Below are 57,671 nucleotides of genomic sequence, written 5' to 3' on the forward strand. Positions count from 1 at the left end.
TTTATTAAATGCAACCAATGAATTAACGAAAGGAAATTATCAACATCAAGTTGTTATTAAACGAAATGATGAGTTGGGCGATTTATCAACTCAATTGAACCATTTAGCAGAAATTTTACATCAGCATGAAGAGTCGCGACGTCAATGGGTGGCAGATACTTCTCATGAGCTAAAAACGCCGTTGGCTGTATTACAAGCACAAATTGAAGCGATGCAAGACGGGATTCGAAAAGCAACCCCTGAACATTTAGATGCGATGATGCGTCAGGTTTCAAGTCTGAAAAAATTGACCCAAGACCTTGCAGACTTGGCACAGGCAGATGCCCAGCAGCTTAAGTGTTATTTGAGTTCTGTTAATCCATGGGAAGTGGTATTACAGGAAGTAGAAAACTTTAAACCTAAACTTGAGCAGGCTGGTCTCGAAATTCAGGTTGAAGGAACAAGTTCTCCGCTATTATTAGACCGTGATCGGTTTAAACAGATTATTGTTAATTTAATTAGTAATAGTATTCGTTATACAGAAACAGGTGGCAAAATTCATATTCATACAGCTCAAACTCCGCAGGAGTGGACTTTGTATGTCGATGACAGCCCATTTGGTTTAAACGATGAGCAGTTATCCCGTTTAGGTGAACGTTTCTATCGCGTAGATGATTCGCGTACGCGTAGTACAGGTGGAACAGGGTTAGGCTTGGCTTTGTCTTGTAAAATTGCGCAGGCGCTTGGTGGTACACTCAGTTTTGAACATTCACCGTTAGGTGGTTTACGTTGTGTGCTCACTTTTAAAAAGCAGAGTTAAATATAAAAGGAAAAATATCTCATGAAACATGTGATGTTGGTTGAAGATGAAGTCGAATTAGCGCATTTAGTGCGTGATTATCTTGAAGCTGCCGGTTTTGAAGTAAGTATGTTTCATGATGGTCAAGATGCTTATGCGAGTTTCCAGCAACGTAAACCTAATTTAATGGTTCTAGACTTAATGGTTCCACGAATGGATGGTTTGACCATTTGCCGTAAAGTTCGTGAACAGTCAGATTTACCGATTATTATGGTCACTGCCCGTACAGAGGAAATTGACCGTGTATTAGGTCTGAATATGGGTGCTGATGATTACGTATGTAAACCATTTAGCCCAAAAGAACTTGTTGCTCGTGTACAGGCAGTTTTACGCCGTTTAGAGCGTAAAGCAGAACCTGAACAAAATGATTCTTTCAGAATTGATAAAGCTCAGCAAAGAATTTGGTATCAACAAAAATCATTGAGCTTAACGCCAACCGAATTTCGCTTACTTGAGCTATTTTTAGAGCATGTAGGGCAAGTATATTCACGTGCACAATTATTAGATCATATTAATCCAGATAGTTTTGACGTTGCCGACCGTGTAATTGACAGCCATATCAAAAACTTGCGCCGAAAAATTAGTGAAGCGGCTGAAACTGGTAACCGTCATGAATGGATTCAAGCTGTTTATGGTGTAGGTTACCGCTTCGAATATCCTGAAGAGTAAAACACTCGCGAAAGTTATTCTGTGGATAACCACAATGTTATCCACAGAAAATGTGGATAGTTTTAAGGATTTATGGATAAATAATAATCTTCGTATGATTTGGTACGAATTGCCAAATCTCATCTATATCTGCATTTCTAACTGCAATACATCCTAATGTCCAATCCTTATGTGGCATATAAGTCGAGCTAAAAGGCATAGATAAAAAGGATTTTGGAACTGATCCATGGATCATGATATTTCCACCCGTTGGTTGATTATGTTGCTTGGCATAAGCAATATCTTTCGTATCGGGATAGGAAATATGCAAAGATTTATAGAAAGCACTTTGTGAATTGCGCCAATCTATAGAATAGACCCCCTCAGGTGTTTTGCCATCATTTTCAAAATGTTTATGTCCTTCAGGGTTAAAGCCAAGACGAATAGGATAACGACGAATTTCGTCCTGATTACTCTTGAGCAGAAGTACGCGTTGACTTTTAAACACTTCAATTGAGGTGACGGGCTTTGTTTTGATTAGTCCTAAAATCTCTTCATTTGAAAGTGCTTGATGACTTGGCGTAAAAGTTGGTAAATATTTTTCATATTTATAAAAAGTGATTCCGAGTGGAACTATAAGAAGTGTACAAATAATGATAGGTTTAACTTTCATATATTATTCTTTGATGCTTAAAAAAACTCTCTTAAGCCACTACTAAAGTGGTTTAAGAGAGTTTTAGTTTTAAAGTATTAAGAAGAACAGCTGACAGCTACGTCTGGTACGTCACTTGGTAACGGACCTAAATCTTGTGGCTGTTCGAGTTCTGGTTGTCTTGTATATGGCTGATCAAGCAGCTTAAACAAACGGTCTACTTCGCTAAAATCATCTCGTTCTGCCGCTTCAATAGCACGCTGAGCCATATGATTACGTAAAATATAAATCGGATTTGCTTGGTGCATGTTTGCATCAAGTGCAGAAGTATCTTGATGTTCACGAATACTTTGATATTGGCTAAGAAACTCATCAAACTGACGAATATCAAGGCAATCATCTCGTAGAGTTTTATATTCTTTATTTTGAAGTCGAATAAAGCTCTGAGTGTAATCGAGTTGTTCAGTTTGTAAGATTTTTAAAAAACTAAAACTACAATCAAGACTGTCTTTATGAAAATGGGGAAGTCCCATTTTTTGACATAAACCAGTTGTGTAATGTTCAATAAAAGTCGGTTCAAATTGTTCTAAGCAACGCGCTAACTCTTCTTTGAACTGATCCTTTTGTTCAGGTTCAGCAAGTGGAATCAAGTTGTTTAACCACGTCCATAAATTCCAATGGCCTATGCTTGGCTGATTTTGATAAGTATAACGACCTTGGTAATCTGAGTGGTTATTGATCCAGTTCGGACGGAAGCGTTCCATAAAACCATATGGACCAAAATCGAGTGTTGAACCAGTAATATTTAAGTTATCGGTATTCATTACGCCATGAGCAAACCCAACCAATTGCCATTTCGCAATCATGATTGCAGTACGCTCAATTACTTTTTTTGCAAAAGATAAAATAGGATTTTCAGTTTCTAGACACTCAGGGTAATGCCATTCAATACATTTTTGAGTGAATTCTGACAGTAACTCTGGAGCGTATTGATTAATCCATTCAAAATGTCCTAAACGGATATGACATTCAGATGTTCTGAGTAGCATTGCGCCTAACTCTAGTTTTTCGCGCTGTACCCCTTGAGTAGAGGTCGTAAAACCTACCGCGTGACTAGAAGCGACGCCTAAAGCATTTAAAGCATGCCCAGCTAAATATTCGCGGACAACGGAACGCAGCACTGCACGTCCATCTCCCATTCTTGAATAAGGGGTAGGGCCTGCACCTTTGAGATGTAGGTCGATGGTTTGACCCTTTGTATTGAGTATTTGTGCAATCAGTAAGCCACGACCATCACCGAGTTGTCCTGCCCATTGTCCAAATTGGTGGCCAGCGTAGACCATCGCCAGAGAAGGGAATTCAGAGAAAGTACGCTGTCCGCTACAGATTTCAACCCATGCATTTTTTTCGTCTTCTGACCATTGCAGTTCATCTGCCAAAGCGGCATTGAAATGGCCTGCTTTTGCACCACGCAAAGGAGATGGCTGTTGAACATGGAATAATTTAGAAGGAAGTGAAGGGTAGAGCGGATTAAATTGCATGGGCTTGGCAAAATAGAGAGAGCGGATTTCACTATACCATAGTTAAAAAGCAGGCATAAAAATAGCTCCCGAAAGAGCTATTTTTGATCAGAATTTATTTTAGTCTGACACCACGTTGGTATTCTTTTTAACACTACGCATAAGTGTTTCTAAGCATTCACGGTGATGACTTAAACGGTGTTCAAGCAACTGAAAATCAACTTTAAGCTTGTGATCCATTCTATGAATCTTTTCAGCCATTGCTGCTTTTTTCGCTTGTAACTCTTGTTCTTTAAGTTTTGCCCAATCATTTAAAGTATGGGTAAATGCTTCGTATTCTTGTGCAATACGTTGTTTCATTTGACTAATGTCAGCATTTACATCATGACCATAGATAGCAAGATCTTGCTCGGCATATTTAAACTTCATCGCCAGTTCTGCTTTTTTAATATTAAAGCTTGGAATGCGACGTAAATTTTTAGCTAAACCAAGTTTAGAACAAGACCAAATCAACCATTTTGTTGGGTCATATTGCCACCATTTCACACCGTTACGATAATCGTATTGGAAGATATGGTGATAGTTGTGGTAACCCTCGCCCCAAGTGGCGATAGCTAACCAGAAATTATCACGTGCCGAGTTTTCGTCTGTATAAGGACGTTTACCGAACATATGACAAAGTGAGTTAATAAAGAAAGTCACTTGATGGCTAATGATTAAGCGTAAGAGACCACCTATGAGGACTACACCCCATAAATCGCCAGTTGCCCAACCAATTAAACCTAAAATTCCAACATGAACTGCAACTACAAGTAAACCATAGTATTTATGCTGGAACATAACCAATTTATCATTGAGCAAGTCAGGTGCATTTTTAAAGTCTGGCTCAGATGGCGAATGATCGCGGATCATCCAACCCATATGGGCATACCAAAAACCACGCTCAATTGAATATGGATCTTCATCGACATGATCAACATGTCTGTGGTGAGTACGGTGACCAGATGCCCAGAACAAAATACTATTTTGTACGGCAAAAGTTCCACCGATCATTAAAAGAATTTTAAGCGGTAACGACGCTTCGTAAGCTCGGTGAGCCCACAGGCGGTGATAACCAGCAGTAATCCCCATACTACTTAGAGCTAAAAGAAAAAATAAGCTTACCCATGCGCTTACACTAAAATCATAATAATACGCGTAAATCGGGATTATGATTGCGGCAAGAATTGGTAAACCAATTAAGGTAATGCTAGCGGTCCAGTTAATTGGGGCTTTGAGTGGGGCGGAAGTCATATCCGGCAGCGCTCCTAGAATCCTTGTCAGACAAGGTACAAAGACAAAACGACATAGCAAAACCAATCATCAAGATATATTGCTATTCTATCCTTCATATTAGCACGTGCTTAGTGAGAATCACTAGCATTATTGTACAGATGTATTGAAAGAACGGTAACAGAATTAAACTATGTCACAGAGTTTTTCAAGTAGGAGAAGTTGTTTAATGAACGTACAACGATTGAAAAAAAAGAACAGCATTGATATTGCAAGGAAATTATCATTGAAGTGTGTCTTGGTCACAATCAGTCTTGTATTAGCCGCATGTCAAAGTGCACCCGATCAAAATACAAAAAAAGTTCAAACAAAAAAAACAGTTCATCATGTTCAATCGCCTGTTGTAAAAAAGAGAGTGAGTGCTGATGGCATTCAAGATATTGATTGGCAGATTACTCAGATCAGTGGCCATAAGGCAAAATTCTTTACACAGTGGCCAACTCTCTCTTTAAATTCTGCTATAAAAACAGTATCAGGCCATACTGGATGTAACGCAGTTTTTGGTCGTTATACATTTGATTTTAGTCAGCAAAAACTTGACATGCAGGTAAATGCAGGACATTTAAGCTGTGATGGTGCTTTGGCCCAAGAGGCAGAACTGGTGGATGCTTTGCAACGTATTCAACGCTTCCAGCTCGTAGGTAATACGCTATATCTGCTTGATCAGAGTGGACAACGCCTTATTCAGGCACAAAAGAAATAAAAGGTGGTTTTACCACCTTTTTTATATTTATAGAGCTTGTAACATCGTGGTTGGAATATCTGTAATTAGCCCTTGCACATCTAAATCCCTAAGTCTTTTTGCTCTTTCTACATCATTCACTGTCCAGACACTAATATTTAAGTCGGCCTGCTGTGAAAGCTGAATCATTTCATCTGTTGCGAGTTGATCGTGCCAACCAATATGACAGCAACCATATTGATGAGCGAGTTCAATTGCTGTTGCTCCAACTGGAAGCTCGACTAACAATCCCCGTTTGAATTGAGAGTTTATATCGCGTAGGGCAGTTAAAATTTGAAGATCAAAACTTGTGATGGTGACGACTTTCTCAAAACCTTGTAATTCAGTCTCAAGTTTTTGAACAATTTTTTCTGCTAAAACCATATCTCTTACAGCTTTCACTTCCACTTCAATATGATCGAAATTATCAAGTAAATTTAAAGCGCCTGTGAGCGTTGGTGTTGGCTCTGAACTTGGCCAGTCAGGCCAGTTTTGACGATTATCAAATGTTAACGCTTGAGCCAAAGTGGATTGTTCAACAATTTGGTCGACTCCAGCTGTACGTAAAAAATTATCATCATGGATCACGACCAACTCTTCGTCTTGAAGTTGACGAATATCAAATTCGACACCACGAATACCTAAATTTTTTATGTGCTGAAACCCACCTAGTGTATTTTCAGGAGCTTCTCGGCGTGCACCACGATGACCAATAATGCGCATAATTTTCTTCTATGAAATATTTTGACTATGGTCTCTTTGAAAAGAGCAGAGACCATGTTTAATTTAAGCTATTTTTAAATAATCTCATTAATATTTTTTTGCCAAAGCACTTCTTGTCCACCTTCAGCACGTTGTAAAGCACGAGATGCAACAAACAACCAGTCAGACAGGCGGTTTAAAAGCTGGAGCGCCGTGGTTTGAATGTTTTGATCACGTGTTTGTACCGACAGTAGAGATCGTTCTGCGCGGCGACAAACGGCACGGGCTTGATGGGCATAACTGCAAGTTAAAGAGCCTGATGGCAGAATAAACTCTTTAAGCATTGGTAAGTCTTCATTCATACGGTCAATTTCTTTTTCAAGAAAGTCAATACAAACGGGCTCAAGTAAATTGTAGTTTGGAATGCAAACTTCTCCACCTAAATCAAAAAGCCAATGCTGAACAAGGCTGAGACTTTTATCCCAATCCGCTTTGTTGGTCATTTGACTAGCTGTGATTTGAGCACGAAGTACCCCAATAATGGCATTGAGTTCATCGACATCACCAAGTGCTGCAATTCGTAAATCATCTTTAGCAACACGAGAGCCATCGCCTAAACCTGTTGTGCCTGAGTCGCCTGTGCGTGTATAGATTTTGCTTAAACGGTGTCCCATGATGGATATCCTGAACATAAAAAAGGGGATAATGTCGGTCAGAACATTACCCCGAAACTGGAGTTAAGAAAATATTTTTATAATAAAGTTTTGCTTAGTAGCTTAAGGTCACACCAGCTGACGCAAGGCGGCCACTGGCAATATAGTATGAACCAACCTCTGTATTCCATGCTGTCTTATATTTCGTATCATATAAGTTTTGAATATTAGTAAAGATTTTGACATTTGGGTTCATTTGCCAATAAGCGTTAAAATCAAGAGTAGTATAGCCTGGAACATCTTGTGTATCTTTTGCTTTGCCTTTTGCAACAAAAGCTGTGTTGAAGCCATATATACCATTATCCCAGCCAACATTCATGTTGAAGTTTTGACGTGGGCGATTTGGTGCATCCTGATCAGTTTCATCATTTTTAGGTTGAACATAAGCATATTCGGCATTAATAAACCAATTATCTAATGACCACTTTAAACCTAACTCAGCACCAGTTAAGGTTGCTTTATCAATATTATAAAATACGAAATTTGTTGCGGCAGAAGATACCATCAAGTTATCAACTTTAGTTTGATAAACCGAACCATATATGTTGAACCCATGGTTTAGTTTTTGATCAAATCCAAGTTCATATGACACACTTTCTTCAGGTTTTAAATCTGGGTTTCCACCCCACCAAGCTGGTTCTGTAATAATTTGTCCTACAACTGGTGCACGAAAAGCTGTGCCAATATTTGCATATACACTAGTTGTTGGGGTGACAAGAAGACGCCCAGCAAGTTGTCCAACAGTATGTGTACCAAATTGATCATTATCTTCTACACGAATACCTGCTTGGGTATTAATACCATCATGTTGATATTGGTGTTGCAGATAATAGCCAGTCGTCTTATTAGAATTATCAAATCCTGTATCGCCACTATAAGCAACTACTTTCTCAGCAGTTGTTTTATTATGTTCTACACCAAACAAAATATTTTGGCTTGGTGTAAATTGCCATTTAATATTTGAATCTACCTCTTGCTGCTTTGTATTTACAATAGAGGGGTAAGCTGCTTTTATTAAATTATATTGGTCTTCAAACTGAGAAAGACGTGTGTTCCAAATAATATTGTTAGTTAAATTAAGACGAGCGTTAACATTATATAAGCGGTTAATAAAATCATAGGCTTGCGGCGCACCATAAGAAAAAAAGTCACCAGTACCTTTATTTTCTTTGATTTCAGCGGATAAACCATATTGCTCTTTATCAACACCAACTTTAGCGGAATAACCTTTTTGATCAAAACCAGCTTTGCGGTTGTCATTACTAATGACTTGATCACCATCTGTTTCAAAACGTTGGCCACGAATTTGAGCATAATAACCATCTTGGGCTAAATCTATACCTAAAATAGATTTATAAGTATTTTTCTCACCAGCTTCGATAGTCGTAAAGATTTTATTTTGTGTAGGGGTTTTTGAAATTAATTGAATTACACCACCAATAGCATCAGTACCGTATTGAACTGATGCAGGGCCTCGTAATATTTCAATTTGTTTAATATCGCTTGTATCAAATAAGTGAATATTTTGACCTGCTACAGTTGCAGTATTTGAACGCATACCATCTTGTAAAAGTAGAGTATGTCCAGCACTTGCTCCTCGGATAAATATAGAGGCTGTTTGGCCATAACCACCTGTTTGATGAATGGTTAACCCAGCTTCTTTTCTTAATAGGGAAGGCAAATCTGCAATTGGATTCTTCTCAATCGTTTTTTCATCAATCACTGAAATCCGCGCCGGAACTTCACTCGCTTTTTCAGCACTTTTTGAAGCAGTCACTACAATTGGATCAAGCTGAGTTGCGTTGGTTGTATCTTCAGCAAAAATAACAGGTGAAAACCCCATCGCAATAGCGATAGCCCCTACCAGACGAGTAGGTTGAAAAGTCTTAGACATAACATGCTCCATACATTCACCCCACGTGAATGATCGGGTAGATAGATGAAACAAGTAGGTCTCCGGACTTCAGCGCCATATTCATGTTATGGACATATTCACCTTCCCACATGACTGCAGTGGTGTAAGTCGATATCGACTTAAAAAATATGCTTTACATTGTTACCGTTGCGGGGGCAGTGCCGGACTTTCACCAGCTTCCCTAAAGCATTAATTGCTTACACTTGCTTCCAATTTTACGCAGTATAAAGTGGCGATTTATTTCATACAATGTCATTTGGAGCAATTCCCAGAGAACTTTTACGCAAGGGACAAAAATTGCATTACAATGGCGCTTATTTTAAGAAATGGTTGTAGTTTAGGCAGATCATGAGCCCATCAAACCAAAAACGTACACGCGCAAAAATCTGTGGAATTACTCGCATTCAAGATGTTCAGGCAGTTGTTGCTGCTGGAGCAGATGCGATAGGTTTTGTTTTTTTTCCGCCAAGTCCAAGACATGTGACAGTTGCAGCGGTTCAAGAATTTACAAAAGTAATTCCGCCTTATGTACAAATGGTTGGTTTGTTTGTGAATGCAAGTGCCACTGAAATTCAGGATGTACTTGATTGTGTTCCCCTAGATGTATTACAACTACATGGCGATGAAACTCCAGAACAATGTCAGGAAATAGCTCGCCATTGTAAGCGTCGCTGGTATAAAGCGATTCAGGTTAAACCTGATTTAGATGTAATTGCTGAAATTCAAAAATATCAGGCGGCTGGTGCCAGTGCTGTATTGCTCGATGCGTGGCATCCTGAGCTTAAAGGGGGCACAGGACATCAGTTTGACTGGTCTAAATTCCCAAAACTTGATATTCCTTTAATCTTGGCAGGTGGTTTAACCCCTGACAATGTCATTGACGCTATTCATACTACCGGTGCTTTTGCAGTAGATGTGAGCGGAGGCGTAGAATCCGCAAAAGGTATAAAAGACCAACAACTCATTGAACGATTTATGCAAGGAGTCCAACGTGGATCAGCAAAACAATGTGATTGACTATACACAGTACCCAGATGCTGCAGGGCATTTTGGTATCCATGGCGGACGTTTTGTGTCAGAAACTTTAATGGCGGCATTAGAAGATTTAGAAAATCTCTATTCCCGCATGAAAAATGATGAACAGTTTCTGGCAGAATTCGACCGCGATCTCGCCTACTATGTAGGTCGTCCTAGTCCACTTTATTATGCTGAGCGATGGTCAAAAGAGTTAGGTGGTGCGCAAATTTATCTTAAACGTGAAGACTTGAACCATACAGGCTCACATAAGGTAAATAACACGATTGGTCAGGCGTTATTGGCAAAGCTTTCTGGTAAAAAACGTATTATTGCCGAGACGGGCGCTGGGCAACATGGCGTAGCAACAGCAACGATTGCAGCACGTTTAGGTCTTGAATGTGTTGTTTATATGGGGGCTGAAGACGTTAAGCGCCAAGCCATGAACGTTTATCGTATGCGTTTATTGGGAGCGACTGTTGTACCTGTACAAAGTGGTTCTAAAACGCTGAAAGATGCCATGAACGAAGCGATGCGTGACTGGGTAACCAACGTTGATACGACGTACTATGTAATTGGTACAGTTGCTGGCCCACATCCATACCCTCAACTCGTTCGTGACTTCCAGTCGATTATTGGCCGTGAAGCACGCAAACAGATCTTGGAGCAAGCAGGTCGCTTACCAGATGCATTGGTTGCATGCGTGGGTGGCGGTTCAAATGCAATGGGCTTGTTCTATCCATTCTTAAACGACGCCAATGTAAAAATGTATGGTGTTGAAGCAGCTGGTTTTGGTATTGAAACTGGTAAACACTCTGCGCCGTTAAATGCAGGCCATGTGGGCGTATTGCACGGTAACCGTACTTACTTGATGAGTGATGAACAAGGTCAGATTATTGAGACACATAGTATCTCAGCTGGTCTTGACTATCCGGGTGTTGGTCCTGAACATAGCTTCTTGAAAGATATGAAGCGCGTAGAATACGTACCGATTAATGATACAGAAGCTTTACAAGGTTTCCGTGATTTAACCAAAATCGAAGGGATTATTCCTGCACTCGAAAGCTCTCATGCGATGGCATACGTTTCTAAGCTTGCACCAACCATGTCTAAAGATCAGATTATTATTGCGACTGTTTCAGGTCGTGGCGATAAAGATTTAATGACAGTTGCACGCATTGATGGCGTAGAAATGGTCGAGATGTAAGAGGATACAATGCCAAGTTTGTTTATGGTGATGTTAGGCGGGCGTCATGCACGTGCTAATACAGAAGTTCATGATGTAGTCATGGCTGTAGGAGATACTTTGGAAGAAGTTTATCCTCAACTTAAACAGGCTTGGTTTGGTGAGGCTCAAGGATTACATATTGATGCTTGGGCCAAGCTTTCTGGTGTTAGCTCTCAAGGGCAAAATTATCAAATTCATTTTACAGATGCAGCACCCAAACCAGATGATTTAAAATTATATTTAATTAATCTGGGTGGATATAATGCTCGTGAATTCGGTGAACTTCACCGTTATGAGTTTGTAGTTGCACCAAATGCTGTTGTTGCAAAACAATTAGGTAAACAGTTTATAGATCAAGAGTGGCAAAAAGCACACACAGATCGAGTCATTGATATTGATGACTGCTTAGCGATAGATTGTGTAGCAGGGCGCTATATTCATTTAATAAAAGGCGATTTTGCTGCAACAATTTGGGAAAATACGTATTTGACCGTGGTATAGGTCATTTGAAATCTAATATTCATATGGAAGTGGGTAAATGGATTTAATTCAAGAAAATGGACAGCCTCGTTACGGGCGTTTTGAATCTGTACCGTCAACCATTCACGTACAACATTATATTTATAAAACCCCTTATGGTAAGGTCTTAAAGGGCTGGCGTAAGCAATTAAAATATAAAAAATTTAAATTCTGCGGCATTCAGCATAAACACTATAGTATTGGTCTGGCAATTGCAGATATCGGCTGGGTCGGGCATGGCTTTTTCTATATTTATGACCATGAAACAGGGCAGGTCATCGAGTGGAATGCCATTCAGCCTTTAGGTCATAAAACCTATCTTGATGAACAACCCTTATTTAATCAAAGTTATTTTTCTAAATCGCCTTATCAGTTTGATATCCAGCATGCGAATGGCGTGCGGTACATTCGAGTGACTAAATATGGTGAGATTCAACTCAGTGCTCGTATTTTTTGTGCTGGGACCGATATATTAAGCTTGTGTACACCGACAGGTATCAATGGTTGGACCTATACCCAAAAGCAGACCACGCTGGGTGTAGAAGGGATGTTTATTAATAAACAAAACCAAGTCGTCCAATTTGATGAAAAGACATTTGCATCTTTAGATGATACCTGTGGTTTTTTGCGACCTGAAACGGCTTGGTTCTGGCTTTCATGTAATTTCTGGGATGAGCAAGGGCGGCGTATTGGTTTAAATTTAGCTTCAGGGGTTAATGAAAGCTTTGGTAATGAAAATTGCTTATGGATTAACGGAGTTTTATTTCCACTGACTGATGTTTTATTTGAAAAAGTAAATGATGAACTTTGGCAAATTAGTTCTCTAGATCAAAAACTTAATCTACAGGTCCATATTGGTTGGTGCCGATACGAAAATATTAATTTAAGAATGATTGGAAGCCAGTTCAATCAGTGGCAAGCTAAAATTAGCGGCACGATTGAGAATGAGGCAACCGATATAATCAATTGCAACGAACAATACGGTTTACTAGAACAACATTATGCGAAATGGTAACAAGCAGGTTATAAACCTGCTTGCCAGAATGCCTCACCAGCCGCAATCGGATCATTCGTTTTTTCGAGTGTTTCAATCCAGACTGGATATTGACGAATGACCGGATGCTGACTTGGATGAAAATCGTTTTTAAACCAATCTAAATATTGGCTTTTCATAGCAGTTAATGTGCCATTTTTGCCGAAGAACCAAGGTAAGCCTTTAAGGCTCATTAAGAGTCTTTCTCTAGAACTAAAACCATCACATTTCAACATGATGTTGGTGCGATAGAGCGTAAAACCAAACATGAGTACTGTTGTAAGAACCAATACAAATCGACGAGTCGACTCAGGAACTTCACCTACTTGTTTCATGACATCAAAAGCAACATCACGATGCTCCATTTCTTCAATGGCATGCCAAGCAAACAACGCTCGGACATACGGGTGAGCATTTTCCAAAGTTTTTCTATTGCTATAAAACGTTTCTGCCATTAATGCAGTTAAATGTTCAGCTGCTGCCGTCATTGCAATATTGTATTGCGGTGAGCGTTTGGTGAGTTCAAAACGAAAAATTCTTTTTAATGTAGCTGTGAATTGGTCAACAGGCATACCTTGTTCTTTCATGAGCTGATTCATTTTGTCATGAGCAATACCGTGTTGAGCTTCTTGTTTAATAAAGTCCACAACTCGTTTTTGTAGTTCGGGATCTTCAATTTTGTCACGGAACATACGAACGCATTCGATGAAATAACGCTCCCCATCAGGAAAGGTTAAGCTGAGTGCATCAAACATACGAGTCAAAAAAGGATCATTATTAAACCAAAAGCGAGGCGCTTCGTTTAAGTGAAAATCTAGATCTTTACGAACCACTGGCTCGACTTGATAAGAAACATGTGCGTTCATATTTTATTTCTCGCATCTAACTTGTTTATTAGTATGTCGCGGCTGGTCGGCTTTGTTTTGACAGTTATTGCCAATTTTTATACAGTTTGCGACAAGATGGCAGTAAAAAAAGGATGAGCCATGCAGGATTTTACGATTTCAAATGGGTATTTTTACCTTTGGAATACTTACTTAAAAGAAAGGGAAATGGACTGGCAGGCATTAAATCTGACGGATGTTCAGGCCCGACAAGTTCAAAATATTTTAGCTTCGTCTATTGATGCTCAATCATCTTTAAATTTTTTTCTTGAGCTTTTAGAGCTAACCGAATCTCAGCTACAAGTTTCCAATTTAGCCTTGGAAATGGCCACTTGCATTACACCTGCCAATTTTGGAGTGTTGGGCTACATGGCATCCCGAAGTGGCAGTTTTGCCGAGGTTCTTGAATATATTATGAAGTTTCATCGTCTGGTGATTGACGGTGAACAAGTGGTGCCTATGCAAATTGAGCAAGATGCTTCAAAAATTCGTTTGTATTGGCCGTTGGTTGATGACAGCAATATCATACTTTGTGAATTGACTTTGGCTGCGATGGTACAGCTTGCTAAACAGATAGCCCCACTACATGATTTTCTCTTGCAACAAGTTGAGTTCGTGCACCGTGCACGTGGTCCGTTAGTGCACTATCAGCGTTTCTTTCAATGCAAATTATCATTTGAAAAACCTTACTATGCATTAACTTTTGCAAGTGAGGGACTAAGTATTCGTCCTCAGCATGCAGACCCAACCTTAATGCAACTTTTAGTGAAACAGGCAGAAGAAGCATTAGCTCAGCGTAAAATACATACAGATTTAGCTCAGCAAATACATTGGATCGTCCATGAATATTTTAAGCAAAGGCAGCAGGCCCCTAAAATAGAAGATATTGCCATCGAGTTGAATATTTCAGTACGAAGCTTGCAGCGCCAGCTACAGTCATTAAACACTTCATTTAAATTAATTTTAGATGCAGAACGTATGAGACGCTGTGAGATATTACTTAACCAAAATGCCAGCCTCACTTTAATTGCTGAACAATTGGGATATTCGGACCAGTCAGCACTTGCACGTGCCCATAAAAATTTGACAGGACAAACCCTATTAGCAAGAAAAAGACAATTACAGCTAACAAATAAAAATGCAATAAAATAGCCTTTCTGTGGCGATTTTCTATTCAGATGACGATCTAATAATGGCTCGAAAATAGGAAGCTTTGATCATTGAGAAAAGTTTCAAAATATTGATAAATGTACGCCATGGGTTGTATGAATCATACAATCGAATATCGCCATAACGTTAGACCTGTTCAATGGACAAAAAATAGCGTTAAAATGCGATGTTCTTGTATTTCTACAAACAACTCCTCAATTTTAAATAATTCAAGGAAAGCACAACCCTATGTCACGTCTTGCCACCCGTTTTGAAAAGCTTAAGTCCCAACAACGTAAAGCGCTTGTATCTTATGTCATGGCGGGTGATCCACAACCGCAAGTAACAGTTCCGTTACTGCATAAAATGGTTGCGGCAGGAGTAGATGTCATTGAGCTTGGTTTACCATTTTCAGATCCAATGGCAGATGGTCCAGTAATTGCGCTTGCAGCTGAACGTGCGCTTGCGGCAGGGACTAACACATTAGATGCTCTTAATATGGTAAAGGAGTTCCGTGAACAGGATCAGGATACACCTGTTGTTTTAATGGGGTATCTAAATCCGGTTGAAGTGATTGGTTACGAGAAGTTTGTTTCTCATGCGAAAGAGTGTGGTGTAGATGGCTTATTACTGGTGGATTTACCGCCAGAAGAGTCAAAAGAGTTTGGGGCTGTGTTGAAGCAACATGACATGGATCAAATCTTCTTGCTCGCACCAACTTCTACAGACCAACGCATTCAACATGTGGCAAATCAGGCAAGTGGATTTATCTACTATGTTTCACTTAAGGGTGTAACGGGAGCCGCAACACTAGATACGGCAGAAGCTGCTGCACGTATTCAAAAAATCAAAAATGCCACTGATATTCCAGTAGGTGTTGGTTTTGGTATTAGTGATGCTGCTTCAGCAAAAGCAATGGGTAGCGTTGCTGATGCTGTGATTGTAGGTAGTGCTTTCGTTAAAAATTTTGCAACGTTGGCAGCGGATGACGCTGTTGAACAGACGGTGAATAAAGTCAAGGAGCTTCGAGCAGCGCTCGATGAGTTAGTATGAATCAAGAAGTGAAATCAGGGAAAGTTCTTAGCCCTTCGACACCATGGACAAAACGTCCGGTTCCAGGTATTGAAGTCGCAAATGAGCAACAAATTCTCAAAGCAACATTTACTGAGCCAACGATTGAATGCCCTGAATGTCATGCTCTAGTGACACGTACAGCAATCTCTTTCAATGCGTATGTTTGTCCGCAGTGTGATGAACACTTACGTATGAAAGCTCGTGATCGTTTGAACTGGTTCTTCGACAATGTAGTAGCAGAATTAGGGCAAGAATTTAGCGCGAAAGATCCGTTAAAGTTTGTCGACACTAAGCCATATCCAGATCGTATGCGTGAAGCGCAAACCAAAACTGGTGAAACGGAAGCCTTAATTGCCATGCAAGGTAATTTAAATGGCGTAGATATGATTGCATGTGCTTTTGAGTTCGACTTTATGGGCGGCTCTATGGGTACAGTTGTAGGCGACCGTTTTGTTCAGGCTGCTGAACTTGCTATTGAAAAACGTCAACCATTGATCTGTTTCGCAGCTTCTGGTGGTGCACGTATGCAAGAAGGTATGCTGTCTCTTATGCAAATGGCACGTACTTCAGCGGCGATTCAAAAGTTAAAAGATGCAGGTTTACCTTATATCGTGGTGTTAACACATCCTGTATATGGCGGTGTAACAGCTTCTTTAGCAATGTTGGGTGATATTCATATTGCTGAACCTAAAGCGATGATTGGCTTTGCTGGTAAACGTGTAATTGAGCAGACTGTACGTGAAACTCTAGAAGAACCGTTTCAACGTGCTGAATATTTGCTTGATCATGGTGTAATCGATCAGATTGTTCATCGTCACGCTTTACGTGATACTGTATCTCGACTTGTATCGAAATTGATGAACTTACCTTGAACCAACAAGCTCCACTTTCAATAGACTCTTTAGATACATGGCTCAATTATTGGAGCCATGTTCACGTTACAGGGATAGATCTTGGTCTGGAACGTGTAATTCCTGTTGCAGAAAAGCTGGGTGTAACTCAGCCTACTGCTAAAGTTTTTACAGTAGCCGGAACGAATGGTAAAGGCTCAACTACAACCACACTGGCCGCGATATTAAACGCACAGGGTTATAAAGTTGGGTTATATCAGTCACCGCATATCTATCGCTTTAATGAGCGAGTCAAATTAGGTGGAGTTGAAGTCGATGATCAAAGTCTGATTGATGCTTTTGTTCAAGTCGATCAGGCTCGTCGCGATTGTGATTTAAGCTTATCTTTTTTTGAAGCAACCACTTTGGCTGCTTTTGTCATTTTTAAACAACAACAATGTGATGTATGGGTGCTCGAAGTTGGTTTGGGTGGACGCTTAGATGTCGTCAATGTAATTGATCCCGACGTTGCAGTTATTACTAATATTGGCCTAGATCATACTGACTGGTTGGGCGATACTATCGAAAAAATTGCTTTTGAAAAAGCAGGCATTATTCGTCCACAAATTCCGGTTGTCTTTGCCGGTGAACAAATTCTACCTCAAGCAATCCAAGATAAAGCAGAAAATACGCAAGCAGACTTATATACCGTTAATCGTGATTATTTTTATAAACTCGCCGATGATGGGCAAAACTGGTACTTTGCCTCAGAAGGAACTACTTTAAAGCTTCCTTTAGGTCATTTAGCCATTGAAAATATTGCGGGAGCGGTTGCAGCTATTTTAAACAGCGGACTTGAAATTTCTCAGTCAGCATTAGAAAAAGGTATTCAATCTGCACGTTTAGCTGGACGTTTTGAGCAGCGTCAAGTGGAGGGTAAAACGGTAATTTTTGATGCCGGACACAATCCACATGGTGTTGAATTTTTGTTAAAGCAATTGCGAAATTTCTTAGAATACAATAAACAGTACACAGAAGTTGTCGCAGTATTTTCAATGCTGGCAGATAAAGATATAAAATCAGTAGTCGATTTATTGAAACCTACTGTTTTACATTGGAAAATTGCTGAGTTGAATGTGCCGCGTGCTGCACCGATTCAGCAACTTAATGATGCCTTGCAAGGCCAGACAGTACAACAATATGGCAATATCAAAGAGGCTTTTAAATCAGCGCTTGAGCAAACAAATAACAATCAGCTGATTTTGGCCTGTGGTTCGTTTCATACTTTAGAAGCGATTTGGGAGTATTTGGAAGAATGTCAATGAATAACAAACAACGCTGGATGGGTGGTGTTGTTTTACTGGGAGGTGGTGTTTTATTGGCAGCATTACTTCTAAAAGGAAATGAGGAAATAAAACAGGTTGAAGTTCAGCCACCGGCATCCACATCACCAAAAACTCAAACTAAGCCAAAGCAAGCAACCGAAGGACAAATGGTACAACTACAGCCTTTAGCGGTTGATGTTGAAACAGAAAAACGTTTGTTAGAAGAACAGCGCCGTTCGCGTGAAAAAGCGGTTGCTGAGCAAGAAGCACGTGCAGCTGAGTTTTTAGCAATGCAACAGCAAGCTGAAGCTGATGCTGCTCGTAAAGCCGCAGCAGAATACGCTGCGATTAATGCCCGTCGTACAGCTGCTCAAGAAAGTTCAGATAATATTCCACCAGAGTTAGTGGGTGAGGCGAAAGCTAAAAACCAGCAAACTAATGTGGCAAATAAAACAACTGATACTTCAAAAATAGATGCAGACAAAAAAGCAGCTGAAGCAAAACGCCAAGCGGAAGCTGATAAGAAAGCAGCTGAAGCAAAACGTCAGGCAGAAGCCGATAAGAAAGCAACTGAAGCGAAACACAAAGCAGAAGCTGATAAGAAAACATCAGAGGCTAAGCGTAAAGCAGAAGCTGATAAAAAAGCTGAGGCTGAAAAAGCGCGTGAATTGCTGGAAAATGGTGATAAAAAGTGGATGGTGCAAGTTGCATTGGCTGCTAACCAAGCAAATGCAGATGCAGTTGTTTCTAAATTACGAGCTAAAGGCTACAAGGTAACTACGAGCCAAACTAGCAAGGGAATCCGTATCATGGTAGGTCCTGCGAAAGACCGTGATACAGCAGATGCCGCCCGTAAGAAAATTACTTCTGATTCAAGTTTAAATATGAAATCGGCTTGGGTCATTGATTGGGTGCCATTAGATCAGCGTTAATCTGATCTAAGGTTTACTTAAGATGTAGTTAAGATGGATTCGACAGTTGCTGTTGAATCCATTTTACATTTTCAGGGGTGAATAAACGGTCAATATTTTTCCAGATAATATGGTAGCCATAACCACCTTCCTTCATTTCTTTAACCGCATCATCAATTGCCCAATTTTCAAAAATAATGCGATACATCGCAACGCTGGCGCCTGTACGGTCTGAACCATGGTAGCAGTGCAATAAAACACGTTGATTACTCTGTTTAGCAATTTTGATTTGCTGCATAACCTCTAATAGATCTTGGCGGTTAATTGCCCATGTGTTGATAGGAATATGCACAAGATTAAAATTTTCATTTTTAAAAACTAAAGTATCTGCGTCTTTGGCCCTTAAATTAATAATTGTTCCAATTTGATGATTCTTTAATTCTGAAATCATTGCAGCACTAGGTTGTTCACTGCGAAAAACATCATTACTAATTTGATAAAAGTTATGGCTCTGAGAGACTAAAGTGCCCCAGTCTTTTGGTCGTTGCTCATGAGCAATACTTTCATGCTGCATACATCCTTGTAAATTTATACAGATGAGAAGTGTAATGAGCGATAATTTTTTCATGTTTGATACCGATTAAGCTCATAAGGATCATGAGCACAAATTATTTCAATCGTTGGCTCATGTTGAGCTAAATGCTGTAAGCGTTTGAGATTAATAAGGCGTTGCTCATTATCTTCTGCAAATGTTTTTTCCAGCACACTGAGTGATCTTAATTTATTTTTAGGGTTTAACTCTAGATGTGAGTAGTAAGCATCTCCACAAAATAATAACCATTGATTTTGTTGCTTTATGGCAATACCACAATGACCAGCTGAATGCCCCAATAGAGGTACCATTAAAATTTCATCTTGAAACAGAGGAAAGCCTTTTACCTTTTCGAGGTTGAACCATGCTTCACCTTGCTGGTATTCAACAAAGTTCCAGTAGCGATGATCTTTATATTGATTGGTTCTATAGCGAAGTTTGCCCTTAAAATTTGGAAGTTGGGCTGCGTTATATTCTGCAGCTAAAACATGCACAGTGGCATGTGGAAAATCTGAAATTCCACCTGCATGATCAAAATCAAGGTGAGTGACAAAGATGTGTTGTACATCCTTTGGATTAAACCCGAGCTTTTGAATTTGCTGAATAGCACTAAACTCAAGGTTAGGCTCAATTTTACCTAAACGTTTAACTAATGGGCCTAGGCGTTGTTTCATATGTAAATAATCTTGCAAGCCAAAGCCTGTATCAATAAGCACTAAGCCTCGATCAGTTTCAACCAGAAGGCAATGGCAGACGACTTCAGCCCGAAAGCCTTTTTGTCCAAAGAGTGGGGCACAAACTGGGCACATGCTGCCACACTTTAAATGATGAATTTTATAGATCATGATTTTTATTTTTTATACCGAATCGCTTCGAGTTATAACTGATCTGAGCAGTAAAAACCATGTGTATTCAATACATAAATAAAAAAGCCATCACGTTGGATGGCTTTTTAAGGGTGAAAAATTTACTTATTTTGCTTACGATTTACTACGTGGTTGGCTTATTTAAAATCTTTTGATGCTTGCCTACGCGCTTCGCTTGTCTTGCAAGGAACCTTTCAGAGACTTGCCTACGTGCTTCGCTTGTCTTGCAAGCAATAAAACCTTTAGTCGGTTTTATTGCTTTCAGGCTGTGGTGTTAGGCGTAAATAAGGTTTAACCGCTGTGTAACCTTTAGGGAAGCGTTGTTTAATTTCTTCTTCATCTTTAAGTGATGGCACAATAACGACATCTTCACCTTGCTGCCAGTTCGCAGGTGTAGCGACTTTATGCTTGTCAGTTAATTGTAATGAATCCACAACGCGTAAGACTTCATTAAAATTTCGGCCCGTCGAAGCAGGGTAGGTAATGATTAAGCGAACTTTTTTATTCGGATCAATAATCACTAATGAGCGCACTGTCAGAGTTTCGCTGGCATTAGGGTGAATGAAGCCATAAAGCTCAGATACTTTACGGTCTTTATCTGCAATGATTGGAAAGTTTACAGTTGTGTTTTGTGTTTCATTAATATCGTTAATCCAGCCCTTATGAGACTCTACATCGTCTACTGACAAAGCAATCGCTTTAACATTACGCTTCGTAAATTCATCTTTTAATTTTGCTGTGTAACCTAACTCTGTTGTACATACTGGCGTATAGTCGGCTGGATGTGAAAATAAGATTCCCCAACTATCCCCTAAAAAATCATAAAAATTAATTGGGCCTTCGCTCGATTCTTGTTGAAAATCGGGGGCAGTGTCTCCTAATCGTAGTGTCATGATATTTCCTCAATTGCTCATAATTTGTTATTCGATTGAATGAATATGCAGCATTTACTTTATGATTAAAATTATTGTTTTTATATTTTATTATGAAATTTTTATATAAGTGTAAATATATATGACTAAAACTCATTATTTTAAGTGCTTAATCAATGTAACTTTAAGGTAAATTTGCTAAATTAGATTTCTCGGAAGTTATGCTTAATAGATGAGCGTTAATGGTGCGTTTTAGGCGCCAAATACATTAAGGGGGACTAGATGAATGAAATACCATTCATCTAACTATCAGATTTTTTTTAGGGGTTTTGTGCAAACCCCTTGTACTTCAAATTTCTGGCACCATAATAAACGACTGAGAAAAAGTTTATTCATTTGACCAAGCAAGATTTAGAGAGTTTATCCATGTTGGCAAGTCTGATCGGAGGTATCTTCGGTACAAAAAATGAGCGCGAACTCAAACGAATGCGCAAAATTGTTGAGCAAATCAATGCGCTCGAGCCGACGATATCAGCTTTAAGCGATGCAGACTTATCTGCAAAAACTCCAGAATTCAAACAACGTTATAATAATGGCGAAAGTTTAGATAAATTACTTCCAGAAGCATTTGCAGTTTGTCGTGAAGCAGCCAAGCGTGTAATGGGCATGCGTCACTATGACGTTCAGCTTATTGGTGGTATTACCTTGCATGAAGGTAAAATTGCCGAAATGCGTACCGGTGAAGGTAAAACCCTGATGGGTACTTTGGCGTGTTATTTAAACGCATTAAGTGGCGAAGGCGTTCATGTCATTACGGTGAACGATTATTTGGCACAGCGTGATGCTGAGTTGAACCGTCCATTATTTGAGTTTTTAGGTTTAAGCATTGGTACGATCTATTCAATGCAAGGTCCGTCTGAAAAAGCGGAAGCTTATCTTGCTGATATTACCTATGGTACTAATAACGAATTCGGTTTTGACTACTTACGTGACAACATGGTGTTTTCTTTAGCAGAAAAGAAACAACGTGGTTTGCACTATGCCATTATCGATGAAGTTGACTCAATCTTGATTGATGAAGCACGTACACCATTAATTATTTCTGGTCAAAGTGAAGACTCTTCGCATCTGTATTCTGCAATCAATACGATTCCTCCTAAATTACATCCGCAAAAAGAAGAAAAAGTTGCAGATGGTGGGCACTTCTGGATTGATGAAAAGCAGCGTTCAGTTGAAATGACTGAAATTGGTTATGAAACTGTTGAACAAGAACTTATTCAAATGGGTCTGTTAGCTGAAGGTGAAAGCCTATATTCAGCAACGAATCTGAGCCTTGTTCATCATGTGTCTGCTGCTATTCGTGCACATTTCTTATTCCAGCGTGATGTTCACTATATTATTCACGATGGCGAAGTCGTGATTGTTGATGAACATACTGGCCGTACAATGCCAGGTCGTCGTTGGTCAGAAGGTTTGCATCAAGCAGTTGAAGCGAAAGAAGGTTTGGAAATTCAGCCTGAAAACCAGACACTAGCGACCACAACATTCCAGAACTATTTCCGTCTATATAAAAAGCTTTCAGGTATGACAGGTACTGCTGATACTGAAGCTGCGGAAATGAAAGAAATTTATGGCCTTGATGTTGTGATTATTCCAACTCACCGCCCAATGGTACGTAATGACCAAAACGATTTAATTTATTTAAACCGTAACGGTAAATATGACGCGATTATTCAGGAAATTACGAATATTCGTGAGCAAGGTGTTGCACCGATTCTGATTGGTACAGCGACCATTGAAGCCAGTGAAATTTTATCTTCTAAGTTAATGCAAGCTGGTATTCACCACGAAGTGTTGAATGCAAAACAACATGAGCGTGAAGCTGACATTATTGCTCAGGCGGGTAGCCCGAATGCAGTAACGATTGCAACTAACATGGCTGGTCGTGGTACGGACATTATCTTGGGTGGTAACTGGAAAGCAAAACTTGCCAAACTTGAAAACCCTACTGCTGAAGATGAAGCACGTCTGAAAGCACAATGGGAACAAGACCACGAAGATGTATTGAAATCAGGTGGTTTGCACATCATTGGTTCTGAACGCCATGAATCACGCCGTATTGATAACCAGTTACGTGGTCGTGCGGGCCGTCAGGGTGACCCTGGTGTTTCTCGTTTCTATTTGTCTCTTGAAGACGACCTTATGCGTATTTTCGCAGGTGATCGCGTAGTCGGAATGATGCGTGCGATGGGTCTCCAAGAAAATGAAGCGATTGAACACAAAATGGTGAGTCGTTCAATCGAGAACGCTCAGCGTAAAGTTGAAGCGCGTAATTTTGATATTCGTAAAAACTTATTGAAATACGATGATGTGAATAATGAACAACGTAAGATCATTTATTCACAACGTGATGAAGTGTTAGCTGAAAATACTTTAAAAGAATACGTTGAAGAAATGCATCACGAAGTGATGAAAGGCGTGATTGCTAACTTTATTCCACCAGAGTCAATTCATGACCAGTGGGATGTTGAAGGTTTAGAAAACGCTCTGCGTATTGATTTGGGTATTGAGTTACCAATTCAAGAATGGTTAGATCAAGATCGCCGTCTAGATGAAGAAGGTTTAGTTGAGCGTATTAGCGATGAAGTAATTGAACGTTATCGCCAGCGCCGCGCTCAAATGGGTGATGAATCAGCAGCAATGCTTGAACGTCACTTCGTTTTAAACTCTCTTGATCGTCATTGGAAAGATCATTTGGCTGCAATGGATTATTTGCGTCAAGGTATTCACTTACGTGGCTATGCGCAAAAAAATCCTGAACAGGAATACAAGAAAGAAGCTTTCAACCTGTTTGTAAATATGCTGGGTATTATTAAAACTGATGTTGTAACTGATTTGTCTCGCGTACATATCCCAACACCAGAAGAACTTGCAGAAATGGAAGCTCAACAGCAGCAGCAAGCTGAATCAATGAAGCTTTCTTTTGAACATGATGACGTAGATGGGTTAACTGGTGAAGTTACACTTTCTCAAGAAAGCGTGAACGAGTCTAACGATCAGCAAGCTTTCCCTGTTCCAGAAAGCCGTAATGCACCATGCCCATGTGGGTCTGGACTAAAATATAAACAATGTCACGGTAAGATTTAATCTGCCTTAACGAAAAAAAGCAGAACAATTGTTCTGCTTTTTTATGTTTGTAGTAAGCCTGTGAATAATGTTTGCAGTTTTAAGCATTAAATGCTATTTACTTCTCATCCAGAGTGTATGTTGGAAAGACAATGAAAAAAGTATTACAACCTTTATTTTTAACTGTTCTTGCTGTGCCTAGTTTTGTTTTCGCAGCAGAAGCAGCTTCAGCCCCTCAAACGACAACGGTTGATAAAGTACTTGCAGCAAAAGGCCCAACTTCGGCTCAAGCTGTAGTGAAGCAAGAAAATACTACAGTGATTAGCCCGCGTACAGGCATTCGCTATACGTTGGGTAACACAGGTAATCGCCCAATTATTTTACAAACGACTGCGATTGCTCCAGCAAACTCAGCAAACATTAATCGTATTGTAGCAACTAACCCTGCTTTATCTGTGAAGAGCCAAGAAAAAGCAAAAGTTGCACTCATTGGTGAAGCTGCTGTTGCTGGACCAGCTGCTGTTGCAGCAAGTAATGTAACAGCTCCTGCTGTATCAAATAGCATTGCACCTTCGAATCCAGCATCAATAAATTAAGATCATATATATAAAAAAGCCGGTTCAATTTTGAACCGGCTTTTTTATATAAGAATTTCTAATTTTTAGATCTGATTATTCACATCATCATTTTTTGTTTCACGAATGAGTAAGAATGCGATGAGTGATAAAAGGGATGCCGCAGTAAGATAATAACCAACTGCATATAAACCATAAGTTTCAGCAAGTTTAGTTGCAATAAGTGGCGCAAATGATGCACCAAAAATGCCTGCTAAGTTAAATGTTAATGCCGAACCTGTATAACGAACTGATGTTGGGAAAAGTTCAGAAAGAACTGTACCAATCGGACCATAGGTCAATCCCATAATCGCCAAGCCAGTACATAAGAAAAGGAAGACGATTAAGGTATTTCCAGACTCTAACATGCTAGAGAAGAACAAGCCGAAAATCGCAGCAGCAATACAGACGCCAATAGAGGTTGTTTTACGACCAAATTTTTCTGCAAAAATAGCTGATAAAGGAATGAATGCAGCAAAGCAAAGGGTAGCAAAGAGTTGAAGTTCTAAGAACTCACCACGTGCATAGCCAAGCTTTGTGGTTCCCCAGTTTAAGGCAAATACGGTTGTAAGATAGAACACGACAAACGTACAGATGGCTGCAATCGTACCAAGAATCAGCTTACCCGTATGTTTAGTGATGACTTCTTTAAATGGAATATTAACTTCTTTTTGCTTATCTAAAACTTTTTGGAATGCTGGAGTTTCATGTAGTTTTAAACGGATATATAAGCCTACAATCACTAATACAGCACTTGCAATAAATGGAATACGCCAACCCCATTGCATGAATGCTTGCTCAGGAATGGTGGCACTTAATAATAAAAATGAACCCGTTGCCAAAATAAAACCAATTGGAGCGCCGAGTTGTGGGAACATGCCATACCATGCTCTTTTACCTTCAGGGGCATTTTCAGTCGCGAGTAATACTGCACCGCTCCATTCACCACCTAAGCCTAGCCCTTGTCCTAAACGGCATACAGCCAATAGTAAGGGTGCGAAGATTCCGATGTGTGCATAGGTAGGAAGTAAACCAATACATACGGTTGAAATACCCATGGTGAGTAAAGCTGCAACCAATGTGGCTTTACGACCAATACGGTCTCCTAAATGTCCAAATATTGCTGCACCGATGGGGCGGGCAATAAAGGCAATTGCGAAGGTTGCTAAAGATTGTAAGACTGCGGCGCTGCCACTACTAGCAGGGAAAAACAAGTGAGGAAAAATAATAACGGCAGCAGTTGCATAGATATAAAAGTCGAAGAACTCAATGGTTGTACCGACTAAGCTTGCAAACAAAACCCGTGTTTTTGAATTAGTGGCTACTGCCGGAGCAGCAGTCGCAGAGGTTGAATCCATATAAAACCTTATATCAGTTAAAATTTATTTTTAATTTACTATTCCTTTTAAAGACGTATTTTTTCTAAAAGAATAGCGTGAAAGAACATCATCCATGACTCTTTCAGGATCACTGAATAAGAGTGAAAAATGAACTAAACTATGTACCAATAGATAGCAAGAAAATGTGCTCCTGCACCTAAAAGCACAAAAATGTGCCAGATCGCATGGGTATATCTTACCTTTTTTAACGCGTAAAACAATGCTCCAACCGTATAAGCCAACCCGCCAATGATTAAGAAAATCAATGCGTCTTTACTTAAATAAGTGCGCATGTCATCCATTACAAACACAGCAAGCCATCCCATTAAAATATAAGCGAGCAAAGAAATTTTTTGAAAACGATGAATAAAAACTAACTTGAAAAGTGTACCAATTGCAGCGATGCTCCAAAGTGCAACCAACAGATAGTGAGCTTTTGTAGTAGGAATTGCGATGCTTAAGAATGGTGTATACGTTCCAGCAATTAAATAATAAATAGCTGTATGGTCAAGTTTCTTATACCAGTAGCGTAGATTTTGTGTTTGAGCAAAGTGATAGAGTGTAGAACTGGTGAAAACCAAAATGAGACTAAATGAGTATACCCACAAACCGATCCACTGCACGGTGGAAAGATAAGATCCCTTTATAATTAAAAAGATAGAAGCTATAACGGCCATAATAATACCAGCCCCATGGCTGTAGGCATTAAATAGTTCTTCTTTTGGATCGTAAGTTTCCAACACAGATTTACTCATAAGTTTAATTTTTTTGATTAAAAATACGAATGTATAGAAATACAAAACAGTCGTAAAGTTATTTTATTTTTAATCCTAGACCCTTTAAACTTCTATTTTATATGAGTCTTCATTTTTAGGTATATCCGTGTCGGTTTTCTCCTTTGAGCAAGAACAGCAATTCTTTCATGAAATCAAGCAAATGCTTGACCAACAAGCTTTTGAGCGTTTGATCTTGAGCCAATATAAAGGAGAGTTGGCTCAGCTGGAAAAAATTACTTTCCGCGTTGTAGAGCTACATGGTCAAAAACAGCTTTCAGCTCTATATCACCATACTACCCAAGATGTGACTAAAAATTATTCATTTGAAGAGGGCTTGCAGCAGATTGAGCAATTGATCATTCAATGTAAGCAAGCAAACTTATTTTCGACTACTCAAGAGATACAACTTAAAAAAAATAAGAAAAAAGCCCTATTGAATATGGGTAAAAAGCAGGCAGTAAATGCGACACAAACGGTTCAGACTCATGATCGTGAAAAGCAGCGCTATGTACAGCAGGGCAATGCGTTTTTAAAAGAGCTTGGTATTACCGATGAAAAAGGCCAAATCATTCCAAGCATGGCGCGTAAATGGAAGCAGATTAATAAATTTATTGAAATCTTTGCGAGTGCTTATGAGCAAATTGATGCATCTCAACAAGAGTTACGCATTGTAGATTTTGGTTCGGGCAAAGGTTATTTAACTTTTGCTTTGTATGATTATTTGCAAGAGCAGCAAAAAACACCATTAATTACTGGTGTTGAATTGCGCCCGAATCTGGTTGAGTTTTGCCAGAATGTTGCAGACAAAGTGCATTTTAACCACTTAGACTTTTTTGAAGGTGACGTCCGTAGTTATCAGCCAGAAAAGCTAGACGTTATGATTGCCTTACACGCGTGTGATATTGCAACTGACTTTGCCATTCATACTGGAATTCGTTTAAACGCTTCAATGATTATGTGCGCGCCGTGTTGTCACAAAGAGTTACGCCCTCAATTACATAGCCCAGAAGTTTTACAACCAATGCTACAGTTTGGTATTCATGCAGGGCAACAAGCCGAAATGCTGACCGATACTTTACGTGCGTTACTTTTAAAAGCGTATGGCTATGAAACTAAAGTTTTTGAGTTTGTATCGCTTGAACATACCAGCAAAAATAAAATGATTTTGGCGACGAAACGCAAAAATGTTTCTGAATCTGATGCCAAGATTATGGTTCAAATCCAAGCATTGAAAGAAATGTATGGTATTAAAAAACAAACGTTGGAATTGCTATTGCAAGATCAGTTGCCGATCGAAAATATTGGCTGTAAGTGCTAGGGCGGTGAGCGGATGTATAAAATTATAGAGGGTGGTTGGGAACAGCTCGAGAAAGATGCGAAATACATCCGTGAACAAGTTTTTATTCAAGAACAGGGAATTGCGCCTGAAGATGAGTGGGATGACTTGGATGCCACAGTTTTGCATTTTATTGTTTATGACAAAGAACAGCCTATCGCTACAGCACGTCTGTTGCCACAGCATAGCGTAGGGCGTGTTGCTGTTTTAGTGCCTTATCGAAAGCAGGGTATTGGTAAAATTTTAATGCAGCATATTATTGAATATGCACGTAGTCATAAACTGCCTTGTTTAAAGCTTTCAGCACAAACCTATGTCACAGCTTTTTACGAAGCTTTAGGTTTTCATATGCAAGGTGAGGTTTACCAAGACTGTGGCATTCCACATATTGACATGATTTTAGAATTAACTTGAGACTTCTTTTTAGAAATCTCAAGTTGGATTTATTTCATTGTATTCCAGCTTTCAATTGCCTGTAGCCCTGTTTCTAAGCCGACTTCATAACTATAGCGAAGCTTTTTCGGGTTAGTAGTTAAACGGCCAGCCATATTTTTAAGTGGCGGTGGGCAAACTTCTAAAATTTGCTGTTCTGGATTTTCACCACGAACAAAATCGACCGAAGCGTTATAACGAGCACAACGGCTACGTAAGCTATTTGCAAAACCATAATGATGTTTAAACGCATATTTCGCTAGGAATTGATCGCCTCGACTACTCGCCTTAAAGTAATTTTGCGGGCGTGTGCGTAAAACCAATAGTTTTTTTACATCACTTTGCTGAGCCGTCCAGCGAACGGGTAGGGCATCTGCAACACCACCATCAAAATAAGGTTCACCCATAATATCGACGGGATGACGCGTTAAAACTGGAATTGAGCTAGATGCACGAAGTGCGTTTAGCAAATTATCTTTACCAGCACGGAGATATTCCGCATGACCTGTTTTGGCATGCGTCAACACCATATAAAAATCAGGATTTCTGGCAAAAAGACTCTGTTGGTCAAGCGGGTGCTCTTGCTCACCAATTTCCCACATCCATTTTAAATCAAGTAAATCACCGCCTTTGAAAAAGCGTTTGTAATCGATGAATTCAGGGCGGAGTGAGTGATCGACATAAAACGTTAGAGTGCGGCCTTGCTGGCCTGCCAAGTAGTTAGCCACATTGGTTGAACCAGACGATACACCAACGTATAAGTCAAAAGGATTGAACTGCTGTTGTAAAAATGCGTCAAGTACACCACTGGTAAAGGCACCACGCATGCCTCCACCCTCTACAACCAGTGCGTTGCGGGAAAAATCTGTCATTTGAAAAATATCTGATTACTGAGTTGAGTGCTTATGTTCTTGCATGTCCATTTCAGGCATATCGTCATGTTGAGCGTGTTGCTCTGTAGAGTGTTCAGCTTTTTGCTGCATTTGCTCTTGTTGTGCTTTGCGCTGTGCTCCTGGCATGTAGTCAGGTTCATTGCTCATTGCTAAATAGAAAAAGCCAAGGAAAATCGCACTTAAAACACCAACGATCAGAACAAATTTCCAGCCTAGAACTGCTGACTCGGAAGAATTTTTATCGGACATAAGGATTTCTCGAATGTGCTGTAGAAGCACAAAAATGAAGTCTATTTATAGCATATTTAGGTGTGAGGCTGAAATCTTAAAGGACATAAAGAAAAACCCATATAAATAAAATGTATTTATATGGGCAAGGTTTATGCAGTTTTTAAATATTCAATAAGTCTAAGTTATTGAATATTTTGTTTCTGCTCAGCTTTGGTTTTTAGCAAAGTTGGCGGTTTAAAACGTTCACCATATTTGGCCGCTAATTCTTCAGCTCGTTTTTGTGCTTTATCAGTGCCGTATTGATTTAGGAATTGAATTGCTCCACCCGTCCAAGGCGCATAACCAATCCCAAAGATAGAACCGACATTGGCATCAATCACAGACTCCAACACACCTTCTTCATAACAACGTAAGGTATCTAACGCCTGTACAAACAGAATGCGATCAATCATGTCTTGTTCAGAAATATCATGATCTTTTTGCCAACGGTTCAAGCCTTCCCAGAGATGCTTTTTACCATTTTCCGGATAGTCATAGAAACCTGCACCAGCAGCTTTACCTTTACGGTTTAACTCATGAATCATGGTGTGAACCACTTCATCTACAGAAGTTTTAGGTAAATCTTTTCCTTCAGCTTGCAGGGCTTTACGTGCTTCACTAGCAACATGTTCGGTTAAGGTTAAAGACACTTCATCTTGAATGGCGAGTGGCCCAACAGGCATGCCTGCTTTAAGGGCAGCCATTTCAATACGTGCTGGGTGAACGCCCTCTGCAAGCAAACGCATACCTTCTTGAATGAACGTACCAAACACGCGACTGGTAAAGAAACCACGGCTATCATTGACAACAATCGGTGTTTTTCCAATTTGTTGTACAAAGTCGTAGGCTTTAGCAAGAGTCTCTGCGGAGGTGTTTTTACCTTTAATAATCTCAACCAACTGCATTTTGTCGACAGGGCTAAAGAAGTGCAGACCGATAAAAGCTTTATCATCCTTACTTGCTTGAGCTAAACCTGTAATTGGCAGGGTTGATGTATTTGATGCCATTACGCCATTAGGCGCTAAGAACTGTTCAGCTTCTTGAGTGACTTTGGCTTTGAGTTCTTGATTTTCAAATACCGCTTCAATAATTAGGTCACAACCTTGAAGGTCTTGAGCTGACGCTGTAGCCGTAATCAGAGATAAAACCTGATCACGTTTTTCTGCGGTCATGCGGACTTGTGAAACACGTTTATCAAGAAGCTTTTGTGAATATGCTTTGCCTTTCTCCGCATTTTCAACTGAGACATCTTTAAGGACAACTGGAATACCTTTAATGGCTGTTGAATAAGCAATGCCCGCACCCATCATGCCAGCACCCAACACACCAACTTTAGTGGCTTGCCATTTTGCAACTTCGGCAGGGCGGCTGGCACCAGACTTAATTGCATTTAGACCATGCCAGAAAGTGCCGATCATATTTTTAGAAATTTGGCCTGTTGTAAGCTGAGTAAAGTAGCGAGACTCGATACGCAGTGCAGTATCGACATCGACTTGAGCGCCTTCAACTGCGGCAGCCATAATCGCTTCAGGGGCAGGGTAACAACCTTTAGTTTTGTCTCTTAACATGGCTGGTGCAATTGCAAGAACTTGTGCAACTGCTGGAGTTTTTGGATCACCACCCGGGATTTTGTAGCCTTTCACATCAAAAGGCTGTTGAGATTTTGGATTAGCTTTTATCCAAGCAATTGCTTTATCTAAAAGCTCCTGTTCATTTTCAGCAGTATCGTGAATTAAGCCTAAAGATTTTGCTTTATCAACACCGAACTGTTTGCCTTCCATTAAGAAAGGAAATGCATTTTGAAGCCCTAGCAGACGTACCATACGGACAATACCGCCGCCACCTGGTAGCAAACCTAAAGTGACTTCTGGGAGGCCAAATTTGCTTTTTGGGTCATTGATTGCAATACGGTGATGGCAACTTAATGCGATTTCCCAACCACCGCCAAGTGCAGTGCCATTTAATGCTGCAACGACTGGAATTCCTAGGGTTTCAATTGTACGTAAATGACCTTTTAGCTTTTCAACCATATTAAAAAAGTCAGTCGCATGTTCAGGTTGAACTTGAATTAGCTCATCTAGGTCACCGCCTGCAAAGAAAGTTTTCTTAGCTGAGCGGAAAATAACACCTGAAAGTTCTGTTTCTGATTTAAGTTTCTGAGTCGCCTCATCAAGCGAGTCACGAAACTCGGCATTCATGGTGTTCGCAGATTGACCTGTTGAATCAAGCGTTAAAATGACAATATTGTCGGCATTTTTTTCGTATTGAATTGCACTCATCTTTTATATCCCTAATTTTTATACGCGTTCAATAATGGTGGCAATACCCATCCCACCGCCAACACAGAGCGTCGCTAAACCGCGCTTTTTATCTTGTCGTTCAAGCTCATCAAGTAGTGTGCCTAAAATCATGGCACCTGTTGCTCCTAATGGATGGCCCAAAGCAATCGCACCGCCATTTACGTTGACTTTTTCAGTAGGGACGTTGAGCTCATTAATAAAACGCATTACAACAGCTGCAAAGGCTTCATTGACTTCAAATAGGTCAATATCATCAATAGTAAGGCCAGCTTTTTCTAAAGCTTTACGTGCAGCAGGAGCAGGGCCAGTTAGCATGATGGTTGGGTCAGTACCGACTAGTGCAGTCGCCAAAACTTTAGCGCGTGGTTTTAAATTTTGTTCTTTTACTGCTTTTTCAGAAGCCAATAAAACTACAGCTGCTCCATCGACAATACCTGATGAGTTACCTGCGTGATGAACATGATTTATTTTTTGTGCTTCCGGATATTTTTGTAAAGCAACTGCATCAAAACCCATTTGCCCCATCATTTCAAAACTTGGGTTGAGCTTCGTTAGGCCTTCGAGTGTGGTATTACCTTTAATAAACTCATCTTTATCTAAAATCACCACACCTGCGTGATCTTTTACTGGTACGACTGAGTGATTGAAATAACCATTTGATTGAGCCGCTGCCGCTTTTTGTTGTGACTTTACAGCAAAATTATCAACATCTTCACGACTATAACCATCTAAGGTTGCAATGAGGTCAGCCCCGATGCCTTGTGGAACAAATGATGATTTAAGGTTTGTTTCTGGGTCTAGTGCCCATGGTCCACCATCGGAACCCATTGGAATGCGTGACATTGATTCAACGCCACCAGCAACCACTAAATCCTCCCAACCAGAACGGACTTTCATGGCTGCCATGTTGACTGCTTCTAAGCCTGAAGCACAAAAGCGGTTAATTTGAACCCCAGCAACATCATCATTCCAGCCAGCTGCAATCGCTGCGGTTTTGGCAATGTCACCGCCTTGATCACCAATAGGAGTTACGCAGCCCAAAACAATGTCGTCGACTTTAGATGTATCGAGTTGATGGCGCTGCTGTAATTCATTTAATAAAGTAGTGAGTAAGGTAATTGGTTTTACTTCATAAAGAGAGCCGTCTTTTTTTCCTTTTCCGCGTGGGGTGCGAATGGCATCAATAATATAAGCCTCGCTCATAACAGTTCCTTTTTTATTGCTTAAAATTTATTTGTGTTTTGAGTGTACTGGTTTTAATAGCGAGTGCAATGACGATAAGCGCACCAGTCAGGTGATGATTTTTGCCAATAGAAATACAAAAAAGCCCAAGTTGAACTTGGGCTAAATGTGAAACTTAAATAGATTAAAGAATTAGTGGTAACCGTGTAGCTGGCGATATAGGCCAGGGGTTACACCCGTCCACTTTTTAAATGCGCGGTGGAACGTACTGGTTTCACTAAAACCAACTTGTTGAGCAACGTCTTCAAGTGTTAATTCAGGGTTGAGTAACAGGTGAATTGCAGCATCGCGACGTAAAGCATCTTTTACGCCTTGATAGCTTTTACCTTCGGCAGCCAAGCGACGACGTAAGGTTTGAGGAGATAAATACAACATTGATGCAACGTCATTAAGCGTTGGCATTTCTTCACCAATCTGGCTTTTTAGTACTTCACGAATACGAGAAGTTAGCGAGTTGGTATTTTTGAATTTTACTAAAAGTTGAGCAGGGGCTGCTTTTAAGAATTCTTCTAGCGTTTTTTCATCTTGACGGATTGGCAAATCAAGATAATCAGCCGCAAAAGTTATTTCAGTACGCGGTGCATCAAACTGCATGACTGGTGCAAAAAATAATGCATCATATTCATCTGCATGTGCAGGACGTGGGTAGCTAAAATGAACACGCTCTAATGGCAAACGGCGTTCAATGAGCCATGATGCTAGACCGTGCCAAATCATAAGCATACTTTCGGTAATGAAATGATCTGGATCTAAAGTTTTTGGAATGAGCGGAACTAGACGTGCTTCATGCTTGTCACGCTCTAGGCTGACAGACCATTCATCGCCAAATAATTTGTAAAATTGAGATGAAAGTTCAAGGGCTTGGCCCAATGTTTTTGCGTGAATAATCAACTGACACATAATGGCAAAAGTGCCCAGACGACGTGGTTGTACGTCAAATCCAACGTGTTCATCCTGTGTGACCATCCACAACATTTTTATAAAACGAGTGTATTGTTCTGGTGAGATTCGAGCTTTAGGTTGACGTAATAATTCCGCTTCAATGCCCACATGTGAAAGGAGCATTTCAACATCCATGCCAAGGCGCTTTACGCCTGTCAAAGCCGCATTCACGAAGTGGATGCTAATCGTATCGCGACTCATATTGAATCCTTCAGTCTCTTTGATGTTCACTTTAAATTGACCTAAATGACCGTCTAAAAAAATAAATTGGCGATTTACAACAGAGTAAAAGCACTTTTTACATGTTAAATTGCCGAAATGATCAAGGTAAATGGCTGAACATGACATTGTTTTAGAATATTTGCTTAACTAATATAAAAGAAAATATGAATAATAGTGGTTAAAAAAACGATGACGACAGCATTAAATGGACTTAAAGTTCTCGATTTCTCGACACTCTTACCGGGACCTTTTGCCACAATGTACTTAGCCGATATGGGGGCAGAAGTCATCCATATCGAATCTCCATCGCGTCCAGATTTAATTCGAATCATGCCGCCCTATGCAAATGGGCAAGCAACGGCACATAGTTATTTAAACCGAAATAAACAGTCGATTGTTCTCGATTTAAAAGATCCAGCAAGTATTGAACTCATTAAAGCCAAAATTTCCGAGTTTGATATTGTCATAGAGCAGTTTCGACCTGATGTCATGCGCCGTCTAGGATTAGATTACTCAACACTTGCCGAAATTAATCCGCGCTTAATTTACTGCTCAATTACAGGTTATGGACAAACAGGAAGCTATAAAGACAGAGCAGGGCATGACATTAACTATTTAGCTTTAGCCGGTATTGCTGGGTATAGTGGTCGACAAGACAGTGGTCCGCCACCACTTGGTATTCAAGTTGCAGATATTGCAGGTGGTTCACTTCATGCAGTTATTGCTATTTTAGCGGCGGTGGTTGAACGCGGGCGTAGTGGTATGGGGCAATATATTGATATTTCCATGACCGATTGTGTTGCTAGCTTAAATAGTATGGCTGCATCAGCCACACTTGCTGCACAAGTCGAACAGTCTCCAGAGCATGGAATGCTCAATGGTGGGATTTTCTATGACTATTATATGACCCAAGATGGTCGTTATCTTTCAATTGGTAGTCTTGAACCACAATTTATGTCAGGGTTATCCATAGCGCTTGATCTGCCCCTATTATTACAAAAGGGCGCTTCATTAGATGCCGAAGATCGGAAAGAAGTTAAACAAGCCATTCAAGAAAAAATTAAAAGCAAAACATTTAAAGAGTGGCATGAAATTTTTGCAAACCTTGATGTATGTGTAGAACCTGTTTTAAGTCTCACTGAGTCATTAAACTCGCCCTTAGCACAACAACGTGGATGGATTGTGGATGTTCCTTTGCAGAATAATACAGCAGATACAGAACCACAGTTGGCTTGTCCAATTAAATTTTCAAGATCAAAAATGAGATATTCCTTTATAGGTCAAAAACTTGGTGAAGGACAATGGTAAAGAGCTGAGGCCATTTCTTAGACACTGTGTATTAAGATTATTATTAGATTAATCAATTGATTAACATTTTGAATAATTTCTTTACATAAAATTAGCGTACCCTTTATAAACAAAGACATAAAAGGTATGTAAACATGAAAACACATAAATCCTTGATGGCTTCCTGTTTATCCGTTTTATCAATTACTCTTTTCATACAGCACGCACAAGCTGCTGCTGCATTCGACCCAAATAGTCCGTGGATGTTGGGTGATTGGAACGGTCAACGCACCGCGTTACAAGCACAAGGTTATGATTTTTCTTTTGGATATACCGGCGAATACGCCGGTATTTTAGATTCAAAAAATACATCAACGCATGGTAGTGCTTATACGGGGCAACTTGCTTTAGGAACTCATTTTGATTTAAACAAAATTTTAGGGTGGCAAGATACAGAAGCTCAAATCACATTAACTTATCGTGATGGGCAATCGCTTTCTGAACATTCACCAGCTTTAGCGGGGCACTTAAGCTCGGTACAAGAAGTGTGGGGGCGTGAGCAAACTTGGCGTTTAACCGATTTGTGGATCAAGAAAAAATTTCTTGACCAGAAGTTAGACGTGAAAGTCGGTCGTTTTGGTGAAGGTGAAGACTTTAATAGTTTTGACTGTGATTTCCAGAACTTGGCGCTTTGTGGCTCGCAAGTTGGTAACTGGGTTGGTGATCAGTGGTATAACTGGCCTGTCAGCCAATGGGCAATGCGTGTTAAATATAACTTGCAACCCGATCTATATACTCAAGTTGGTGTATATGAATATAACCCAGAAAATTTGGACCGAGGCAAAGGTTTCAACCTAAGCACTGATGGTTCTCATGGGGCAATTATTCCTGCGGAAGTAGTTTGGTCACCTAAATTAGGCGCTCAAAGTATGGCTGGTGAATACCGCTTAGGGTATTACTACAGTACTGCTGATGCCGAAGAAATTACAAATAAGGCTCAATCATCTCATAAGCAAGGTGTATGGGTAACTGCAAAACAAAAATTATTCCAGCCTGCTGATCAAACAGACCGAGGTTTGACCGGATTTGTGAACCTGACGTTCCACGACTCTGATACCAACAAAATTGATAACATGCAAAATGTAGGCTTAGTCTATAAAGGTTTGCTCAATCAACGTCCTCAAGATGAGTTGGCATTAGGTGTTGCGCGTATCCATATCAACGATGATTGGAACGATGTCCAAAATAAAGAATACGACACTGAATACAATACCGAGCTTTACTACGGTATTCATGCGACAAACTGGCTAACTATCCGTCCAAATGTGCAATATGTCCGTCATGTTGGTGCATTAAAAAATGGTGATAACACTTGGGTAGGCGGTATTAAATTCTCAACTGCATTCTAAGCGTAATTACTCTGAAAAACGGATTGTCGAGGGCTAAATCATTGATTGAATAATCCTGACCTTCCGTTTTTTCTTTATGCCTGAGTTTTGTTTTAGATGTATCGATAGGCCGATTTTTGATGAAAAGCTTGACCTATCTTTCCGATAAAAATGATGATTGATAAGAGGTGGTTTATGACTCAACCTACTTCAAGATCAGGTTTAACGACTTTTACCGTAATTATTATTGGGTTATTAGCGTTATTCCTGTTAATTGGAGGTATTTGGCTCGCTACATTAGGCGGTTCAATTTACTATATTATTACTGGTGTATTACTCCTAATTGTTGCATGGCAACTCTATAAGCGCGCATCTACAGCATTGTGGGTGTACGCTGCTTTAATGCTGGGTACCATTATTTGGGGTGTCTGGGAAGTTGGAACAGACTTCTGGGCGCTTGCACCTCGTTTAGATATTTTAGGTATTCTTGGTTTATGGTTATTGGTTCCAGCCGTAACTCGTGGAATCAGCAACCTTGGATCAAGTAAAGTTGCCTTATCTTCAACTCTAGCAATTGCAATCTTGTTGATGGTCTATTCGATTTTCAACGATCCGCAAGAAATTAATGGTGAAATCAAGACACCTCAACCAGAAACTGCTCAAGCAGTTCCAGGTGTAGCAGAGAGTGACTGGCCAGCTTATGGTCGTACTCAAGCAGGCGTACGTTATTCTCCGTTAAAACAGATTAATGATCAAAACGTAAAAGATTTGAAAGTTGCTTGGACTTTACGTACTGGCGATCTTAAAACGGGTAATGATTCTGGCGAAACGACTAATCAGGTTACACCGATTAAAATCGGTAATAACATGTTTATCTGTACAGCTCACCAGCAATTAATTTCAATTGATCCTGCGACAGGTAAAGAAAAATGGCGTTTTGATCCGAAGCTTAAAACGGATAAATCGTTCCAACATTTAACTTGCCGTGGTGTGATGTACTACGATGCAAATAACACAACTGAGTTTGCAACGAGTCTTCAAAGCAAGAAATCTGACTCTACACAATGTCCGCGTAAAGTCTTTGTTCCTGTAAATGATGGTCGTTTAGTTGCGGTGAATGCTGACACTGGTAAAGCATGTACTGACTTTGGTAAAAATGGTGAAGTGAACTTGCAAGAGTTTATGCCATATGCTTACCCAGGTGGTTACAACCCAACATCTCCTGGTATCGTGACTGGTTCAACAGTTGTTATTGCTGGTTCGGTAACAGATAACTACTCAAATAAAGAACCATCTGGTGTAATTCGTGGATATGACGTTAACACTGGTAAACTACTTTGGGTATTTGATACTGGCGCAGCAGATCCAAATGCAATGCCGGGCGAAGGTACGAATTTCGTTCATAACTCACCAAATGCATGGGCTCCTTTAGCATACGATGCCAAACTTGATATCGTTTATGTTCCAACAGGTGTAGGTACTCCAGATATCTGGGGTGGCGACCGTACCGAGTTGAAAGAGCGTTATGCAAACTCAATGTTAGCGATTAATGCCTCTACTGGTAAATTAGTGTGGAACTTCCAGACAACCCATCATGATTTATGGGATATGGACGTACCATCACAACCATCTTTAGCTGATATCAAAAACAAAGCTGGCCAAACTGTTCCTGCAATCTATGTATTGACTAAAACAGGTAATGCCTTTGTTCTTGATCGTCGTAATGGTCAACCAATTGTTCCTGTAACTGAAAAACCAGTTCCACAAACAGTTAAACGTGGACCACAAACTAAAGGCGAGCATTATTCAAAAACTCAGCCATTCTCTGACTTGAACTTAGCTCCACAAGATAAATTGACTGATAAAGATATGTGGGGTGCCACTATGCTTGATCAGCTCATGTGTCGTGTATCTTTCAAACGTCTAAATTACGATGGTATTTATACTCCACCATCTGAAAACGGTACTTTAGTTTTCCCTGGTAACTTAGGTGTATTTGAATGGGGCGGTATGTCAGTTAACCCTGACCGTCAAGTTGCTGTGATGAACCCGATTGGTTTGCCATTCGTAAGTCGTTTAATTCCTGCCGATCCAAACCGTGCACAAACTGCAAAAGGTGCAGGAACTGAGCAGGGTGTACAACCGATGTACGGCGTACCTTATGGTGTTGAAATTAGCGCATTCTTATCTCCGCTTGGTTTACCTTGTAAACAACCAGCTTGGGGCTATGTAGCTGGCGTTGATTTGAAAACTCATGAAGTGGTATGGAAAAAACGTATTGGTACAATTCGTGACAGCTTACCGAACTTGTTCCAGTTACCAGCTGTGAAAATTGGTGTGCCTGGTTTAGGTGGTTCAATTTCTACTGCCGGTAATGTCATGTTTGTTGGTGCAACTCAAGATAACTACTTACGTGCGTTTAACGTTACTAATGGTAAGAAACTTTGGGAAGCGCGTTTGCCAGCAGGTGGACAAGCAACACCAATGACTTATGAAATCAATGGTAAGCAGTATGTTGTGATCATGGCTGGTGGTCATGGTTCATTTGGTACAAAAATGGGCGACTATTTAGTGGCCTATGCCTTACCAGATAACAAATAAAAAGCTTTTATAGAAAGGGCCTGGATTTATCCGGGCTTTTTTATGTCGATTTATATTAAAGCTTATCAATAAAACCGTTATTAAATATGCAAAAAAAGCATTTTATTGATGAATGAAAGCTCGCTATGCTATCCGCCTTAATAATGAATCTACTAGCCATACGCCATGTATTTATATACCGATTTCGACCAGCAGCTGGTTAATGAACGAGTTGCTCAGTTCCGTGATCAGACTGAACGCTATTTAGCTGGCAAACTTTCTGAAGATGAATATCGTCCGTTACGTTTGCAAAATGGTTTATATGTGCAACGCTATGCGCCTATGCTGCGTATTGCTGTGCCGTATGGCTTAATGAATTCTAAGCAATTACGTAAAGTTGCTGAAGTTTCAACTGCTTATGATCGTGGTTATGCACATGTATCTACGCGTCAAAACATTCAGTTGAACTGGCCTGCACTTGAAGATGTGCCAGATATTTTGGCAGAACTTGCAACTGTACAAATGCATGCCATTCAAACCAGTGGTAACTGTATTCGTAACACAACAACTGACCAATATGCAGGTGTAGTTGCTGGTGAAATTGCAGACCCACGTCCAACATGTGAATTGATTCGTCAGTGGAGTACATTCCACCCAGAATTTGCATTCTTACCACGTAAGTTCAAAATTGCTGTTTCTGCACTTGAAGAAAAAGATCGTGCGGCAACTGCTTTCCACGATATTGGTGTTTATATCGTGCGTAATGAAGCGGGCGAAATCGGCTATAAAATTATGGCTGGTGGTGGTTTAGGCCGTACTCCAATCATTGGTAGCGTTATTCGTGAGTTTTTACCGCGTGAAGATTTAATTGCTTATTTAGAAGCGGTTCTACGTGTTTATAACTTGCATGGCCGTCGTGATAATAAATACAAAGCGCGTATTAAAATTCTAGTTAAAGCATTAACGCCTGAAGTGTTTGCTCAAAAAGTTGAAGCTGAGTTTGAACATACACGTGAAGCATTGAAAATTCAGCCAGAAATCTTGAAAAAACTGGATGAAGAATTCACTCCTTTTGCTTATCAAGATTTGGCAGACGAAGACTTCACGGCTTTATTTGCTGAGCATCCAAAATTCAAGCAATGGTTCAACATCAACACGCATGCGCATAAAGTGAAGGGCTATCGTATTGTTACGATTTCTCTAAAACGTGCAGGTATCGCACCGGGTGATATGACCACTGAAGAAATGAACTTTATTGCAGATCTTGCTGATAAATATACATTCGGTGAACTTCGCACAACTCACGAACAAAACATTGCTTTGGCAGATGTGCCTCAAAAAGATTTGTTCGATGTATGGCAAGCGCTTGAACAGCAAAATATGGCACGTGCACATATTGGTTTTATTACCGATATCATTAGTTGCCCGGGCGGTGATTTCTGTTCACTTGCAAATGCAAAATCAATTCCAATTGCTGAAGCGATTACACGTCGTTTCGATGACTTAGATAAAGTTTATGATCTTGGTCATTTAGATCTAAATATTTCTGGTTGTATGAATGCTTGTGGTCATCACCACGTAGGTAACATCGGTATTTTAGGTGTAGATAAGAAAGGTGCTGAATTCTACCAAATTACATTAGGTGGTAATTCTGACCATGATGCATCAATCGGTGACATCTTAGGACCATCATTTGCAGCAGATGCTGTGCCTGATGTAATTGAGGAAGTATTAAATACTTACCTTGATTTGCGTACTGAAGGTGAGCGTTTTGTTGATACATATCGTCGTGTAGGAATTCAACCATTTAAGGAGCGTGCATATGCTTAATACAGCTCTACCAGTGCTTTATAAAGATGGCACGATTGCAGATAATACTTATCAAATCATTGCTGAAGATGGTGTGATTCCTCAAGGTGACGTTGTGGTAACAACAGCTCAACTTGACCAATTAGCTAACATTCAAGGCAAAAAAGCTTTGTATGTGACGGTAAATGATTCGCCTGAAAATCATACTTTCCCATTAAATGAACTTGATGCAATTTTCATTGAGTTTGCGGGTTTTGGTGATGGGCGAGGCTACTCATTTGCAGCACTATTACGCCGCCAAGGTTTCCAAGGTGAGTTACGTGCAACAGGTGATGTGTTTAAGGATGTTTTAAACTATTTAAAGCGTTCTGGTTTTGATAGCTTTGTTGTAAAAGAAGGCAAAGACGTACAAGAAGCTGCGGCAGGTTTGCAAGACTTTACCAATCCGTATCAAGCTTCAACTGGTGTGCCAGAAGCGAGTTATCAAACAGGTGCTCAATAAATCCTGAAATAAAAAATCCCGCAATTTGCGGGATTTTTTATATTGAAAATTATGTATCAAGTTGGCAGTTAACCATCCACTTTATACCAAATTGATCGGTAAACGCTCCGTATAATGCACCCCAGAACGTTTTTTCTAGAGGCATTTCAATTTGACCATTTACAGATAGAGCATCAAAAAGTTGTTTAGCTTTTTCTTGCTCATCCTTTTCAAGGTTAATTGCGATGTAGTGATTATTGCCTTGGGTAAAAACACTGTTAGGCGCACAGAATTGATCATTTGTATCTGATGCCATAAGTACAGTGTATTCATTGATAGGTAGAGAAACGTGAAGAACCAGATTTTTGTTCGCTTCAGATAATGTCACACCTTCTGACGGTGGCATATCACCATAGCGACTCAACATGGCGAACTCGCCACCAAAAACTGATTTATAAAAATTAAAGGCTTGCTCTGCCTGCCCTTGGAAATTGAGATAGTGATTGAGTTGCATTGTTATTGTCCATTGTTGTTTTCGTTTAAAAGAATAAGTTAAAACTTAAAAGTGATTTTGTGGGTCATTTTTTGTAGTTTTTTCATAAAAAAAATCCCACCGAAGTGGGATTTTAAAATAGTTAATTTTAATTAAATAAGTTCAATCGCAATGGCTGTTGCTTCACCACCGCCAATACAAAGTGCTGCAATACCTTTTTTACCACCGGTGCGTTTCAGTGCATGAATCAGTGTGAGAATAATACGAGAACCTGTAGAACCTACTGGATGACCTAATGCACAAGCACCACCATTAATATTGACTTTTTCAGCATCAAGTTTGAAGTCATCAATTGGGCACATGGTAACCATGGCAAAAGCTTCGTTAATTTCCCACAGGTCAACATCTTGCGCATTCCAACCCGCTTTTTTTAGAACTTTTTCAATAGCACCAACAGGGGCAATTGTAAATTCTGAAGGATGCTGAGAGTTTGAAGCTGTTGCAATAATTTTTGCCAGTGGTTGTAAACCACGTTGAGTAGCAACTTCACTTGAAGTTAATACTAATGCAGATGCACCATCTGAAATAGAGCTTGCGTTTGCTGCGGTAATTGTACCGTCTTTTGCAAAAGCTGGTTTAAGTGAAGGAATTTTGTCGATCTTTGCATTTAGAGGTTGTTCATCTTGATCAACAACGACATCGCCTTTGCGACTAGGCACGGTAACCGAAACGATTTCATCTTTGAAATAACCTTCGGTAATTGCTGTTTGAGCACGTTTCAAAGAGCGAATCGCAAAGTCATCCATTTGCTCGCGTGTATAGCCACGAGTATTGGCCATATCTTGAGCAAATGAACCCATTAAACGGCCAGTTTCAGCATCTTCAAGTCCATCAAGAAACATGTGATCCTTAATTTCACCATGGCCCATACGATAGCCGGCACGTGCTTTTGGTAAAACATAAGGTGCATTTGTCATAGACTCCATACCGCCGGCAACAACAATTTCAGCACTGCCTGCTTTAATCATGTCGGTTGCTTGCATCACGGCTTTCATGCCAGAGCCACAAAGCTTATTAATAGTCACAGCACCTGTAGAATCAGGTAAGCCAGCTTTGCGCATTGCTTGACGAGCAGGGCCTTGTTTTAAACCCGCAGGAAGAACACAACCCATAATGACTTCTTCGACATCAGTAGGTTGTAAACCTGCTCGTGCGATTGCTTCTTTAATCGTTACAGCACCTAATTCAGGCGCTGTAAGTCCTGATAGTGATCCTTGAAAACCACCCATGGCAGTACGAGCACCATTAACAATTACGATATCAGTCATTGTTGTAATCTCCGATTGTTCTTTATCTCAAATTAAGAAAACATTAAAACTTAAGCAGTATATTGCAAAATGGGGGATGGCTTGGATTCTGTATTAGACTGTAGAGTTCTAACAATTTTGAAGTTCTTCTAAGCGTACATGCCCCATTTTGCTGAGGACTAATTTAAAGTTTTTAAGCTGATTATAAGAACAATAAGTAAAACTACCGTTAGACTCACGCGGAAGTCCGGTATCTCCCTGAAATACGATACTATTTAATTTTTTGCCAAATTTTTGAAATTTCAAAGAGCCATAACGATGATTAAGTTCAATATTGGTTAATATTTCTTCGTTGCTTTCTCTTTGTAGATTATGATTTGTGTCTACAAAGCTTATAAGCCTTGTATCCCAATTACTATTACATATAGACAAATCAACACTTGGGCAAAGTACGACACTCTTATGACGTAGAATTGCGTCGTATTTGGCTTTTTGTATATGAATTGTGAGTAGTTGAGGCGTGTTTTTTAATTCCATTGAAGCCATAAATTGGTGGTATAAAGGAAGGGCTAGGGTGAACATAATCATAAGAATTGCGAGCGTTATAGTGAGTTCCATCAATGTGAAACCGGGAGATTTAAACATTAAAATTCCTTAATATATAAAGAAATATTTTGATTTTATGCGTTCTATCAATGATTTATATGACTTTTTGTAATGAGGAAACACAAAATTAAATAAAGGTTATCAGGACGCTAGAATACTGGTAAAATCACCCTAAGCGAAAGAAAGAAGTTGTTCATATTTGCTAGTTGAGTAAAAAATTACCGAATTACAACGGAAATTGTAAGTAATTTTGTCAATAATTTACTTGATTAAAATTATCAAGCACTTGGAAAGTCTATCAAGTGTTTGTATGATTCAAATGTGAATAGCTTAAAAATAATACTGGGGTAAAAATATCTCAGGGGCCAATAAATTTAGGCTGAGCTTGAACAACAATTGTTATCTCTGGAGGATATCCATGAAATTGAGTCGTATTGCACTTGCTATGCTTGTTGCTGCTCCATTAGCTGCTGCTAATGCTGGCGTAACTGTTACACCATTATTGCTTGGTTACACTTTCCAAGACACTCAACACAACAATGGCGGTGACAAGGGTGAGTTAACTAACGGACCTGAACTACAAGACGATTTATTCGTTGGTGCAGCTCTTGGTATTGAGTTAACACCATGGTTAGGTTTCGAAGCTGAATATAACCAAGTTAAAGGTGATGTAGACGGCCTTGCAGCTGGTTCTGAATACAAACAAAAACAAATCAATGGTAACTTCTATGTTACTTCTGATTTAATCACTAAAAACTATGACAGCAAAATCAAGCCATACGTATTGTTAGGTGCTGGTCACTACAAATACGAGATTCCTGATCTTGGCTACCATACTGATGAAGAAGGTACTTTAGGTAATGCTGGTTTTGGTGCTTTCTGGCGCTTAAACGATGCTTTATCTCTTCGTACAGAAGCTCGTGGTACTTATAACTTTGACGAAAAATTCTGGAACTATACAGCTCTTGCTGGTTTAAACGTAGTTCTTGGTGGTCACTTGAAGCCTGCTGCTCCAGTAGTAGAAGTTGCTCCAGTTGAACCAACTCCAGTTGCTCCACAACCACAAGAGTTAACTGAAGACCTTAACATGGAACTTCGTGTGTTCTTTGATACTAACAAATCAAACATCAAAGACCAATACAAGCCAGAAATCGCTAAAGTTGCTGAGAAGTTAACTGAATACCCTAACGCTACTGCACGTATCGAAGGTCACACAGATAACACTGGTCCACGTAAGTTAAACGAACGTTTATCTTTAGCTCGTGCTAACTCTGTTAAATCAGCTCTTGTAAACGAATACAACGTTGATGCATCTCGTTTGTCTACTCAAGGTTTCGCTTGGGATCAACCGATTGCTGACAACAAAACTAAAGAAGGTCGTGCTATGAACCGTCGTGTATTCGCGACAATCACTGGTAGCCGTACTGTAGTTGTTCAACCTGGTCAAGAAGCGGCAGCTCCTGCAGCAACTCAATAATTTGAGTTCTTGAACAATAAAAAAAGCGACTCGTTAGAGTCGCTTTTTTTATTGCGATTTTTAAAATATTTAGTCATTTCTATGTCTCCTTAATAATAATTACTTTCGATCTTGGTCTAAATTATTTACCACTCACCTTTTTTCAATTGCTGTTTAGCATCTTGTCTATCTCTACGATGTTGAGCACGAGGTTTCTCCGTTTCATGCATTCCACCTTTGTGAAGTAAAGGGGAAAGAGCCACTTGATTACGGACTTTGATTTTTGACATTTCTTTAATTTTCATATTTTAACCTTTAATACATAAAACTTGTTTAAGTGTGTGAACAACTTCAATGAGGTCAGCCTGATTTGCCATGACTTCATCAATATCTTTATAAGCACTTGGGATTTCATCAACAACACCACTGTCTTTGCGGCATTCAATGCCTTGGGTTTGTTCAATAAGATCTTGTTGGTTAAAAAGAGTTTTTGCCTTGCTTCGACTCATCTTGCGACCTGCTCCATGAGAACAAGAACAAAATGACTCAGGGTTTGCTTTACCTCTGACGATATAAGAGCGTGCTCCCATTGAACCTGGAATAATACCTAATTCATCTAAGCCTGCTCGAATTGCACCTTTTCGGGTAATCAATAAACTTTCACCGAAATGTGTTTCACGGCTTATATAATTATGATGACAATTAATAGCCTCTTTGGTCATTTGAAAAGAGGGTAGAAGAGGGCGAATCGCTTCTAAAATTAAACGCATCATTTCCTTGCGATTTTCAAAAGCATATTCTTGAGCCCACTCTACAGCTTCTACATAATCATCAAAGCTGTTTGAACCTTCGGCAAAATAGCTTAAGTCTTTATCAGGTACGTGACCAAAACGATGTTGTGCTTCTTTCTTGGCTAACTCAATAAAATAAGTACCAATGACGTTACCCAGTCCTCTACTACCTGAATGTAGCATCACCCATACGTCTTGATTTTCATCAATACATAATTCGATAAAGTGATTTCCACCACCTAAAGTACCAAGTTGCTTTTGCCATGTTGCATCAAATTGTCGAAGCATTCGAACAAGTCCAGGATGCTTTTTGATAATAGGCTCTAAGCGTTTTTCAAGTGGAATAATGCTAGAAGCTTTTGCTTTAACTTGTTTATGCAAAGCAAATCCGACTGGTACTTTACGTTCGATTGCATCGCGTAAACGACTTAAGTTATCAGGCAATTGTGAGGCCTTTAGGCTTAAGCGAATTGCATTCATTCCACAGCCAATATCTACACCTACAGCAGCTGGGATAATGGCATGTTTGGTTGGAATAACACTGCCTACAGTCGCACCTTTTCCTACGTGAACATCTGGCATAACAGCAATATGTGAATAGATAAATTGCAGCTGTGCCATTTTCTTGAGTTGTTCGATACTTTCACTATCTATATCTTGAGTGAAAATTTTAACGGGAACACCGTAAAGTGCTTCCTCATTTAATATTTTTTGTATGCCCATAATTTTTCTCTTATTTTTGTCCGAGCAGGCATAAAAAAACCTAGCGAATGCTAGGTCTTAAATTTGAGCATTCGGACAAGTGAAGTGAATTTGTACACTTGTCCGTGAGCTGACATCGTGCCAAATTATTTAATCTGTTTTACCTTGTAGTGTTGGCATGATGTCCTCCTTATTTAAAAGCGCCGTTGAAAATCTGAACGGCATTTTACGCTTTTTTAATCAAAGATCAAGCTTTTGATCTTTGATTTACTTTTAATTGCCGATTCTTAGTCTTGCTCTGGTTTCACATTCATTTGATCATAAGCGATCAGTTTGGTTTTATTTTTCCACTTATAGCCTAACCAAATAATTAAGAATAATGGCAAACTAATATAAGTTGAAAGTAGGCCTAACCAGTCAATTTTTCCACCTAAAATGGCTTGATAGTTCTGCCCTAAAATGATGATTGAACAGAGAATAAAGGCAAACCAAGGGGCAAATGGGAAAAATTTGGCACGGTAAGCTAAATCTTCTAATTTATACCCTTGGGCAATATAGCCTTTACGGAAACGATAGTGAGAAATCGCAATGCCCAGCCAGACAATAAAACCACACATCCCTGACATATTCAGTAGCCAGTTAAAGACTTGTTTTTCACCAATAAACGTTGTCAAGAAACAAAAAGCGGCGATAAATGTGGTGGCATATAGTGCATTCATTGGAACGCCACGACCATCAAGTTTTGCAAACCACTTTGGTGCACGACCTTCCTGAGCCATTTTAAATAACATGCGAGTTGATGAATACATGCCTGAGTTGCCTGCTGACAAAATAGCAGTAAGAATGACAGCATTCATTAAACCAGCTGCAAAAGCAAAGCCAACTCTTTCATAGAGCAATGTAAACGGAGAAAGTGCAACATTTTCAGTGGTAGCAGCTTGTAATAAATTTGGGTCATCATAGGCAATTAGCGTGCCGATAATGAAGATACATAAGATATAAAATAATAAGATTCGCCAGAAAATCTGTTTGATTGCAAGTGGAATCGTTTTCTTTGGATCTTTAGATTCACCAGCAGCAACCCCCACCATTTCAGTCCCTTGGAAAGAGAAGCCGGCAATCATTGCTACACCGATCATGGCCTGTAAACCACCAACAAAAGGTGCTTCTTTATAGGTCCAGTTTCCAAAAGCTGCGACACCTGGAGTTAGCATAATCTTAATGATCATGGCTAAGCCAATGATAATAAAGGCAACGATTGCGATCACTTTTACCATTGAGAACCAGAATTCGCTTTCGCCGAATCCTTTTACTGTCATGGCATTGATTGCAAAAATTACGATGAGGAACAGCGCACTCCAATAGAACCCTGGAATATCAGGGAACCAGAACTTCATAATAAACTGAACTGCAACAAGTTCGAATGCAACTGTAATTGCCCAGTTATACCAATAGTTCCAACCTAAAGCGAAGCCAAAGCCTTCTTCGACATAACGACTACCATATGTAAAAAAAGCCCCAGAAGTTGGATTATGGGTTGCAAGTTCACCTAAACTGGTCATTAAGAAGTAAATCATAATACCAATAAGAGAATAGGCGAGTAGTGCTCCACCCGGGCCAGCATTTGCAATGGTCGATCCAGAAGCAAGGAAGAGGCCTGTACCAATGGAACCACCAATGGCGATCATATTCAGATGACGAGCCCCAAGCTTACGCTGGAGTTTTTCAGGAGCATGTGTTTCGCTCATGGAGATTCCTTACATAGTTTGTTATGCACAGGCATATAACACCTTAAAGCCTTGAAGATCAGTTTTAATCTGGCACTGACCAAAGTGCTTCTCAATTAAGATCGGATAGTTTAAAAAACGGTTTGCTACAATCCATAGCTCACCTGATGCCTTTAAATGTTTTTTAGCGTTTTGGCAGAGTCCTTCACTTGCATCATAGTTGGTATGAATACCTTGATGAAAAGGAGGATTACTGACAATGGCATCGAGTTCTGTTGGAGCGTCTGCAATACCTATCACAGGCTGCAATCTCAACTGGTCTGAACCTATTCCATTTCGACTAAAAGTCATTTCCGTTGACCGTAAAGCGAAAGCATCAATATCTAGGGCATGAATAATATTACTTGAATTTATTTTTGCCAAATAGCAACTGATAATTCCAGCACCACACCCGAAGTCGGCAATTCTACCTGATTTCACCTGATTAAGATAAGGGAGTAAAACAGCAGTTCCGACATCTAGATGATTTTGGCTAAAAACACCGGGAAGGGCACAAATCGTAAGCTCTTGTTCATTAACCTGAACAGTATAGGTTTTAAGCCATTTTTCTAGAGGTTTAATTTGTTCCGTTTTCTCAATCTTTAAGTGCCATAGCTGACAGTGACGTGCACTATCAAGTTTTAGTACTTTGCCAAAGCTTTGTAATTGTTTGGCAGCTCTTTCTACGCCACCTTTTTTTTCACCGACTAAAAAAACAGATTGGTTTGTTTTTAGGTGGCTCATCACTACATGTAATATGTAATTTAAGAGTTCTTTAGATTTTGGAACAAAAATGATTGCTTGGTCGAATTCTTGTGAGGGAAACTCAACTGAGAAGTGAGCTTTCGTTCCACTATTTATAAATCCTTGATAGTCGGCATGGTTCCATGTCCAGACTGACGCATCAGTCCCAGCTGGTAATTGACTGACTAAGGCATCATTCGGTGCATTAATTAACAAGATTCTACCTTTCAAATAGTCTTGCTGTCTTAATACCACTTCACTTCTAGGATCCATGTACATCTCTCATGAAGAAGAATGCCCAGTGGGAGCTGGGCAGTAATCAAAATTAAAAGTTAGTTATTTATGCGTTTCAGGAAGCACAACATTTAAAATTAATGCTGCTATACCACCTGTTGCCACGCCAGAGCTAAAAATATTTTTAAATAATTCTGGAAGATGCTCTAAAATTTGGGGAACTTGAGCAACACCCAAACCTAATGCAAGTGAGATGGCAATAATTAATAATGCTCGGCGATCAAGGTGAATAGATGAAAGAATATTAATGCCTGATGCAGCCACGGCACCGAACATCACCATAACAGCACCGCCTAAAACTGCTTGAGGAACTGCTTGTATAACACCAGCTACCGCAGGAAATAGACCTAATAAAATAAGTAATCCAGCAATCCAGATACCTACATAGCGGCTAGCCACGCCAGTGAGTTGAATTACACCATTATTTTGAGCGAAAACAGAACTTGGGAAAGTGTTAAATAATCCAGCGAGTAAAGAGTTTGCACCATTTACTAATACACCACCTTTAATGCGTTTCATCCATTCAGGACCATTAACGGGTTGGTTAGAAAGTTTACTGGTTGCTGTCACATCACCAATGGCTTCTAAAGAGGTCACTAAATAAATGAATGCCATTGGAATAAATAAGCCCCATGAGAAGCTCAAACCAAAGTGCATTGGTGTTGGAATTTGTACGAGGGGCGCATCTTTAATACTAGAGAAATCTAGATGTCCCATAAATCCAGCAAGAATGTAGCCAATCACTAGCGCGATTAAAATAGCCGAGCTTTTAATCCAAACCACTCGAATACGATTTAGAACGATAATAATCGCAAGTACGGTACATGACATAATAAGGTTGTCTGCACTTGCAAAAGTATGGTCTTGCATGGCTTGGTAGCCACCACCCATACTAATCAAGCCTTCTTTAATAAGCGTTAAGCCAATTAATAAAACAACAATACCTGTCACCAAAGGGGTAATTAGTCTTTTTACCCATGGAAGAATTTGCGAAACACCCATTTCAATAAAGGAGCCAGCAATTACTACACCGAAAATTGCAGCCATGACTTGGTTGACTGGTGTTCCAGCAGCCACCATTGCACTACCAATACCAATAATAGGACCAATAAAGTTAAAACTTGTGCCTTGAACAATCAGAAGACCTGCACCAAACGGACCAACTTTTTTACATTGTAGAAATGTAGCAATACCCGAAATCACCAAAGACATCGATAAAATCATGTTAGTTTCGGTGCGTGAAACGCCTAAAGCTAAGCAAATTAAAAGGCCAGGTGTAACAATTGGTACAATAATCGCAAGCAAATGCTGGAAAGCTGCTAAAAAAGCGATCAAAGGTTTTGGTCGATCATTTAAACCATAAACAAGGTCTAAATGGTCTTGAGAGTGTTGATTGGACATGGGTGTAGGTCTGCCGCAATTTTGCAAATTGGCGCTATTCTAATCGAGATAACTATCTTTACAAAACGAAATACAGGCTATTGGAAATTTTTTTTGTCAATGTCAATAAACTGTCACTACTAAAATCTATAATTTTTCTGTATAATTTGCCCTCAAGTTTCAGGCTTATCGAATTCTATGTCAGATATCAAAAATCTCCGCAATATTGCAATTATTGCCCACGTCGACCACGGGAAAACCACACTTGTCGATAAATTACTTCAACAATCAGGTGCTCTTGGTGATCGCGCTGGTGAGATTGAGCGTGTCATGGATTCGGGCGCTATTGAAAGTGAACGTGGTATTACCATTCTTGCAAAGAACACTGCGATTAAATGGACCGATGCTCGTACGAATACAGAATACCGTATTAATATCGTCGACACCCCGGGACACGCCGACTTCGGTGGTGAAGTTGAACGTGTAATGTCGATGGTTGACTGTGTATTGTTATTGGTTGACTCTCAAGAAGGTCCAATGCCACAAACTCGCTTTGTAACTCAAAAAGCGTTTGCTCGTGGTTTAAAACCAATCGTAATTATCAACAAAGTTGACAAGCCAAGCGCGCGTCCAGACTGGGTTATTGACCAAGTATTTGACTTGTTCGACAACCTTGGCGGTTCTGACGAACAGCTAGACTTCCCAGTTGTTTATGCATCTGGCTTACGTGGTGTTGCTGGTCCTTCTCCAGAAGAATTGGCTGACGACATGACGCCATTATTCCAAACAATCGTTGACATTGTTGAACCACCAGCAGTTGATGCTGATGGTCCATTCCAAATGCAGATCTCTTCACTTGACTATAACAGCTTCGTAGGTGTTATCGGTGTTGGTCGTATTCAACGTGGTTCAATTGGTTTAAATACACCTGTAACTGTCATTGATAAAGACGGTAAGACACGTAACGGCCGTATCTTAAAAATTATGGGTTACCATGGTCTAGAGCGTGTTGATGTTGATTCTGCTCAAGCAGGCGATATCGTATGTATTACAGGTATTGATGAACTTCATATTTCTGACACGATTTGTGATCCGAAAAATGTTGAAGCTTTACCACCATTGTCTGTAGATGAACCTACAGTAACAATGACTTTCCAAGTAAACAACTCGCCGTTTGCAGGAAAAGAAGGTAAATTCGTTACTTCACGTAACATCCGTGAACGTTTAGACCGTGAATTAATTCACAATGTAGCATTACGTGTAGAAGACACTGACAGTCCAGACCGTTTTAAAGTGTCTGGTCGTGGTGAACTTCACCTTTCAGTTTTAATTGAAAACATGCGTCGCGAAGGTTTCGAAATGGGCGTATCTCGTCCACAAGTAATCTTGAAAGAAGTTGACGGTGAAAAACAAGAACCTTACGAAAACGTTACATTTGACGTTGAAGAACAGCACCAAGGTTCTGTAATGGAACAAATGGGTAACCGTAAAGGTGAAATGACAAATATGGAAGTTGACGGTAAAGGCCGTATCCGTATTGAAGCAACTGTACCTTCACGTGGCTTAATTGGTTTCCGTTCAGAATTCTTGACTATGACTTCTGGTACAGGAATCATGACTTCAAGCTTCTCTCACTACGGTCCGATGAAACAAGGTACTGTTGCGAAGCGTCAAAATGGTGTGTTGATTTCTATGGTTCAAGGTACTTGCCTTGGCTATGCATTGTTCAGCTTGCAAGACCGTGGTCGTCTATTCGCTAAACCACAGTTAGAAGTTTACGAAGGTATGATCGTAGGGATTAACTCACGTTCAGACGATATGGTGGTTAACCCAACTAAAGCTAAACAGTTAACTAACGTACGTGCTTCTGGTACAGATGATGCTTTAACTTTAGTACCTGCAATTGAATATACGCTTGAACAAGCGCTTGAGTTCATTGAAGATGATGAATTAGTTGAAGTAACACCTAAGTCAATCCGTATCCGTAAGCGCTGGTTGACTGAAAACGAACGTAAGCGTAACAAATAAGTTATTCTTATCTTCGGATGATAAAAACCGCTGATTTCGATCAGCGGTTTTTTTAATCGTTCTATTTAAAATTAAACTAAGCTTAAAATCATATTTTTCTTATCAGAGAATATGTTGTTAAAGTGTGAGATAGTTTTCTTTTTTTTGATAAAAATATTAAATTATCAATATCATGGCGAGTACTATCTAAATCGATAAGATGCCATTGAAAAAGAAAAATATGACGTGTTTCGGCCCCCGACATCTGGAGATGTTTAGATGAGTATTATTCAAGAATTTAAAGAATTTGCCATTAAAGGCAATATGATGGATTTAGCCATTGGTGTGATTATTGGTGGTGCTTTTGGCAAAATCGTGGACTCTTTAGTAAAAGATATTATCATGCCAATTATCAGTGTGATTACTGGTGGTGGTGTTGATTTTTCGCAGAAATTTATTGTGCTAGGATCCAACCCTACCAATCTGCAATCTTTAGATGCTTTGCAAAAAGCAGGTATCAATGTTTTAACTTATGGTAATTTCCTCACCATTTTAATTAACTTCCTAATTTTGGCTTGGGTAGTGTTCTTAATGGTGAAATTATTAAATAGACTTCGCCGTGATAAGAATGAGCCAGAAGCTCCAGCTGCAACTCCTGAAGATATTCAGTTATTGCGTGAAATTCGTGATGAGTTGAAAAAGCAAGCTTAACAATATTCTGAATTAATAGGAAACGGTACCGAGAGTGCCGTTTTTTATTACTTAGTATTTTATACTGGACTAAAGATATTGATAAAATAGACAGGCTACCGATAGGCTCAACTACGTACATTGTAAAAAGGATATAAATAAATGAATCAGCTTTTTGTGTATGGCACTTTATGTCCGAATAAAGCAAATGCTCATATTTTAGAGCAGATTGGTGGAAGCTGGACAAAAGCTAGTGTGCAGGGTGTGATTCATATTTTAGATTGGGGTCCTGACAAAGGCTTAAAAGCGCTTGAGTTAGATTCGCAAGCGGATTGGGTAGGGGGTTATTTGTTTAGTACGGAAAAACTTGCTGAAAACTGGCAAATGCTTGATGACTTTGAGGGTTTTCAATACCAGCGTGTCATCGCAGATGTGAAATTAGAATCGGGTGAGTGTGTTAAAGCCTGGACATATCAACTGAATGCACAGGCTCAAACTTCTGAAAAAAATAATTAAAGTAATGGAATCAACGTAAGCTGCCCATTCGGAATTTAACTTCTAAAAGATGATAGCCAAACTGGCTTTTGATTGGGCCTTGTAAAACACGTTCAGCAGCTGTAAAAACAACTTTGTCGATGACTGGCACAAGTTGTCCTTTTTTGACTTCGCCAAGTTCACCACCACGTTTTGCCGAATTACAGGTGGAGTATTGCTTGGCAATTTTTGCAAAGTCGGCACCATTTTGTAACTTCTTTTTTAGCTGCTCAGCTAAGTCTTTATCTTTGACTAAAATATGACGGACAATTGCTGTTTGCATGTTGTCTTTCTCCAAAAAATTAAGGCTTTCTCAGCTTTTTAAGTGGTTGGCACTGGGGGCAAAATACGCTGGCACGCTGACCAAGTTTTAAGTTTTCTAATGTGGTTTCACAGTTAACACACATTTCTCCAGCACGACCATAAGCAAGTAGTGTTTGCTGGAAATAACCATTTTCACCCATGGCATTGCTGTAATCTCGTAAAGTCGAACCACCTAAATCAATTGCTGACTTTAGAATTCGTTTAATTTCGACAACCAATTTTTCAATCTGTTGCATGCTTAAATCACCAGCAGGTTGTGCTGGGTGAATGCCAACATTAAATAAGCTTTCAGTTGCATAGATATTGCCTACACCAACCACTACATGATTATCCATGAGTGCAATTTTTATGCCGACAGCCTTATTCTTGAGTTTGGAAGCTAAATATTCTGCATGAAAGTCAGCACTTAAAGGCTCAGGTCCTAAAGTGTCAATGAGTTTGCCTTGAGTTTCCGTATTAAGCCAAAGGATGCAACCGAAACGACGAGGGTCATGATAACGTAATTGCTGATCTTCAAATTGAATAATTAGATGATCATGTTTTCTCAGCTCATCATTTGATTGACACAGGCGAAAGCTACCCGACATGCCTAAATGCCAGAGCATTTGATCTTGTTCAAACTCTGCCAAAATATATTTTGAACGTCGATTTAACCCAATGAGACGTTGCCCAACGAGTTTTTGAACATCATCGGGGATAGGCCAACGTAAGCTCGGATTACGTACTTCAACACTTAGAATTTTTTGATTCAATAGAGGAAATAGACTGGTTTTGGTTGTTTCGACTTCGGGTAACTCAGGCATGCCAACTCGCAGAATTAACAGATATACTGGATTAATCAAGTATAACGTGTGGTATGTAATATTTCAGAGATTACTATGTCAGATATTTTACCATTAAGCTGGTTTCAACGTGAGACCTCAGAAGTGGCTTATGACTTAATTGGCTGCGTATTATGTAAACGACAACCTGATGGTCAAGTCATCCGTTGCACAATTAGTGAAACAGAAGCTTATTTGGGTGTTCGTGATAAAGCTTGCCACAGCTACAATGACAAGCGCACAGCACGAACAGATGTAATGTATCGCTCTGGTGGTACGATTTATGTCTACTTAATTTATGGCATGTATGAAATGCTCAATCTGATTACTCAGACAGAAGGCATCCCTGAAGGGGTCATGATTCGTTCTGCATTTTTAAATGGTGCTTCAACAAAAAAAGAATATAAGCTTCTAGCTGGACCCGGCAAACTGACACGCTATTTGGGTATTGATCGGACTTTAAAAGGTCAAACCTTGGGAGAGGAGTCTGGACTATGGATTGAAGCAGCTTCAACGCAGCCAGAAGTGGTATTGACGCCACGGATTGGAATTGATTATGCCGAAGAAGCAAAAGATTGGCCTGAACGTTATTGTTGGAAAGATCATCCATCTTTGAGTCGATAATTCTAATCTGGAAATCAATTTTTAGATATTGATGAAGAGTGTTCTAGATTTACAACAATGCAGATCGAATTCTATATCCAGACAAGACACCGCTTTTTGTTATGATAACTACAATATAAATAAAGGAAATAAGCATGTCCTTATTACGCTTAGACCGACTTCATTACTGTATTTTGATGAGTATGGGCTGCATTTCTAGCCCACTTGTTTGGGCAGAAGACTTAACCCAAGACGTGACTGTATTGCCAACGTTACATGTGGAAGCAACCCGTACCGATACCACCTATTTGCAGACGCCGGCTTCGGTTTTTCGAATAGATGCACCTCAAGTCGATACTTCTTCACAAGTAAATTTAACCGAAGTTGTAAAGGGTATACCGAGTTTACAGCTTCGCAATCGTGAAAATTATGCACAAGATTTACAGTTATCTATGCGTGGTTTTGGTGCGCGTTCAACTTTTGGGGTTCGAGGCATTCGCCTGTATGTGGACGGTATTCCTGCCACAATGCCAGATGGACAGGGTCAAACATCTAATATTGATTTAAGTAGTCTGGACCATGTAGAAGTTCTAACAGGACCTTTTTCCTCACTATATGGAAACTCATCGGGCGGGACAATTTTAACGTCTACTAAAGAAGGGCAAGGAAAAGATTCAATTGAGCTGAGTTATTCGGGAGGCAGCCACGATAAAAGCCGAGCGGGACTCGTGCTACAAG

General features: G+C 39.8%; 54 protein-coding genes and 1 riboswitch (2 of these 55 cut by a window edge). Of the genes, 27 read left to right on the plus strand and 27 right to left on the minus strand.

The window, feature by feature from the left end:
• Together baeS and ODQ17_RS06645 are read left to right on the plus strand one after the other, a co-directional pair.
• Positions 1–799, plus strand: the final stretch of a protein-coding gene (gene baeS, locus ODQ17_RS06640; RefSeq protein ID WP_049838143.1) for a sensor histidine kinase efflux regulator BaeS. Its footprint begins 860 nt before the window's first position; the window shows 799 of its 1,659 coding nt (coding positions 861–1,659); the start codon falls outside the window, past its left edge; its stop codon occupies positions 797–799.
• A gap of 21 nt (positions 800–820) precedes the next feature.
• Positions 821–1,507: a response regulator gene (locus tag ODQ17_RS06645; RefSeq protein WP_003655179.1), complete on the plus strand. Its 687-nt coding sequence runs from the start codon at positions 821–823 to the stop codon at positions 1,505–1,507.
• 70 nt (positions 1,508–1,577) lie between these two features.
• Here ODQ17_RS06645 and ODQ17_RS06650 read toward each other — a convergent pair whose 3' ends face one another.
• From ODQ17_RS06650 to ODQ17_RS06660, 3 genes are all read right to left on the minus strand, one after another.
• A complete protein-coding gene (locus tag ODQ17_RS06650) occupies positions 1,578–2,159 on the minus strand; it encodes a L,D-transpeptidase family protein (protein WP_322902560.1) in 582 nt (193 codons plus the stop codon).
• 77 nt (positions 2,160–2,236) lie between these two features.
• Positions 2,237–3,679: a protein adenylyltransferase SelO gene (locus tag ODQ17_RS06655; RefSeq protein ID WP_322902562.1), complete on the minus strand. Its 1,443-nt coding sequence runs from the start codon at positions 3,677–3,679 to the stop codon at positions 2,237–2,239.
• 99 nt (positions 3,680–3,778) lie between these two features.
• Positions 3,779–4,951 carry an acyl-CoA desaturase gene (locus ODQ17_RS06660; protein WP_004789144.1) on the minus strand — a complete coding sequence of 391 codons (1,173 nt, stop codon included), beginning with the start codon at positions 4,949–4,951 and terminating at the stop codon, positions 3,779–3,781.
• 208 nt (positions 4,952–5,159) lie between these two features.
• On the opposite strand from ODQ17_RS06660, the gene ODQ17_RS06665 reads away from it, so the two are divergent.
• Positions 5,160–5,693 (plus strand): META domain-containing protein, encoded by a 534-nt coding sequence (locus ODQ17_RS06665; RefSeq protein WP_174739945.1) that lies wholly within the window; start codon positions 5,160–5,162, stop codon positions 5,691–5,693.
• Between the two features lie 27 nt (positions 5,694–5,720).
• Here ODQ17_RS06665 and ODQ17_RS06670 read toward each other — a convergent pair whose 3' ends face one another.
• The 3 genes from ODQ17_RS06670 to ODQ17_RS06680 all read right to left on the minus strand — a co-directional run bounded on the left by ODQ17_RS06670 (position 5,721) and on the right by ODQ17_RS06680 (position 9,032).
• Positions 5,721–6,434 carry a glycerophosphodiester phosphodiesterase gene (locus tag ODQ17_RS06670; RefSeq protein WP_322902565.1) on the minus strand — a complete coding sequence of 238 codons (714 nt, stop codon included), beginning with the start codon at positions 6,432–6,434 and terminating at the stop codon, positions 5,721–5,723.
• Between the two features lie 74 nt (positions 6,435–6,508).
• Positions 6,509–7,087, minus strand: coding sequence for a cob(I)yrinic acid a,c-diamide adenosyltransferase (locus ODQ17_RS06675; RefSeq protein WP_322902567.1), 579 nt, complete (start codon positions 7,085–7,087; stop codon positions 6,509–6,511).
• Between the two features lie 94 nt (positions 7,088–7,181).
• On the minus strand, positions 7,182–9,032 hold the full coding sequence (locus ODQ17_RS06680) for a TonB-dependent receptor plug domain-containing protein (RefSeq protein ID WP_322902569.1): 1,851 nt from the start codon (positions 9,030–9,032) through the stop codon (positions 7,182–7,184).
• 24 nt (positions 9,033–9,056) lie between these two features.
• Positions 9,057–9,263: riboswitch (cobalamin riboswitch) on the minus strand.
• Positions 9,264–9,389: 126 nt separating this feature from the next.
• On the opposite strand from ODQ17_RS06680, the gene ODQ17_RS06685 reads away from it, so the two are divergent.
• From ODQ17_RS06685 to ODQ17_RS06700, 4 genes are read left to right on the plus strand one after another with little or no spacing between them, the layout of a single operon-like run.
• Entirely contained in the window at positions 9,390–10,058 is a 669-nt protein-coding gene (locus tag ODQ17_RS06685) for a phosphoribosylanthranilate isomerase (protein WP_005309638.1), read from the plus strand.
• On the plus strand, positions 10,033–11,262 hold the full coding sequence (gene trpB, locus ODQ17_RS06690; RefSeq protein WP_002116129.1) for a tryptophan synthase subunit beta: 1,230 nt from the start codon (positions 10,033–10,035) through the stop codon (positions 11,260–11,262). The genes ODQ17_RS06685 and trpB overlap by 26 nt, the downstream gene beginning before the upstream one ends.
• A gap of 9 nt (positions 11,263–11,271) precedes the next feature.
• On the plus strand, positions 11,272–11,784 hold the full coding sequence (locus tag ODQ17_RS06695; protein ID WP_174765877.1) for a DUF1543 domain-containing protein: 513 nt from the start codon (positions 11,272–11,274) through the stop codon (positions 11,782–11,784).
• A 37-nt stretch (positions 11,785–11,821) separates the two neighbouring features.
• Positions 11,822–12,817 carry a DUF2804 domain-containing protein gene (locus ODQ17_RS06700; RefSeq protein ID WP_322902573.1) on the plus strand — a complete coding sequence of 332 codons (996 nt, stop codon included), beginning with the start codon at positions 11,822–11,824 and terminating at the stop codon, positions 12,815–12,817.
• A gap of 8 nt (positions 12,818–12,825) precedes the next feature.
• On the opposite strand, the gene ODQ17_RS06705 is transcribed toward ODQ17_RS06700, so the two are convergent.
• Complete coding sequence (locus ODQ17_RS06705) at positions 12,826–13,701, minus strand: metal-dependent hydrolase (protein WP_322902575.1); 876 nt, start codon at positions 13,699–13,701, stop codon at positions 12,826–12,828.
• A 120-nt stretch (positions 13,702–13,821) separates the two neighbouring features.
• Between ODQ17_RS06705 and ODQ17_RS06710 the strand changes: the two genes are divergently transcribed.
• From ODQ17_RS06710 to ODQ17_RS06730, 5 genes are all read left to right on the plus strand, one after another.
• Positions 13,822–14,871, plus strand: a complete 1,050-nt coding sequence (locus ODQ17_RS06710; protein WP_013196865.1) for an AraC family transcriptional regulator — start codon at positions 13,822–13,824, stop codon at positions 14,869–14,871.
• Between the two features lie 246 nt (positions 14,872–15,117).
• Positions 15,118–15,921: a tryptophan synthase subunit alpha gene (gene trpA, locus ODQ17_RS06715; RefSeq protein ID WP_049838105.1), complete on the plus strand. Its 804-nt coding sequence runs from the start codon at positions 15,118–15,120 to the stop codon at positions 15,919–15,921.
• Positions 15,918–16,814 carry an acetyl-CoA carboxylase, carboxyltransferase subunit beta gene (gene accD / locus ODQ17_RS06720; RefSeq protein ID WP_005309656.1) on the plus strand — a complete coding sequence of 299 codons (897 nt, stop codon included), beginning with the start codon at positions 15,918–15,920 and terminating at the stop codon, positions 16,812–16,814. The genes trpA and accD overlap by 4 nt, the downstream gene beginning before the upstream one ends.
• A complete protein-coding gene (gene folC / locus ODQ17_RS06725; protein WP_322902581.1) occupies positions 16,811–18,097 on the plus strand; it encodes a bifunctional tetrahydrofolate synthase/dihydrofolate synthase in 1,287 nt (428 codons plus the stop codon). Before accD ends, folC begins: the two co-directional genes overlap by 4 nt.
• Entirely contained in the window at positions 18,088–19,029 is a 942-nt protein-coding gene (locus tag ODQ17_RS06730; RefSeq protein ID WP_262771863.1) for an SPOR domain-containing protein, read from the plus strand. Before folC ends, ODQ17_RS06730 begins: the two co-directional genes overlap by 10 nt.
• Before the next feature lie 28 nt (positions 19,030–19,057).
• Here the strand turns inward: ODQ17_RS06730 and ODQ17_RS06735 are convergent, their stop codons facing one another.
• From ODQ17_RS06735 to ODQ17_RS06745, 3 genes are all read right to left on the minus strand, one after another.
• Complete coding sequence (locus ODQ17_RS06735; RefSeq protein ID WP_013196869.1) at positions 19,058–19,636, minus strand: dual specificity protein phosphatase family protein; 579 nt, start codon at positions 19,634–19,636, stop codon at positions 19,058–19,060.
• Positions 19,633–20,445: an MBL fold metallo-hydrolase gene (locus ODQ17_RS06740; protein ID WP_322902586.1), complete on the minus strand. Its 813-nt coding sequence runs from the start codon at positions 20,443–20,445 to the stop codon at positions 19,633–19,635. The genes ODQ17_RS06735 and ODQ17_RS06740 overlap by 4 nt, the downstream gene beginning before the upstream one ends.
• 263 nt (positions 20,446–20,708) lie before the next feature.
• Positions 20,709–21,359, minus strand: coding sequence for a peroxiredoxin (locus ODQ17_RS06745; RefSeq protein ID WP_005309671.1), 651 nt, complete (start codon positions 21,357–21,359; stop codon positions 20,709–20,711).
• Between the two features lie 405 nt (positions 21,360–21,764).
• Here ODQ17_RS06745 and secA point away from each other — a divergent pair, with 405 nt between their 5' ends.
• Both secA and ODQ17_RS06755 read left to right on the plus strand, forming a co-directional pair.
• Positions 21,765–24,485 carry a preprotein translocase subunit SecA gene (gene secA, locus ODQ17_RS06750; RefSeq protein WP_013196872.1) on the plus strand — a complete coding sequence of 907 codons (2,721 nt, stop codon included), beginning with the start codon at positions 21,765–21,767 and terminating at the stop codon, positions 24,483–24,485.
• 131 nt (positions 24,486–24,616) lie between these two features.
• Positions 24,617–25,060: a hypothetical protein gene (locus tag ODQ17_RS06755; RefSeq protein ID WP_004789183.1), complete on the plus strand. Its 444-nt coding sequence runs from the start codon at positions 24,617–24,619 to the stop codon at positions 25,058–25,060.
• A 65-nt stretch (positions 25,061–25,125) separates the two neighbouring features.
• Here ODQ17_RS06755 and ODQ17_RS06760 read toward each other — a convergent pair whose 3' ends face one another.
• Entirely contained in the window at positions 25,126–26,436 is a 1,311-nt protein-coding gene (locus ODQ17_RS06760; protein ID WP_013196873.1) for an MFS transporter, read from the minus strand.
• 134 nt (positions 26,437–26,570) lie between these two features.
• On the minus strand, positions 26,571–27,212 hold the full coding sequence (gene trhA / locus ODQ17_RS06765) for a PAQR family membrane homeostasis protein TrhA (RefSeq protein ID WP_322902589.1): 642 nt from the start codon (positions 27,210–27,212) through the stop codon (positions 26,571–26,573).
• A 127-nt stretch (positions 27,213–27,339) separates the two neighbouring features.
• On the opposite strand from trhA, the gene ODQ17_RS06770 reads away from it, so the two are divergent.
• Complete coding sequence (locus ODQ17_RS06770) at positions 27,340–28,551, plus strand: class I SAM-dependent methyltransferase (RefSeq protein ID WP_322902591.1); 1,212 nt, start codon at positions 27,340–27,342, stop codon at positions 28,549–28,551.
• 12 nt (positions 28,552–28,563) lie between these two features.
• A complete protein-coding gene (locus ODQ17_RS06775; protein WP_322902593.1) occupies positions 28,564–28,983 on the plus strand; it encodes a GNAT family N-acetyltransferase in 420 nt (139 codons plus the stop codon).
• 29 nt (positions 28,984–29,012) lie between these two features.
• Here ODQ17_RS06775 and ODQ17_RS06780 read toward each other — a convergent pair whose 3' ends face one another.
• The 5 genes from ODQ17_RS06780 to ODQ17_RS06800 form a co-directional block, all read right to left on the minus strand.
• Positions 29,013–29,873: a patatin-like phospholipase family protein gene (locus tag ODQ17_RS06780; protein WP_322902595.1), complete on the minus strand. Its 861-nt coding sequence runs from the start codon at positions 29,871–29,873 to the stop codon at positions 29,013–29,015.
• A gap of 15 nt (positions 29,874–29,888) precedes the next feature.
• Positions 29,889–30,143, minus strand: coding sequence for a hypothetical protein (locus ODQ17_RS06785; protein WP_004789195.1), 255 nt, complete (start codon positions 30,141–30,143; stop codon positions 29,889–29,891).
• Between the two features lie 164 nt (positions 30,144–30,307).
• Positions 30,308–32,443 carry a 3-hydroxyacyl-CoA dehydrogenase NAD-binding domain-containing protein gene (locus tag ODQ17_RS06790; protein WP_322902598.1) on the minus strand — a complete coding sequence of 712 codons (2,136 nt, stop codon included), beginning with the start codon at positions 32,441–32,443 and terminating at the stop codon, positions 30,308–30,310.
• Between the two features lie 18 nt (positions 32,444–32,461).
• The gene (locus tag ODQ17_RS06795; protein WP_032056693.1) at positions 32,462–33,667 is read right to left on the minus strand and encodes an acetyl-CoA C-acetyltransferase; all 1,206 of its coding nucleotides are present in this window, start codon (positions 33,665–33,667) and stop codon (positions 32,462–32,464) included.
• Positions 33,668–33,838: 171 nt separating this feature from the next.
• Positions 33,839–34,849, minus strand: a complete 1,011-nt coding sequence (locus ODQ17_RS06800; protein ID WP_004789200.1) for an AraC family transcriptional regulator — start codon at positions 34,847–34,849, stop codon at positions 33,839–33,841.
• A 210-nt stretch (positions 34,850–35,059) separates the two neighbouring features.
• Here ODQ17_RS06800 and ODQ17_RS06805 point away from each other — a divergent pair, with 210 nt between their 5' ends.
• From ODQ17_RS06805 to ODQ17_RS06825, 5 genes are all read left to right on the plus strand, one after another.
• Positions 35,060–36,178: a CaiB/BaiF CoA transferase family protein gene (locus tag ODQ17_RS06805; protein WP_322902600.1), complete on the plus strand. Its 1,119-nt coding sequence runs from the start codon at positions 35,060–35,062 to the stop codon at positions 36,176–36,178.
• A gap of 155 nt (positions 36,179–36,333) precedes the next feature.
• Complete coding sequence (locus ODQ17_RS06810) at positions 36,334–37,566, plus strand: carbohydrate porin (protein ID WP_322902755.1); 1,233 nt, start codon at positions 36,334–36,336, stop codon at positions 37,564–37,566.
• 174 nt (positions 37,567–37,740) lie between these two features.
• Positions 37,741–40,146 carry a glucose/quinate/shikimate family membrane-bound PQQ-dependent dehydrogenase gene (locus ODQ17_RS06815; RefSeq protein ID WP_107881251.1) on the plus strand — a complete coding sequence of 802 codons (2,406 nt, stop codon included), beginning with the start codon at positions 37,741–37,743 and terminating at the stop codon, positions 40,144–40,146.
• 165 nt (positions 40,147–40,311) lie between these two features.
• Positions 40,312–41,955 carry a nitrite/sulfite reductase gene (locus ODQ17_RS06820; RefSeq protein WP_005064287.1) on the plus strand — a complete coding sequence of 548 codons (1,644 nt, stop codon included), beginning with the start codon at positions 40,312–40,314 and terminating at the stop codon, positions 41,953–41,955.
• Complete coding sequence (locus ODQ17_RS06825; RefSeq protein WP_107881250.1) at positions 41,948–42,436, plus strand: DUF934 domain-containing protein; 489 nt, start codon at positions 41,948–41,950, stop codon at positions 42,434–42,436. The genes ODQ17_RS06820 and ODQ17_RS06825 overlap by 8 nt, the downstream gene beginning before the upstream one ends.
• Positions 42,437–42,485: 49 nt before the next feature.
• Here the strand turns inward: ODQ17_RS06825 and ODQ17_RS06830 are convergent, their stop codons facing one another.
• The 3 genes from ODQ17_RS06830 to ODQ17_RS06840 all read right to left on the minus strand — a co-directional run bounded on the left by ODQ17_RS06830 (position 42,486) and on the right by ODQ17_RS06840 (position 44,860).
• Complete coding sequence (locus ODQ17_RS06830) at positions 42,486–42,929, minus strand: VOC family protein (RefSeq protein ID WP_009389331.1); 444 nt, start codon at positions 42,927–42,929, stop codon at positions 42,486–42,488.
• 131 nt (positions 42,930–43,060) lie between these two features.
• Complete coding sequence (locus ODQ17_RS06835) at positions 43,061–44,236, minus strand: thiolase family protein (protein ID WP_322902604.1); 1,176 nt, start codon at positions 44,234–44,236, stop codon at positions 43,061–43,063.
• 108 nt (positions 44,237–44,344) lie between these two features.
• Positions 44,345–44,860 carry a GspH/FimT family pseudopilin gene (locus ODQ17_RS06840; RefSeq protein WP_322902606.1) on the minus strand — a complete coding sequence of 172 codons (516 nt, stop codon included), beginning with the start codon at positions 44,858–44,860 and terminating at the stop codon, positions 44,345–44,347.
• A gap of 379 nt (positions 44,861–45,239) precedes the next feature.
• On the opposite strand from ODQ17_RS06840, the gene omp38 reads away from it, so the two are divergent.
• Complete coding sequence (gene omp38 / locus ODQ17_RS06845; protein ID WP_322902608.1) at positions 45,240–46,298, plus strand: outer membrane protein Omp38; 1,059 nt, start codon at positions 45,240–45,242, stop codon at positions 46,296–46,298.
• Between the two features lie 125 nt (positions 46,299–46,423).
• Here the strand turns inward: omp38 and ODQ17_RS06850 are convergent, their stop codons facing one another.
• From ODQ17_RS06850 to ODQ17_RS06870, 5 genes are all read right to left on the minus strand, one after another.
• Entirely contained in the window at positions 46,424–46,582 is a 159-nt protein-coding gene (locus ODQ17_RS06850; protein WP_199987479.1) for a hypothetical protein, read from the minus strand.
• 3 nt (positions 46,583–46,585) lie between these two features.
• The gene (locus ODQ17_RS06855; protein WP_322902611.1) at positions 46,586–47,791 is read right to left on the minus strand and encodes an RtcB family protein; all 1,206 of its coding nucleotides are present in this window, start codon (positions 47,789–47,791) and stop codon (positions 46,586–46,588) included.
• Positions 47,792–48,057: 266 nt separating this feature from the next.
• A complete protein-coding gene (locus tag ODQ17_RS06860; RefSeq protein WP_004789223.1) occupies positions 48,058–49,518 on the minus strand; it encodes an amino acid permease in 1,461 nt (486 codons plus the stop codon).
• Between the two features lie 21 nt (positions 49,519–49,539).
• The gene (locus tag ODQ17_RS06865; protein ID WP_192455261.1) at positions 49,540–50,553 is read right to left on the minus strand and encodes a methyltransferase; all 1,014 of its coding nucleotides are present in this window, start codon (positions 50,551–50,553) and stop codon (positions 49,540–49,542) included.
• Positions 50,554–50,616: 63 nt separating this feature from the next.
• A complete protein-coding gene (locus ODQ17_RS06870; RefSeq protein WP_049838089.1) occupies positions 50,617–51,975 on the minus strand; it encodes a uracil-xanthine permease family protein in 1,359 nt (452 codons plus the stop codon).
• A gap of 177 nt (positions 51,976–52,152) precedes the next feature.
• Here ODQ17_RS06870 and typA point away from each other — a divergent pair, with 177 nt between their 5' ends.
• The 3 genes from typA (at position 52,153) to ODQ17_RS06885 (ending at position 55,167) form a co-directional block, all read left to right on the plus strand.
• Positions 52,153–53,982 carry a translational GTPase TypA gene (gene typA / locus ODQ17_RS06875; protein WP_004789229.1) on the plus strand — a complete coding sequence of 610 codons (1,830 nt, stop codon included), beginning with the start codon at positions 52,153–52,155 and terminating at the stop codon, positions 53,980–53,982.
• A gap of 258 nt (positions 53,983–54,240) precedes the next feature.
• Entirely contained in the window at positions 54,241–54,672 is a 432-nt protein-coding gene (gene mscL / locus ODQ17_RS06880) for a large conductance mechanosensitive channel protein MscL (protein ID WP_107881246.1), read from the plus strand.
• Positions 54,673–54,813: 141 nt separating this feature from the next.
• The gene (locus ODQ17_RS06885; RefSeq protein WP_322902617.1) at positions 54,814–55,167 is read left to right on the plus strand and encodes a gamma-glutamylcyclotransferase family protein; all 354 of its coding nucleotides are present in this window, start codon (positions 54,814–54,816) and stop codon (positions 55,165–55,167) included.
• 10 nt (positions 55,168–55,177) lie between these two features.
• Here the strand turns inward: ODQ17_RS06885 and ODQ17_RS06890 are convergent, their stop codons facing one another.
• Positions 55,178–55,468 carry a peptidylprolyl isomerase gene (locus ODQ17_RS06890; RefSeq protein WP_005309756.1) on the minus strand — a complete coding sequence of 97 codons (291 nt, stop codon included), beginning with the start codon at positions 55,466–55,468 and terminating at the stop codon, positions 55,178–55,180.
• Positions 55,469–55,487: 19 nt separating this feature from the next.
• Positions 55,488–56,312 carry a bifunctional DNA-formamidopyrimidine glycosylase/DNA-(apurinic or apyrimidinic site) lyase gene (gene mutM, locus ODQ17_RS06895; protein WP_322902619.1) on the minus strand — a complete coding sequence of 275 codons (825 nt, stop codon included), beginning with the start codon at positions 56,310–56,312 and terminating at the stop codon, positions 55,488–55,490.
• 75 nt (positions 56,313–56,387) lie between these two features.
• Here mutM and ODQ17_RS06900 point away from each other — a divergent pair, with 75 nt between their 5' ends.
• Together ODQ17_RS06900 and ODQ17_RS06905 are read left to right on the plus strand one after the other, a co-directional pair.
• Entirely contained in the window at positions 56,388–56,954 is a 567-nt protein-coding gene (locus ODQ17_RS06900; RefSeq protein ID WP_144735112.1) for a DNA-3-methyladenine glycosylase, read from the plus strand.
• A 134-nt stretch (positions 56,955–57,088) separates the two neighbouring features.
• Positions 57,089–57,671, plus strand: partial view of a TonB-dependent receptor family protein gene (locus tag ODQ17_RS06905; RefSeq protein WP_322902621.1) — the 5' portion only. It continues 1,547 nt past the right edge of the window; the window shows 583 of its 2,130 coding nt (coding positions 1–583); its start codon is at positions 57,089–57,091; its stop codon lies off the right edge, out of view.

It is taken from the genome of Acinetobacter sp. IRS14 (genome assembly GCF_034650275.1).
Taxonomy (GTDB): Bacteria; Pseudomonadota; Gammaproteobacteria; order Pseudomonadales; family Moraxellaceae; genus Acinetobacter; species Acinetobacter oleivorans.

Excerpts from the sequence above, each read along its gene's own strand:
- ODQ17_RS06645 (WP_003655179.1), top strand. The coding sequence starts at position 821 with ATGAAACATGTGATGTTGGTTGAAGATGAAGTCGAATTAGCGCATTTA.
- ODQ17_RS06650 (WP_322902560.1), bottom strand. The coding sequence starts at position 2,159 with ATGAAAGTTAAACCTATCATTATTTGTACACTTCTTATAGTTCCACTC.
- ODQ17_RS06655 (WP_322902562.1), bottom strand. The coding sequence starts at position 3,679 with ATGCAATTTAATCCGCTCTACCCTTCACTTCCTTCTAAATTATTCCAT.
- ODQ17_RS06660 (WP_004789144.1), bottom strand. The coding sequence starts at position 4,951 with ATGACTTCCGCCCCACTCAAAGCCCCAATTAACTGGACCGCTAGCATT.
- ODQ17_RS06665 (WP_174739945.1), top strand. The coding sequence starts at position 5,160 with ATGAACGTACAACGATTGAAAAAAAAGAACAGCATTGATATTGCAAGG.
- ODQ17_RS06670 (WP_322902565.1), bottom strand. The coding sequence starts at position 6,434 with ATGCGCATTATTGGTCATCGTGGTGCACGCCGAGAAGCTCCTGAAAAT.
- ODQ17_RS06675 (WP_322902567.1), bottom strand. The coding sequence starts at position 7,087 with ATGGGACACCGTTTAAGCAAAATCTATACACGCACAGGCGACTCAGGC.
- ODQ17_RS06680 (WP_322902569.1), bottom strand. The coding sequence starts at position 9,032 with ATGGAGCATGTTATGTCTAAGACTTTTCAACCTACTCGTCTGGTAGGG.
- ODQ17_RS06685 (WP_005309638.1), top strand. The coding sequence starts at position 9,390 with ATGAGCCCATCAAACCAAAAACGTACACGCGCAAAAATCTGTGGAATT.
- ODQ17_RS06695 (WP_174765877.1), top strand. The coding sequence starts at position 11,272 with ATGCCAAGTTTGTTTATGGTGATGTTAGGCGGGCGTCATGCACGTGCT.
- ODQ17_RS06700 (WP_322902573.1), top strand. The coding sequence starts at position 11,822 with ATGGATTTAATTCAAGAAAATGGACAGCCTCGTTACGGGCGTTTTGAA.
- ODQ17_RS06705 (WP_322902575.1), bottom strand. The coding sequence starts at position 13,701 with ATGAACGCACATGTTTCTTATCAAGTCGAGCCAGTGGTTCGTAAAGAT.
- ODQ17_RS06710 (WP_013196865.1), top strand. The coding sequence starts at position 13,822 with ATGCAGGATTTTACGATTTCAAATGGGTATTTTTACCTTTGGAATACT.
- trpA (WP_049838105.1), top strand. The coding sequence starts at position 15,118 with ATGTCACGTCTTGCCACCCGTTTTGAAAAGCTTAAGTCCCAACAACGT.
- accD (WP_005309656.1), top strand. The coding sequence starts at position 15,918 with ATGAATCAAGAAGTGAAATCAGGGAAAGTTCTTAGCCCTTCGACACCA.
- ODQ17_RS06730 (WP_262771863.1), top strand. The coding sequence starts at position 18,088 with ATGTCAATGAATAACAAACAACGCTGGATGGGTGGTGTTGTTTTACTG.
- ODQ17_RS06735 (WP_013196869.1), bottom strand. The coding sequence starts at position 19,636 with ATGAAAAAATTATCGCTCATTACACTTCTCATCTGTATAAATTTACAA.
- ODQ17_RS06740 (WP_322902586.1), bottom strand. The coding sequence starts at position 20,445 with ATGATCTATAAAATTCATCATTTAAAGTGTGGCAGCATGTGCCCAGTT.
- ODQ17_RS06745 (WP_005309671.1), bottom strand. The coding sequence starts at position 21,359 with ATGACACTACGATTAGGAGACACTGCCCCCGATTTTCAACAAGAATCG.
- secA (WP_013196872.1), top strand. The coding sequence starts at position 21,765 with ATGTTGGCAAGTCTGATCGGAGGTATCTTCGGTACAAAAAATGAGCGC.
- ODQ17_RS06755 (WP_004789183.1), top strand. The coding sequence starts at position 24,617 with ATGAAAAAAGTATTACAACCTTTATTTTTAACTGTTCTTGCTGTGCCT.
- ODQ17_RS06760 (WP_013196873.1), bottom strand. The coding sequence starts at position 26,436 with ATGGATTCAACCTCTGCGACTGCTGCTCCGGCAGTAGCCACTAATTCA.
- trhA (WP_322902589.1), bottom strand. The coding sequence starts at position 27,212 with ATGAGTAAATCTGTGTTGGAAACTTACGATCCAAAAGAAGAACTATTT.
- ODQ17_RS06775 (WP_322902593.1), top strand. The coding sequence starts at position 28,564 with ATGTATAAAATTATAGAGGGTGGTTGGGAACAGCTCGAGAAAGATGCG.
- ODQ17_RS06780 (WP_322902595.1), bottom strand. The coding sequence starts at position 29,873 with ATGACAGATTTTTCCCGCAACGCACTGGTTGTAGAGGGTGGAGGCATG.
- ODQ17_RS06785 (WP_004789195.1), bottom strand. The coding sequence starts at position 30,143 with ATGTCCGATAAAAATTCTTCCGAGTCAGCAGTTCTAGGCTGGAAATTT.
- ODQ17_RS06790 (WP_322902598.1), bottom strand. The coding sequence starts at position 32,443 with ATGAGTGCAATTCAATACGAAAAAAATGCCGACAATATTGTCATTTTA.
- ODQ17_RS06795 (WP_032056693.1), bottom strand. The coding sequence starts at position 33,667 with ATGAGCGAGGCTTATATTATTGATGCCATTCGCACCCCACGCGGAAAA.
- ODQ17_RS06800 (WP_004789200.1), bottom strand. The coding sequence starts at position 34,849 with ATGAGTCGCGATACGATTAGCATCCACTTCGTGAATGCGGCTTTGACA.
- ODQ17_RS06805 (WP_322902600.1), top strand. The coding sequence starts at position 35,060 with ATGACGACAGCATTAAATGGACTTAAAGTTCTCGATTTCTCGACACTC.
- ODQ17_RS06810 (WP_322902755.1), top strand. The coding sequence starts at position 36,334 with ATGGCTTCCTGTTTATCCGTTTTATCAATTACTCTTTTCATACAGCAC.
- ODQ17_RS06815 (WP_107881251.1), top strand. The coding sequence starts at position 37,741 with ATGACTCAACCTACTTCAAGATCAGGTTTAACGACTTTTACCGTAATT.
- ODQ17_RS06820 (WP_005064287.1), top strand. The coding sequence starts at position 40,312 with ATGTATTTATATACCGATTTCGACCAGCAGCTGGTTAATGAACGAGTT.
- ODQ17_RS06825 (WP_107881250.1), top strand. The coding sequence starts at position 41,948 with ATGCTTAATACAGCTCTACCAGTGCTTTATAAAGATGGCACGATTGCA.
- ODQ17_RS06830 (WP_009389331.1), bottom strand. The coding sequence starts at position 42,929 with ATGCAACTCAATCACTATCTCAATTTCCAAGGGCAGGCAGAGCAAGCC.
- ODQ17_RS06835 (WP_322902604.1), bottom strand. The coding sequence starts at position 44,236 with ATGACTGATATCGTAATTGTTAATGGTGCTCGTACTGCCATGGGTGGT.
- ODQ17_RS06840 (WP_322902606.1), bottom strand. The coding sequence starts at position 44,860 with ATGTTTAAATCTCCCGGTTTCACATTGATGGAACTCACTATAACGCTC.
- omp38 (WP_322902608.1), top strand. The coding sequence starts at position 45,240 with ATGAAATTGAGTCGTATTGCACTTGCTATGCTTGTTGCTGCTCCATTA.
- ODQ17_RS06850 (WP_199987479.1), bottom strand. The coding sequence starts at position 46,582 with ATGAAAATTAAAGAAATGTCAAAAATCAAAGTCCGTAATCAAGTGGCT.
- ODQ17_RS06855 (WP_322902611.1), bottom strand. The coding sequence starts at position 47,791 with ATGGGCATACAAAAAATATTAAATGAGGAAGCACTTTACGGTGTTCCC.
- ODQ17_RS06860 (WP_004789223.1), bottom strand. The coding sequence starts at position 49,518 with ATGAGCGAAACACATGCTCCTGAAAAACTCCAGCGTAAGCTTGGGGCT.
- ODQ17_RS06865 (WP_192455261.1), bottom strand. The coding sequence starts at position 50,553 with ATGGATCCTAGAAGTGAAGTGGTATTAAGACAGCAAGACTATTTGAAA.
- ODQ17_RS06870 (WP_049838089.1), bottom strand. The coding sequence starts at position 51,975 with ATGTCCAATCAACACTCTCAAGACCATTTAGACCTTGTTTATGGTTTA.
- typA (WP_004789229.1), top strand. The coding sequence starts at position 52,153 with ATGTCAGATATCAAAAATCTCCGCAATATTGCAATTATTGCCCACGTC.
- mscL (WP_107881246.1), top strand. The coding sequence starts at position 54,241 with ATGAGTATTATTCAAGAATTTAAAGAATTTGCCATTAAAGGCAATATG.
- ODQ17_RS06885 (WP_322902617.1), top strand. The coding sequence starts at position 54,814 with ATGAATCAGCTTTTTGTGTATGGCACTTTATGTCCGAATAAAGCAAAT.
- ODQ17_RS06890 (WP_005309756.1), bottom strand. The coding sequence starts at position 55,468 with ATGCAAACAGCAATTGTCCGTCATATTTTAGTCAAAGATAAAGACTTA.
- mutM (WP_322902619.1), bottom strand. The coding sequence starts at position 56,312 with ATGCCTGAGTTACCCGAAGTCGAAACAACCAAAACCAGTCTATTTCCT.
- ODQ17_RS06900 (WP_144735112.1), top strand. The coding sequence starts at position 56,388 with ATGTCAGATATTTTACCATTAAGCTGGTTTCAACGTGAGACCTCAGAA.